General features: G+C 35.4%; 47 protein-coding genes, 4 tRNA genes and 1 other RNA gene (2 of these 52 cut by a window edge). 26 read left to right on the top strand and 26 right to left on the bottom strand.

Annotated elements, in window-relative coordinates; translation table 11 throughout:
- Positions 1-444, bottom strand: partial view of a sigma-70 family RNA polymerase sigma factor gene (locus tag QUH73_RS05910; protein WP_289529527.1) — the 5' portion only. It extends 423 nt beyond the left edge of the window; only the first 444 of its 867 coding nucleotides appear in the window; the start codon lies at positions 442-444; its stop codon lies beyond the left edge, outside the window.
- A gap of 314 nt (positions 445-758) precedes the next feature.
- Between QUH73_RS05910 and rho the strand changes: the two genes are divergently transcribed.
- The 5 genes from rho to ppdK all read left to right on the top strand — a co-directional run bounded on the left by rho (position 759) and on the right by ppdK (position 12,050).
- Positions 759-2,564, top strand: a complete 1,806-nt coding sequence (gene rho / locus QUH73_RS05915) for a transcription termination factor Rho (RefSeq protein ID WP_289529528.1) — start codon at positions 759-761, stop codon at positions 2,562-2,564.
- Positions 2,565-2,847: 283 nt separating this feature from the next.
- Positions 2,848-4,035 (top strand): ATP-binding protein, encoded by a 1,188-nt coding sequence (locus tag QUH73_RS05920; RefSeq protein ID WP_289529529.1) that lies wholly within the window; start codon positions 2,848-2,850, stop codon positions 4,033-4,035.
- 55 nt (positions 4,036-4,090) lie between these two features.
- Entirely contained in the window at positions 4,091-7,630 is a 3,540-nt protein-coding gene (nifJ, locus tag QUH73_RS05925) for a pyruvate:ferredoxin (flavodoxin) oxidoreductase (protein WP_289529530.1), read from the top strand.
- Positions 7,631-7,995: 365 nt separating this feature from the next.
- Positions 7,996-9,009, top strand: coding sequence for a dihydroorotate dehydrogenase-like protein (locus QUH73_RS05930; RefSeq protein WP_289529531.1), 1,014 nt, complete (start codon positions 7,996-7,998; stop codon positions 9,007-9,009).
- Positions 9,010-9,329: 320 nt separating this feature from the next.
- Complete coding sequence (gene ppdK, locus QUH73_RS05935) at positions 9,330-12,050, top strand: pyruvate, phosphate dikinase (RefSeq protein WP_289529532.1); 2,721 nt, start codon at positions 9,330-9,332, stop codon at positions 12,048-12,050.
- 272 nt (positions 12,051-12,322) lie between these two features.
- Here the strand turns inward: ppdK and QUH73_RS05940 are convergent, their stop codons facing one another.
- Positions 12,323-13,606 carry an LVIVD repeat-containing protein gene (locus QUH73_RS05940; protein WP_289529533.1) on the bottom strand — a complete coding sequence of 428 codons (1,284 nt, stop codon included), beginning with the start codon at positions 13,604-13,606 and terminating at the stop codon, positions 12,323-12,325.
- Between the two features lie 247 nt (positions 13,607-13,853).
- Here QUH73_RS05940 and QUH73_RS05945 point away from each other — a divergent pair, with 247 nt between their 5' ends.
- The 8 genes from QUH73_RS05945 (at position 13,854) to QUH73_RS05980 (ending at position 23,091) form a co-directional block, all read left to right on the top strand.
- Entirely contained in the window at positions 13,854-14,627 is a 774-nt protein-coding gene (locus QUH73_RS05945; RefSeq protein ID WP_289529534.1) for a hypothetical protein, read from the top strand.
- 203 nt (positions 14,628-14,830) lie between these two features.
- Entirely contained in the window at positions 14,831-15,253 is a 423-nt protein-coding gene (gene ruvX / locus QUH73_RS05950) for a Holliday junction resolvase RuvX (protein WP_289529535.1), read from the top strand.
- A gap of 37 nt (positions 15,254-15,290) precedes the next feature.
- A complete protein-coding gene (def, locus tag QUH73_RS05955; protein ID WP_289529536.1) occupies positions 15,291-15,845 on the top strand; it encodes a peptide deformylase in 555 nt (184 codons plus the stop codon).
- A gap of 90 nt (positions 15,846-15,935) precedes the next feature.
- Positions 15,936-18,011 (top strand): ComEC/Rec2 family competence protein, encoded by a 2,076-nt coding sequence (locus QUH73_RS05960; RefSeq protein WP_289529537.1) that lies wholly within the window; start codon positions 15,936-15,938, stop codon positions 18,009-18,011.
- Between the two features lie 169 nt (positions 18,012-18,180).
- Positions 18,181-19,521, top strand: a complete 1,341-nt coding sequence (gene trkA, locus QUH73_RS05965; RefSeq protein WP_289529538.1) for a Trk system potassium transporter TrkA — start codon at positions 18,181-18,183, stop codon at positions 19,519-19,521.
- A 110-nt stretch (positions 19,522-19,631) separates the two neighbouring features.
- Positions 19,632-21,080 (top strand): TrkH family potassium uptake protein, encoded by a 1,449-nt coding sequence (locus QUH73_RS05970; protein WP_289529539.1) that lies wholly within the window; start codon positions 19,632-19,634, stop codon positions 21,078-21,080.
- A 57-nt stretch (positions 21,081-21,137) separates the two neighbouring features.
- Positions 21,138-22,586 carry a TrkH family potassium uptake protein gene (locus QUH73_RS05975; RefSeq protein ID WP_289529540.1) on the top strand — a complete coding sequence of 483 codons (1,449 nt, stop codon included), beginning with the start codon at positions 21,138-21,140 and terminating at the stop codon, positions 22,584-22,586.
- Positions 22,587-22,809: 223 nt separating this feature from the next.
- Positions 22,810-23,091: a hypothetical protein gene (locus QUH73_RS05980; RefSeq protein WP_289529541.1), complete on the top strand. Its 282-nt coding sequence runs from the start codon at positions 22,810-22,812 to the stop codon at positions 23,089-23,091.
- Between the two features lie 57 nt (positions 23,092-23,148).
- On the opposite strand, the gene QUH73_RS05985 is transcribed toward QUH73_RS05980, so the two are convergent.
- From QUH73_RS05985 to ffs, 7 genes are all read right to left on the bottom strand, one after another.
- The gene (locus QUH73_RS05985; RefSeq protein ID WP_289529542.1) at positions 23,149-23,760 is read right to left on the bottom strand and encodes an L-threonylcarbamoyladenylate synthase; all 612 of its coding nucleotides are present in this window, start codon (positions 23,758-23,760) and stop codon (positions 23,149-23,151) included.
- A 184-nt stretch (positions 23,761-23,944) separates the two neighbouring features.
- The gene (fsa, locus tag QUH73_RS05990) at positions 23,945-24,601 is read right to left on the bottom strand and encodes a fructose-6-phosphate aldolase (RefSeq protein WP_101308812.1); all 657 of its coding nucleotides are present in this window, start codon (positions 24,599-24,601) and stop codon (positions 23,945-23,947) included.
- A gap of 167 nt (positions 24,602-24,768) precedes the next feature.
- Positions 24,769-24,842: transfer RNA gene (locus QUH73_RS05995), tRNA-Thr, on the bottom strand.
- 11 nt (positions 24,843-24,853) lie between these two features.
- Positions 24,854-24,925, bottom strand: a tRNA-Thr gene (locus QUH73_RS06000).
- Positions 24,926-24,955: 30 nt separating this feature from the next.
- Positions 24,956-25,029, bottom strand: a tRNA-Thr gene (locus tag QUH73_RS06005).
- 88 nt (positions 25,030-25,117) lie between these two features.
- Positions 25,118-25,194: transfer RNA gene (locus QUH73_RS06010), tRNA-Thr, on the bottom strand.
- Between the two features lie 29 nt (positions 25,195-25,223).
- An RNA gene (ffs, locus tag QUH73_RS06015) (signal recognition particle sRNA small type) lies at positions 25,224-25,320 on the bottom strand.
- A gap of 251 nt (positions 25,321-25,571) precedes the next feature.
- Between ffs and QUH73_RS06020 the strand changes: the two genes are divergently transcribed.
- The 4 genes from QUH73_RS06020 to QUH73_RS06035 all read left to right on the top strand — a co-directional run bounded on the left by QUH73_RS06020 (position 25,572) and on the right by QUH73_RS06035 (position 28,964).
- Positions 25,572-26,135, top strand: a complete 564-nt coding sequence (locus QUH73_RS06020) for a DUF4199 domain-containing protein (protein ID WP_289529543.1) — start codon at positions 25,572-25,574, stop codon at positions 26,133-26,135.
- Between the two features lie 9 nt (positions 26,136-26,144).
- Complete coding sequence (locus QUH73_RS06025; RefSeq protein ID WP_289529544.1) at positions 26,145-27,092, top strand: glycosyltransferase family 2 protein; 948 nt, start codon at positions 26,145-26,147, stop codon at positions 27,090-27,092.
- 83 nt (positions 27,093-27,175) lie between these two features.
- A complete protein-coding gene (locus tag QUH73_RS06030) occupies positions 27,176-27,952 on the top strand; it encodes a class I SAM-dependent methyltransferase (RefSeq protein WP_289529545.1) in 777 nt (258 codons plus the stop codon).
- Between the two features lies 1 nt (position 27,953).
- On the top strand, positions 27,954-28,964 hold the full coding sequence (locus QUH73_RS06035; protein WP_289529546.1) for a glycosyltransferase: 1,011 nt from the start codon (positions 27,954-27,956) through the stop codon (positions 28,962-28,964).
- 29 nt (positions 28,965-28,993) lie between these two features.
- Here the strand turns inward: QUH73_RS06035 and QUH73_RS06040 are convergent, their stop codons facing one another.
- The 4 genes from QUH73_RS06040 to QUH73_RS06055 all read right to left on the bottom strand — a co-directional run bounded on the left by QUH73_RS06040 (position 28,994) and on the right by QUH73_RS06055 (position 31,599).
- Complete coding sequence (locus QUH73_RS06040) at positions 28,994-29,173, bottom strand: hypothetical protein (RefSeq protein ID WP_289529547.1); 180 nt, start codon at positions 29,171-29,173, stop codon at positions 28,994-28,996.
- Positions 29,174-29,268: 95 nt separating this feature from the next.
- On the bottom strand, positions 29,269-29,715 hold the full coding sequence (locus QUH73_RS06045; RefSeq protein WP_289529548.1) for a hypothetical protein: 447 nt from the start codon (positions 29,713-29,715) through the stop codon (positions 29,269-29,271).
- 335 nt (positions 29,716-30,050) lie between these two features.
- Entirely contained in the window at positions 30,051-31,169 is a 1,119-nt protein-coding gene (locus tag QUH73_RS06050) for a M12 family metallopeptidase (RefSeq protein WP_289529549.1), read from the bottom strand.
- Positions 31,170-31,203: 34 nt separating this feature from the next.
- Entirely contained in the window at positions 31,204-31,599 is a 396-nt protein-coding gene (locus QUH73_RS06055; RefSeq protein ID WP_289529550.1) for a DUF4377 domain-containing protein, read from the bottom strand.
- A gap of 678 nt (positions 31,600-32,277) precedes the next feature.
- On the opposite strand from QUH73_RS06055, the gene QUH73_RS06060 reads away from it, so the two are divergent.
- Complete coding sequence (locus QUH73_RS06060; protein ID WP_289529551.1) at positions 32,278-32,625, top strand: hypothetical protein; 348 nt, start codon at positions 32,278-32,280, stop codon at positions 32,623-32,625.
- A gap of 29 nt (positions 32,626-32,654) precedes the next feature.
- On the opposite strand, the gene QUH73_RS06065 is transcribed toward QUH73_RS06060, so the two are convergent.
- The 4 genes from QUH73_RS06065 to QUH73_RS06075 all read right to left on the bottom strand — a co-directional run bounded on the left by QUH73_RS06065 (position 32,655) and on the right by QUH73_RS06075 (position 36,884).
- Complete coding sequence (locus tag QUH73_RS06065) at positions 32,655-34,991, bottom strand: outer membrane beta-barrel family protein (protein WP_289529552.1); 2,337 nt, start codon at positions 34,989-34,991, stop codon at positions 32,655-32,657.
- A 6-nt stretch (positions 34,992-34,997) separates the two neighbouring features.
- A complete protein-coding gene (locus QUH73_RS06070) occupies positions 34,998-36,278 on the bottom strand; it encodes a radical SAM/SPASM domain-containing protein (RefSeq protein WP_289529553.1) in 1,281 nt (426 codons plus the stop codon).
- 79 nt (positions 36,279-36,357) lie between these two features.
- On the bottom strand, positions 36,358-36,522 hold the full coding sequence (locus QUH73_RS20855) for a ComC/BlpC family leader-containing pheromone/bacteriocin (RefSeq protein WP_442913391.1): 165 nt from the start codon (positions 36,520-36,522) through the stop codon (positions 36,358-36,360).
- Between the two features lie 230 nt (positions 36,523-36,752).
- Positions 36,753-36,884 carry a hypothetical protein gene (locus QUH73_RS06075; protein WP_289529554.1) on the bottom strand — a complete coding sequence of 44 codons (132 nt, stop codon included), beginning with the start codon at positions 36,882-36,884 and terminating at the stop codon, positions 36,753-36,755.
- A 396-nt stretch (positions 36,885-37,280) separates the two neighbouring features.
- Between QUH73_RS06075 and QUH73_RS06080 the strand changes: the two genes are divergently transcribed.
- Together QUH73_RS06080 and QUH73_RS06085 are read left to right on the top strand one after the other, a co-directional pair.
- Positions 37,281-38,663, top strand: a complete 1,383-nt coding sequence (locus QUH73_RS06080; RefSeq protein ID WP_289529555.1) for a sensor histidine kinase — start codon at positions 37,281-37,283, stop codon at positions 38,661-38,663.
- Positions 38,664-38,683: 20 nt separating this feature from the next.
- Entirely contained in the window at positions 38,684-39,367 is a 684-nt protein-coding gene (locus QUH73_RS06085; RefSeq protein WP_289529556.1) for a response regulator transcription factor, read from the top strand.
- A gap of 72 nt (positions 39,368-39,439) precedes the next feature.
- On the opposite strand, the gene miaA is transcribed toward QUH73_RS06085, so the two are convergent.
- The 7 genes from miaA to gap all read right to left on the bottom strand — a co-directional run bounded on the left by miaA (position 39,440) and on the right by gap (position 46,699).
- Positions 39,440-40,342 carry a tRNA (adenosine(37)-N6)-dimethylallyltransferase MiaA gene (gene miaA, locus QUH73_RS06090; RefSeq protein ID WP_289529557.1) on the bottom strand — a complete coding sequence of 301 codons (903 nt, stop codon included), beginning with the start codon at positions 40,340-40,342 and terminating at the stop codon, positions 39,440-39,442.
- Positions 40,343-40,429: 87 nt separating this feature from the next.
- Positions 40,430-40,999: an IS1096 element passenger TnpR family protein gene (locus QUH73_RS06095; RefSeq protein WP_289529558.1), complete on the bottom strand. Its 570-nt coding sequence runs from the start codon at positions 40,997-40,999 to the stop codon at positions 40,430-40,432.
- Positions 41,000-41,003: 4 nt separating this feature from the next.
- A complete protein-coding gene (locus tag QUH73_RS06100) occupies positions 41,004-42,077 on the bottom strand; it encodes an acyl-CoA reductase (RefSeq protein WP_289529559.1) in 1,074 nt (357 codons plus the stop codon).
- Positions 42,078-42,197: 120 nt separating this feature from the next.
- On the bottom strand, positions 42,198-42,536 hold the full coding sequence (locus QUH73_RS06105) for a CCC motif membrane protein (RefSeq protein WP_289529560.1): 339 nt from the start codon (positions 42,534-42,536) through the stop codon (positions 42,198-42,200).
- An 8-nt stretch (positions 42,537-42,544) separates the two neighbouring features.
- A complete protein-coding gene (locus QUH73_RS20860) occupies positions 42,545-42,976 on the bottom strand; it encodes a DUF2752 domain-containing protein (protein WP_442913392.1) in 432 nt (143 codons plus the stop codon).
- On the bottom strand, positions 42,948-45,500 hold the full coding sequence (locus QUH73_RS06110) for a bifunctional aconitate hydratase 2/2-methylisocitrate dehydratase (protein ID WP_289529561.1): 2,553 nt from the start codon (positions 45,498-45,500) through the stop codon (positions 42,948-42,950). Before QUH73_RS06110 ends, QUH73_RS20860 begins: the two co-directional genes overlap by 29 nt.
- Positions 45,501-45,691: 191 nt before the next feature.
- Positions 45,692-46,699, bottom strand: a complete 1,008-nt coding sequence (gap, locus tag QUH73_RS06115) for a type I glyceraldehyde-3-phosphate dehydrogenase (RefSeq protein ID WP_289529562.1) — start codon at positions 46,697-46,699, stop codon at positions 45,692-45,694.
- 513 nt (positions 46,700-47,212) lie between these two features.
- On the opposite strand from gap, the gene QUH73_RS06120 reads away from it, so the two are divergent.
- Positions 47,213-48,955: a POTRA domain-containing protein gene (locus QUH73_RS06120; protein ID WP_289529563.1), complete on the top strand. Its 1,743-nt coding sequence runs from the start codon at positions 47,213-47,215 to the stop codon at positions 48,953-48,955.
- 11 nt (positions 48,956-48,966) lie between these two features.
- On the opposite strand, the gene QUH73_RS06125 is transcribed toward QUH73_RS06120, so the two are convergent.
- Positions 48,967-49,527, bottom strand: a complete 561-nt coding sequence (locus QUH73_RS06125; RefSeq protein WP_289529564.1) for a hypothetical protein — start codon at positions 49,525-49,527, stop codon at positions 48,967-48,969.
- Between the two features lie 297 nt (positions 49,528-49,824).
- Between QUH73_RS06125 and QUH73_RS06130 the strand changes: the two genes are divergently transcribed.
- The 3 genes from QUH73_RS06130 to QUH73_RS06140 all read left to right on the top strand — a co-directional run bounded on the left by QUH73_RS06130 (position 49,825) and on the right by QUH73_RS06140 (position 54,400).
- Positions 49,825-52,767, top strand: coding sequence for a PAS domain S-box protein (locus QUH73_RS06130; RefSeq protein ID WP_289529565.1), 2,943 nt, complete (start codon positions 49,825-49,827; stop codon positions 52,765-52,767).
- A gap of 306 nt (positions 52,768-53,073) precedes the next feature.
- Positions 53,074-53,634, top strand: coding sequence for a PdaC/SigV domain-containing protein (locus QUH73_RS06135; protein ID WP_289529566.1), 561 nt, complete (start codon positions 53,074-53,076; stop codon positions 53,632-53,634).
- A 115-nt stretch (positions 53,635-53,749) separates the two neighbouring features.
- Positions 53,750-54,400 (top strand): hypothetical protein, encoded by a 651-nt coding sequence (locus QUH73_RS06140; protein ID WP_289529567.1) that lies wholly within the window; start codon positions 53,750-53,752, stop codon positions 54,398-54,400.
- A gap of 8 nt (positions 54,401-54,408) precedes the next feature.
- Here QUH73_RS06140 and QUH73_RS06145 read toward each other — a convergent pair whose 3' ends face one another.
- Entirely contained in the window at positions 54,409-55,167 is a 759-nt protein-coding gene (locus QUH73_RS06145) for an SDR family oxidoreductase (RefSeq protein WP_289529568.1), read from the bottom strand.
- A gap of 142 nt (positions 55,168-55,309) precedes the next feature.
- Between QUH73_RS06145 and purL the strand changes: the two genes are divergently transcribed.
- Complete coding sequence (purL, locus tag QUH73_RS06150; protein ID WP_289529569.1) at positions 55,310-57,466, top strand: phosphoribosylformylglycinamidine synthase subunit PurL; 2,157 nt, start codon at positions 55,310-55,312, stop codon at positions 57,464-57,466.
- 138 nt (positions 57,467-57,604) lie between these two features.
- Positions 57,605-57,671, top strand: partial view of a bifunctional demethylmenaquinone methyltransferase/2-methoxy-6-polyprenyl-1,4-benzoquinol methylase UbiE gene (ubiE, locus tag QUH73_RS06155; protein WP_289529570.1) — the start only. The gene runs 662 nt beyond the window's last position; only the first 67 of its 729 coding nucleotides appear in the window; the start codon lies at positions 57,605-57,607; its stop codon lies beyond the right edge, outside the window.

Consider the following 57,671-nt stretch of genomic DNA (forward strand, 5'->3'; position numbering starts at 1 on the left):
TTCCTGCTCCAATTGAGCGAATGTTTTGTTGATTTTATTAATAGAACCAATTTTGTTTAACGGCAGGCGCACAATTCGGGCTTGTTCGGCCAATGCTTGTAAAATGGATTGTCTAATCCACCAAACAGCATAAGATATAAACTTAAAACCTCTGGTTTCATCAAATCGCTGAGCAGCTTTAATTAGTCCTAAGTTTCCCTCATTAATCAAATCCGGCAGGCTAAGACCTTGGTTTTGATATTGCTTTGATACGGAAACAACAAAACGCAGATTGCATTTAATAAGTCGATCAAGAGCTTTTTTATTACCCTTTTTTATCTCCCTGGCAAGCTGAACCTCTTCTTCTGCAGAAATAAGATCGACTTTCCCAATTTCATGAAGATACTTGTCAAGAGACGGAGTTTCTCTGTTGGTTACCTGTTTAGTGATCTTTAGTTGTCTCATAGTGGATTTTAATGGAATTTATATACGAGTTGCTTATTCTCGTTTATATTTAAATATAGCAAAATCATTTTGAAAAAGAAATTTGTGGCACTTTCAAGAGGTTTATTTTGAGATTAATAAACTTATATAGCGATATCAGGCATCAATTTGAATAATAAAATCATTTATTTTTTGTGATTTATAACTAATTCCGTAATATTGCAATTGAATTCAGATTAATTCTTCTCATTTAGAGGTCGAAAGATCAGGTTCCCAATTGTTCAAAACAATTTCTATCTAAAAAAAATCACCCGAAAAATATTAATATATCATTTATGTACGATATTCTTGAATTAAACAAGAAGCTTGTGCCTGAATTACGAGAAATCGCTAAAGAACTCAATGTTAAAAAAATTGAGTCTTTTAAGAAACAGGATTTAATTTACAGAATCCTTGATCAACAGGCAATTGTAGCTTCTGAAAGAAAAACACCAGAAAAAAAGACTCCCCTAAAAAGACCTAAGAGTCCAATGGGAGATAGTAAGGCCGATGAAGGGCGATCCAGATCGCTTCTGCATAAAAGAAAAAAGCCGGAACAACCAGTTAGGGATGCTGTAAGTAATGAGACTACTCTAGAAGAAGATACAGCACCAAAAGACGCCCCAAGAAAACCCATACGAGAAACACGACCGGTTGTTGAGAAAGCTGAAAGTACTCCTGTTGAGGAGAAAATCGAAGAGCAATCAAAACCCTCAGCTTCAGAGCCTCCTGTTGCAAATGAAAATGCACAGAGGAGCGAAAGACCTGCAAGACCACCGAGACCTGCAAGATCACCAAGACCAAGACCGGAACGTCAGGATAAACCAGAGCGTCAAGATAAGCCTGAAGGGGCGGATGTTGCTGAAGAACAGGTAAAAACAGAAGGCCGGGATGTGTCTGATAAGCCAGAGAAGACGGAAAGACAAGAGAATCCAAATAGAAAGCGTTTTGAAAAACGTGAGAAAGAGAAACTGTTTGAGTTTGATGGAATAATTGACAATTCGGGTGTTTTGGAAATTATGCCTGATGGTTATGGTTTCCTACGTTCGTCGGATTACAATTACTTAAATTCTCCTGATGATATATATGTGTCGCAGTCGCAGATCAAATTATTTGGTTTAAAAACCGGAGATACTGTTAATGGAACAATTCGTCCGCCAAAAGAAGGTGAGAAATATTTTCCATTAATTAAAGTTGCAAAGATTAACGGCAGATTACCTGAGGTAATTCGGGATCGTGTACCTTTCGATCATTTGACTCCGTTATTCCCGGATGAGAAATTTAATTTGACAGGAAAAGGAATGAACTCAATGTCAACACGTCTTGTTGACATGTTTGCTCCAATTGGTAAAGGACAAAGAGGACTTATTGTTGCACAGCCGAAAACAGGTAAGACTGTTCTTTTGAAAGAAATAGCCAATGCGATTGCAGCAAACAATCCAGAAGCTTATATGATTATTTTATTGATTGATGAGCGTCCTGAAGAGGTTACAGATATGGCCCGAAGCGTAAATGCAGAGGTTATTTCATCTACTTTTGATGAGCCGGCTGAGCGCCATGTTCGTGTTGCTAATATCGTTTTGGAGAAAGCAAAACGAATGGTTGAGTGTGGTCATGATGTTGTAATTCTATTGGATTCAATAACCCGGTTAGCTCGTGCTTACAATACTGTTTCTCCTGCTTCAGGTAAAGTTCTTTCGGGTGGTGTTGACGCAAATGCATTGCACAAACCAAAGCGTTTCTTTGGTGCGGCAAGAAATATAGAGAATGGTGGATCGCTTACAATTTTAGCAACAGCATTAACTGATACAGGCTCTAAAATGGATGATGTTATCTTTGAAGAATTTAAAGGAACCGGTAATATGGAGCTTCAGTTAGATCGTAAGTTATCTAACAAACGAATCTTCCCGGCAATTGATATTACAGCATCAAGTACTCGTCGTGATGATCTGCTTCTTGATCCGAATCAATTGAATCGAATCTGGATTCTTAGAAATTATCTGACAGATATGAACTCTGTTGAGGCAATGCAATTTTTGCAAGATCGTTTAAGAAAAACAAAATCGAACGAAGAATTCTTAATCTCAATGAACGATAAGTAAATTACTTTTTGTTTTAAAAAGATATAAAAGGGTAATGATTTCAGTCATTACCCTTTCTTTTTGTGTTAAACTTAAAGTGTTAATTTACAATGAAATTTCATAAAGGAATAATACTTGTGTGAAAGATGTGTTTAAGTCTATATCTCTTATCCCTAGAAGATTACGGATGTGAGGCGTCTTATTTTAAATAAGTATAAATAGCAAAAAGAAAAGCTTTTTGTAATCTCTAGATTGCAAAATGCCGCTTTTATTCTATAAATTTGCGAAGTAAATTCGACAGAAAATGAATACTTTAGTACAGACTCATAATAGTTTGTTGAAGCATAAGAAAGGCACCATTAGACGTGAGTTGGCTGATGAAATTGATTGGTCACAACGCTTGATAGCCATTAAAGGATCCAGAGGAGTTGGGAAAACAACTTTTTTACTGGATTATATTCGTGAGCACCATGCCAACGATAAGAGTTGCTTATACATCAACTTAAACAATTTATTCTTTACTGAGAAAGGATTAGTTCCCTTTATCGATGAATTTTATAAAAGAGGAGGTAAGATATTACTACTCGATCAGATTCATAAATATCCTGAATGGGCAAAGGGGCTGCGAACTTGTTACGAGCAATACCCCGATTTGAAGATTATTTTTACCGGTTCATCAATTCTTCGCATTAAGACAAATGAAGATTTGAAAGATTGTGTGAGTGTCTACTATCTAAATGGATTGTCTTTTAGAGAATTTTTAAATTATGAGTCGGGAAATCAATTTCCCCGATACACATTGGAAGAATTGTTAGAGAATCACGAGGACATTGTTGAAGAAATTCTTTGTAAAGTTCGTCCGTTAGCTTATTTTAATGATTACCTAAGATTTGGATATTATCCTTGTTATCAGGAGGAGAAAAGTTTTATGGATAATCTTTTGAAGATGATCAATTTGATTTTGGAATTTGATATTACTTACTTAAACCAAATTGAGCTAAAGTACCTGTCCAAGTTAAAGAAACTTCTATATATTATTTCCTGTAATGTTCCTTTTCAACCAAATGTAAGTAAGCTGGCAAACGATGTAGAAACATCCAGAGCTACGATTATGAATTATTTGAAGTATTTAAAGAATGCCAGATTAATTCGTTTGTTGAATTCTCAGGGGAGTTTTAACGATGCGTCGAAGAAACCAAATAAAGTTTATCTGCACAATACGAATTTATTATACGCTATTGCACCGGAAAATGTAAATGAAAGTAATCTTCGTGAAACTTTCTTTTACAATCAGGTGGGGCCTAATAGAAATATTACGAGCACCGACAGAGGTCATTTTTTAGTGAATGACAAGTATAATTTTGAAATTACGGGTAGCGATGATACGTCTGAATCGAAATTTAGAACAGAAGACTTTTTTATTGCTGCCGATATGATAGAACGTGGAGAGGGAAATAAAGTACCTCTTTGGTTGTTCGGCTTTTTGTATTAGAGAATTAGATTGAAAAATAAAATACCAAATAATAAAATTTAATCGGAGGAGTAAAATGGCAAGAGAAAAAAAATTCATTACCTGTGATGGTAATGCCGCTGCCGCTCACGTAGCATATATGTTTAGTGAGGTTTCTTGTATTTACCCAATCACTCCATCTTCGCCAATGGCTGAGAATGTTGATGAGTGGGCTGCACAAGGACGTAAAAATCTATTTGGAGAAACAGTACAATTAGTAGAAATGCAATCTGAAGCTGGTGCTGCAGGTGCTGTTCACGGCGCATTACAAGCTGGTGCATTAACAACTACTTACACTGCATCTCAGGGATTATTGTTAATGATTCCTAACATGTATAAAATCGCTGGTGAGTTATTGCCATGTGTATTTCATATTAGTGCCCGTGCTCTTGCAGCGCAGGCATTGAGTATTTTTGGTGATCACTCTGATGTATATTCTGCACGTCAGACAGGTTTCGCAATGTTGGCTTCAGGTTCGGTTCAGGAAGTAATGGATCTTTCTGCTGTATCTCATCTAACTGCAATTAAATCAAGAGTTCCTTTCATGAACTTCTTCGACGGATTCCGTACATCTCACGAAATTCAGAAAATCGAAGCAGTTGATATGGAAGATATGAGAGATCTTGTTGACCAGGAAGCTCTTCAGGCTTTCCGTGATCGTGCTTTAAATCCAGAATCTCCTGTAACCAGAGGTACTGCTCAGAATCCTGATGTGTACTTCCAGTCTCGTGAAGCTGCAAACCCATTTTACAATGCCGTTCCGGATATCGTAGCTGATTACATGAAGGAAATGACCAAAATTACAGGAAGAGAATACAAGCCTTTCATGTATTATGGTGCTGCAGATGCTGAAAATATCATTATTGCAATGGGATCTGTAAACGAAACCATTAAAGAAGCGGTCGACTATAAAATGGCAAACGGCGAAAAAGTTGGTCTTGTTTGTGTTCACCTTTATCGTCCATTTTCAGCTAAGCATTTCTTAAGCATTATTCCTGAATCAGTAAAACGCATTTGTGTTCTTGATAGAACAAAAGAAACTGGTGCTAACGGAGAACCATTGTATCTTGATGTAAGAGAAGTTTTCTACGGAAGAGAGAATGCTCCAATGGTGATTGGCGGACGTTATGGTTTAGGTTCAAAAGAGGTGACTCCATCTCAAATCGTTGCAGTTTACAAAAATCTTGCAATGAACGAGCCTAAAAATCAATTCACTTTAGGTATTGTTGATGATGTGACTTTCACTTCACTTCCAATGTTGCCGGAAGTTAAAATGAACTCTGAGTCTCTTTATGAAGCTAAATTCTATGGTCTAGGTTCTGATGGTACTGTAGGTGCTAACAAAAACTCAATTAAAATTATTGGTGGTTCAACTGATAAATATTGTCAGGCTTACTTTGCTTACGATTCTAAAAAATCAGGTGGATTTACTGCTTCTCACCTTCGTTTTGGTGATGAACCAATCCGCTCAACATACCTTGTAACTACTCCTGACTTCGTTGCATGCCACGTTCCAGCTTACGTATATCTTTATGATGTATTAAAAGGATTGAAAAAAGGTGGTTCTTTCTTGTTGAACTCAATTTATGATGCAAAAGAAACTGTTAAGAATCTTCCAAATCATATGAAAAAGTACTTGGCTGAGAATGAGATTAAATTCTACATTATCAACGGTACTAAATTGGGTGAAGAGCTTGGTCTTGGTAATCGTACCAATACTATAATGCAAGCTGCATTCTTCAAAATCACTAATGTGATTCCTTTTGAAAAGGCTGCTGAAGAAATGAAGAAAGCAATTGTTAAGTCTTATGGCAACAAAGGTGAAAAAGTTGTAAACATGAACTTCTCGGCAGTTGATGCAGGAGGGGAAAATGTTGTTGAAGTTAACGTTTCTGCTGATTGGAAAAATTTACCTGAAGAGAAAGAAGCTGCAACTACAAATAATCGTCCTAAGTTTATCGCTGAGGTTTGTGATCCAATGAATGCTCAAAAAGGAGATGATCTTCCTGTTTCTGCATTTACTGGTCGTGAAGATGGTACTTTTCCTGCTGGAACAACTAAGTTTGAGAAACGTGGTGTTGCTTCTCATGTTCCTGAATGGAACGAAGAAACTTGTATCCAGTGTAACCAATGTGCTTACGTTTGTCCTCACGCTGCAATTCGTCCTTTTATTTTAACGGAAGAAGAATTGGTGGCAGCTCCTGCTGGAACTGCTGTTAAGCCTGCTACAGGTAAAGAATTAAAAGGTTTACACTTTAGAATTCAAGTAGCTGTTGAAGATTGTACAGGTTGTGGTAACTGTGTTGATGTTTGTCCTGCTCCTAAGGCAAAAGCTTTAGAGTTGAAACCATTGGAGTCTCAAATGATTGAGAAGGACAGATGGCATTATATGGATGAAAAAGTAGGGTATAAAGATTTGTTACCTAAAAATAATGTGAAAAACTCACAATTTGCTCAGCCATTATTCGAGTTCTCCGGAGCTTGTGCTGGTTGTGGTGAAACTCCATACATCAAATTAATTACTCAATTGTTTGGCGAGAGAATGATGGTGGCTAATGCTACTGGCTGTTCTTCTATTTATGGTGGTTCTGCTCCTGCAACACCATATTGTAAAAACGATAAGAGCGGTAAAGGTCCAGCTTGGGCTAACTCATTATTCGAAGACAATGCTGAGTTTGGATTTGGTATGAACGAAGGTGTACGTAAAATGCGTAATCGTATTGAACTTCGTATGAAAGGTGCTATGGATGCCGTAAATGCTGATACAAAAGCAGCATTTACTGAGTGGTTAGAGAATAAAAACAATGGTGAAGCTTCTATTACTGCTTCTGCTAAAGTTGAAGAAGCTCTTGCAAATGAAACTCATGAAGTTGCAAAAGAAATCCTAAATATTAAGAATTACTTAATCAAGAAATCTCAGTGGATTTTTGGTGGTGACGGTTGGGCTTATGACATCGGTTTTGGTGGATTGGATCATGTATTGGCTTCTGGTGAAGATGTAAATGTTTTGGTAATGGATACTGAGATTTACTCGAATACTGGTGGACAGGCTTCTAAAGCAACTCCAGTTGGTGCTGTTGCTAAATTTGCTGCGGCAGGTAAGCGTATCAGAAAGAAAGACCTTGGTATGATAGCAATGTCTTACGGATATGTTTACGTAGCTCAGGTGGCTATGGGAGCAAACCAAGCTCAATACATGAAAGCTGTTAAAGAAGCTGAGGCTTATCCAGGACCTTCTTTGATTATCGCTTATTCACCTTGTATTTCTCATGGATTGAAAGCATCGATGGGTAAATCACAAGCAGAAGAGAAAAAAGCGGTTGAAGCAGGATACTGGCACTTGTATCGCAACAACCCAGCATTGGAAAATGAAGGTAAAAACCCATTTGTTCTTGATTCGAAAGAGCCGGTATGGGAAAATTTCCAAGGTTTCTTGTTAGGAGAAGTTCGTTATACTTCTTTGCAAAAATCATTCCCAGAGCAAGCTAAAGAATTGTTTGTTGCTGCTGAAGAAAATGCTAAGTGGAGATATAAGACATACAAGCGTCAAGCTGCTTTGGATTATAATGAAGAGTAAGCATTATTCTGAATATATAGTGAAGGGGTTCCAAATTGGAACCCCTTTTTTTTATGCGTATTTGTAGGGCGCATGACAAATGGAAATATTTGCTTGATGAACTTATGCTACATAAAGAGAAGTGTAATGTTATCAGACTATAATTGGAACGATCCATCTGATATAATTTGTAGGGATTGAAATGGGAGGATAATAGGAGGGGAATTTTTTTAGTTGTATTTTTTATTAAAAATAAGACTCGCAAGTCCTTTATTTGCGGGCTTTTTGTGGTTTTGTGTTGATTTTATTAAATTTGATTTTTGGTTGAATATATCAAGTCCATTTATTAAATTTAGTAAGAACAGAAATTTAAAATCGAAAATCATATGGCAAATTTAAACGTAGAATTCATGGGGTTGCATCTTAAAAATCCCATAATTGTAGGAGCTTGTACCCTTTCAGCTAGCGTAGAAGGAGCTCAGGAATTGGAAAGAGCGGGAGCAGCAGCAATTGTTTACAAATCTCTTTTCGAAGAGCAAATCCAAATGGAACGAGCGCAATTAGCCGACGAACTTGATGAGTATACAGATAGAAATGCAGAAATGACTTCCATTTTTCCTGCAATTGAGCATGCTGGTGCCAAGGCTCATATCATGAAATTGTCTGAAGTAAAGAATGCTGTTAGTATTCCTGTAATTGCCAGCTTAAATTGTATTTATGATGTAACCTGGTTCGATTACGCCAAGCAATTGGAAGATGCCGGGGTGGATGCTTTGGAATTGAATTTTTATCAAATGCCTGGAGATGTTGATAAAACAGCAGCTCAATTGGAAGATGAAAAAGTGGAAATCGTTAAAACTCTTAAAAAGAGATTGTCGATTCCCTTTTGTATCAAACTAAGTCCATACTATACAAATACATTAAATTTTGTGAATCGTTTAGATCAGGCTGGAGCTGCTGCTTTTGTGTTGTTTAATCGATTATTTCAACCGGAAATTGATATTCACGCTGAGCGTCATGTCACTAATTTTAATTTGAGCCATCAGGGGGATTATAAATTGGGATTGCGTTATGTTGGTTTGCTGTATAAGAAGATTGCCGGAGGATTGTGTGGTGCTAATGGAATTTACACTTACGAAGATGTATTGCAAATGCTGTTGAGTGGTGCCGGTATTGTTCAGATGGTGAGTGCACTGTACAAAAATGACCCTTCATACATTGCACAGGTTCTTTCGGAACTGGAGCAGTGGATGGATAAAAAAGGATACAAAAGCATTGACGAATTCAGGGGTAAATTATCCGATAATGAATTAAAAGCTTCTGATATTTATTACAGAGCACAATATTTGGATTTTATTCTTCATCCTGAAGAAATAATTAATAAGTATCCAATGAGATAAAGGTTTGATAATTTGATGAAACAGCCGATCTTTTGATCGGCTGTTTTTATGGAATAACCTTCCGGAAAAGAGAGTGTAAACATACTGCAAACGTTTGAAAAATAAAAGTCTAAATCATTTGGAAAAAGACAGTTAGATTGTCAGTCCTTTACTTCCTTTTTAAAAAAAAGAACACTACTTTTGTGTACAATTTTCAAGGCGTATTATTGAATAATGTCTTGAAAATTTATGTTTTTGAAGATTATAAGTTAATATATAATTGTTATTGAATGCTTTAATTTATTGCATGAAAATAACATTAAAACTAAAAAGCGATAATTATGAGTACTAAGTACGTTTATACTTTTGGTGACGGTAAGGCCGAAGGTAAAGCAGACATGAAGAATTTGCTTGGAGGTAAGGGCGCTAACCTTGCTGAAATGAACCTAATTGGTGTTCCTGTACCCGCAGGTTTCACTATCACTACTGAAGTTTGTACTGATTACAACAATCTTGGAAAAGATGCTGTTGTAGCAATGATTAAAGAACAAGTTGAAGCTGCTGTGAAAGATACAGAAGTTGCAATGAACGCTAAATTCGATGCTAAAGATGGTTCGTTTCCATTGTTGGTATCAGTTCGTTCCGGTGCTCGTGCTTCTATGCCGGGTATGATGAACACTGTTCTAAATCTTGGTATGAATGATGATACCGTGAAAATTGTTGCTGAGAAATCGGGTAACGAAAAATTTGCTTACGATTCATATCGTCGTTTCATTCACATGTACGGTGATGTAGTTATGGGTGTTGAGGCTGAAGAAGGTCATCACAACCCATTCGAAGTAGTTTTGGATGAAGTAAAAGCCGCTAAAGGTTACAAAGTTGATACTGAATTAACTGTTGAAGACCTTAAAGGTCTTGTTGAAGGATATAAAGCTGTTATTCGTAAGCACGCTGGTGTTGATTTTCCAACAAATCCTTGGGATCAGCTTTGGGGTGCTGTTTGTGCTGTATTCGATTCCTGGAATACTGAAAGAGCTATTCTTTACCGTAAAATGGAAAATATTCCTTCTGAGTGGGGTACAGCTGTAAACGTACAGGCTATGGTATATGGTAACATGGGTGATACTTCTGCTACAGGAGTTTGTTTCTCTCGTGATGCTGCTACTGGTGAAGACCAATTCAATGGTGAGTATTTGATCAATGCACAGGGTGAAGATGTTGTGTCTGGTGTTCGTACTCCTCTTGAAATCACTAAAATTGGTTCATTGCGTTGGGCTGAGCGTAACGGTACTTCTGAAGAAGTTCGTCAAGCTGAATTCCTTTCTATGGAAGAAGCTATGCCTAAACTATATAATGAATTGAATACAATTCAGCAAAAATTAGAAGATCACTATTCAGATATGCAGGATATGGAGTTCACCATTCAGGATGGTAAACTTTGGATGTTGCAAACCCGTAATGGTAAGCGTACTGGAGCAGCTATGGTAAAAATGGCTGTTGATATGTTAGCTCAAGGTATGATTGATGAGAAAACTGCAATTTTACGTCAGGAGCCTAACAAATTGGATGAATTACTTCACCCTGTATTTGAGCAATCAGCTATTGATGCTGCAAAAGAACTTTCTAAAGGTCTTCCAGCTTCTCCAGGTGCTGCTACTGGTCAAATCGTATTCTCTGCTGAAGTTGCTGAAGAGTGGGCTGCAGCAGGTAAAAAAGTAATTTTAGTACGTCGCGAAACTTCTCCAGAAGATTTGAAAGGTATGTACGCTGCTGAAGGTATTTTGACTGAACGTGGTGGTATGACTTCTCACGCTGCTGTTGTTGCTCGTGGTATGGGTAAATGTTGTATTTCTTCTGCTGCTGGTGTTTTGGTAACAGGAAAATCAATGACAATCAATGGTGTTGCATTTAAAGAAGGTGATTTTATCTCATTGAACGGTACTACAGGTAAAGTTTACGAAGGTAAAGTTGCTACCATCACTCCTTCATTAGATGGTGATTTTGGTAAATTGATGGAAGTTGCAGAGAACAACACTCGTATGTACGTTCGTACTAACGCTGATACTCCTGCTGATGCTAAAGCAGCTCGTGAATTCGGAGCTAAAGGTATTGGACTTTGTCGTACAGAGCACATGTTCTTCGAAGGCGATAAGATCTGGAAAATGCGTGAGATGATTCTTGCTGAAAATGTGGAAGGAAGAAAAGCTGCTTTGGCTAAATTACTTCCTGTTCAACGTGAAGATTTCTCTGGAATTTTGGAAGCTATGGACGGTTTTGGTGTAACTATCCGTTTACTGGATCCACCATTGCACGAGTTTACTCCTAACGATGAAGCTTCTCAAATCGAAATGGCTGAAAAATTAGGTATCGATGTATCTATCGTAAAAGCAAAAGTTGAGTCTTTACACGAATTCAACCCAATGTTAGGTCACAGAGGTTGTCGTTTAGGAAATACTTATCCTGAAATCACAGAAATGCAGGCTCGTGCTATTATCGAAGCTGCTTGTGATTTGAAAGCTAAAGGATGTAACCCTAAGCCTGAGATTATGGTTCCATTAATTGGAACTTTAAAAGAATTCCAAATGCAGGAAGCAATCATCAGAGAAACTGCTGCTGCTGTTTTCGCTGAGAAAGGTGTGAAAGTGGATTTCTTAGTAGGTACTATGATTGAGATTCCTCGTGCTGCTCTTACTGCCGATGCAATTGCTGAATATGCTGAATTCTTCTCTTTCGGAACCAATGACCTGACTCAAATGGGATTCGGTTATTCTCGTGATGATGCTGGTAAATTCTTACCTATCTATATTGAAAAAGGAATCTTGAAAAATGATCCTTTCCAAGTATTAGATCAAGAAGGTATCGGACAATTGGTACGTATGGGTTGTGAAAAAGGAAAATCTACTCGTCCTGATATCAAATTAGGTATTTGTGGTGAGCATGGTGGTGAGCCATCTTCAGTTGAGTTCTGTAACTCAGTAGGTATGGATTACGTTTCTTGTTCTCCTTTCCGTGTGCCTATTGCACGTTTAGCAGCAGCTCAAGCAAACTTGAAGCAAAACTAAGAGAATTATATTCTCAATATATAGAAGGCTGTCCCGAGGGACAGCCTTTCGTGTTTTAGTAATTCTTATAATGTTGATTTATTTACAAGCCAAGTCAGTCATGCTCTGACTATAACAAGTCGCCCTTGTCAACCTATGACTTGATTCTGAAAGAACTGTTTTATAAGTTTGATGTTGATTGGGTATTAGTAAACAAAATGCTAAAGTTCATTCATAAAAAGTAAAGCTTGCTTCGAATGGAGCAAGCTTTGTTGTTTGTTGAAATTAATAGTTTAATCTTCCTGTGCAGGAATTGCAATCGAACTAAGTAATTGAATGTTATTGATATCCGAGTAATCGTATTGATACAAGCCTTCAGGAGATATTAATACTAAAATCGAACCCAAAGGAATAACGTCATAAGGAGTCATGTCAGAGTACACTTTCACTAAATTAGAACCTAAGTTTAAGGGATCCGAGGCATCGTAAATCTTCAATCCGGCAGTTCCATCACAAACAAACAGTACGTCATCATCAATTCCCAATCCGTATGGATTTTCCATGCTGTATGATTTTAATAATGTTGGAGTTGTTATATTACTTAAGTCGACAACGTCAAGTTGGCTGGTATTTTGTCCGCAAAAATTACCTGCACGAAGTGTGATGTATGCCAAATCATTGTGCACCACTACTGGGTCGCAACTCATAAAATGAGAATATTGAGAAACGAATTGGGGGGAAAAAGGGTTTGTGATATCGAAAATATACATTCCATTTCTTGCTCCAATAAATAGATTGTTTTCGTAAACAAATAAGGTTTCCATTCCCCAACCTACATTTAATTGCCCATTTTTTGATATTTGATCCGGATTGGAGATATCAAACAATCGAAGTGATGAATTGGAGTCAAGCGTATAAAGAGTGTTCGAATTTATCATGAATTTAGCCATAGAGCCGGCTTTTCCTGTTCCACCACCGGTAGCTTTAACACCTGTAGAGTTTGATGCTTCTGAAAACATGACATCATCATAGTAAGGATAGTATTTAGGCTCCTTGTATTTTTCACTAATTCTTTTCACTTTCCAGCCAACGACTACACCTTTTTCGGGATCGATTTGCCCAATTTGGTAATTATTATCCGTTGGAGGCAGAGAAAATGGGAAAATATCGGCGAATCGTTTTTCTATGGAAATGGTATTGATATCGCTGATATCTATTGCTATTAAATCAGTGTAGGAGTCAGCATAAAGAATATCATCTTTTATAGCCATGTCGATGTTTCCGGGAATAGAAATGAATTTTGAGTTGATTGGTTTTGTAGGATCTGAATTGTCTATGACATGTATTCCTACGAATTTTTCGTTTACAAAAATATAGTTCTGATAAAAATATATTTTTCCGGTAACCAACATTTCCTTGGCACTTTCTGTTTTAACAGCATTCTTAAATTCCTCAGTTGGCATATAAACCGGTTCATTTATTGTGTATTCATGCTCTAATTTATCTTCGCAAGACCAAATTCCTGCACATAATAAAATAAGCACGGATAGGAAGGTGAAATGTTTTATAGTTTTCATATGATTATAATTTGTTTTTGATTTGCCATATGGAACTTACCATGCTGGAATAATCATCCCCTGTGTGTCAAAATCACTTTGGCAAGGACGTTTCATGTGTATTTATTTAAAACCGATTTAATGGTTTGTTTTATTTCATGATGCAAATAGATTCATAGGGTTGCGTTCTTCTATTTCATTTTTATTGTTTTATTCAACGCAACCATTACCATGATGCATCATCAATAAGAAAAACAAAACCATGATTATGAAGACTTTTATCGTATTAATTAAGCCAATTTTAATAATAGCTCTTGTTATATTATCTGTTGCCGGAACAATGGCACAGAGAAATGTAGATGTAGTAACCTTAAAAAATGGTAATGTTCTGAAAGGGAAAATAGTCAGACAAGTTCCTGGTCAATTTATTGAACTGGAAACAAAAGATAAGAATTTTTGGAAATTCGATATGGAAGATATTTCGGATATACGCTTTGAGGCTAAAAGAATGAAGAAAATGGTTAAGGATAGTCTTCCCATGAAGAATGAGGGAATGTTTTATGAGGTTCGCATGGGGGCACTGGTTGGAAATAACGATAATAAAAACAATGCTCCTTTTAGTATGTTGCTAGCTGGTAGTTACTTGCTAAAGAATGGAGTGTCTTTTGGAATAGGTGGGGGCTATGAGGCGTATGATGAGGCACAAATGCCTTTGTTTGGAGAGGTTAAATACCATTCCAAAATTAAAGGAGTTAAAGCCTTTTTGTTTTGTCAGTCGGGATATTCTTTTTCGTTAGATGATATTGATGGTCAAAGCTATTATTACATTACCAATGAAGATATCGATTCAAAAGGCGGTTGGTTGATTAATCCCGGAATTGGTTTTGTGTTAGGGAATAGCTCTAAAACTAATTTCACTTTAAATATTGGTTATCGCTATCAAAAAATGGAGCATAAGTGGCACAATACTTATTCGGGTGATACCGAATATTTAAAACAGGAAATTAATCGTCTGTCAATTCACGTTGGTATAATTTTCTAAAAAAGAACTTTGGTTTGAATTGTTTCGGAGAATGTATTTGCTTTCAAAAAAAATCAGGATGAGTCCTGATTTTTTTATTTGGTTCTATGCATGGTAAAATCTTTCTCTATATAAGCTTCTCATCTCCTCATTTTTGTGGAAATAGATAAAATTTAAACAGTTTCTTATATCTTTGCAATTCAAAATTAGTTTAAATAAGAGATTTGGCACGAATTGTAGCGATTGATTACGGAAGAAAACGGGTAGGGCTGGCTGTTACAGACCCATTTCAGATTATTGCAAACGGTTTGGATACTGTTGCAGCAAAAGATGTATTGACTTATTTGGAAAAATATTTTCAGACAGAAGAGGTTGAATGCATTGTTGTGGGCTATCCTAAACAAATGAATAATGAGGATAGTGAATCTGTAAAATATCTAAAACCTTTTTTAGGGCAATTGAAAAAGAAGTTTCCTGATCTGCCAATCGAATTGGTAGATGAAAGATTCACTTCGAAAATTGCTTTTCAAACTATGATTGATGGTGGCTTAGGAAAAAAGGCGAGAAGAGATAAAGCGATGATTGATAAAGTGAGTGCTGTTATTATATTGCAATCGTATATGGAAACCAAAAGGAATCTGTTTTAGGATTTATTTGGATTTAGATAATTAGAGAGAGAAAAGAATGATTTTACCGATTACCATTTACGGCCATCCGGTTTTAAGGAAGGTCGCCAAAGATATTGATAAGGATTATCCTGAATTGCAGAAATTTATGGATGACATGTGGCAAACCATGTATTTTGCCGACGGAGTTGGGTTAGCGGCTCCGCAAGTAGGACGATCAATAAGAATGTTTGTGCTCGACTGCTCTTCTTTTGCTGAGGATGAACCTGAACTGGAAGGTTTTAAGAAAATGTTCATTAATGCGAAAATTACCCAACGCACCGGCGAGGAATGGGCTATGTCTGAAGGATGTTTGAGTATTCCTGGCATAAACGAAGATGTTATTCGTCCTGAAACCATTAACATTGAGTATTACGATGAGAATTGGGAATTTCATGAAGAGGAGTATTCGGGATATGCAGCACGGGTCATTCAACATGAATACGATCACTTGGACGGAATCATGTTTACTGATCATTGTGCACCTTTAAAAAAGAGACTCTTAAAAGGAAAATTAACAAGTATATCGAAAGGAATATTTAAAGCTAAATATCGATTTACACTCGCAAAATAATTTTAAAGAGGATGTCCTAAATCAAGGACATCCTCTTTGTTTTTTAAGAAGATTAGTGTTAAATTCAATTTACCATAAATTGAATAATTGATGACTTTCAGAGAACTACTTCGTCAAAATCCTTTTCTTCGGCTTCTGTTGCCGGTGATAATTGGAATTTCCTTATCTGATATTATCAATATACCTCAAGTTACAGGATGGTTTCTGGTTCTTTTTGGAATGTTTGGAGTCGTTCTCTTTGTGGTAATCCCGAAGCTCCGTAAATCATATTCATTACGCAGTTTATTTGGTTTTTTTGTATTTGCTCTGTGTTTTGGATTTGGAAATATCCGGTACAATGACATTCAGTCCCGGATGTATCTTCCTATTTCTAAATCTAAAATTATTCTAAAAGGTAGAGTGTTGGACACACCTACAGAGAAGGGCAGGAGTTATGCTTTTGTATTTGATGTTCAAAATATAAAAGTTTCAGATAAGTGGCAAAAAGTATCGGGTAAAACAATGATTTATCTACAAAAGGACACGAAGGTCAAGGAACTTGGTGTTGGTGATTTGCTTGTGATGAAGACTGAACTTCAAAGAGTGAAAAATGCCGGTAATCCACATGAATTTGATTACGCTTCTTATCTAAAAACTCAACACATTTTGTATGCTGCGTATACCGACTCTTTATCATGGAAACAGATAGGAAGGGGTGCAGATTTTTCAATTAAAGTATTGGCTTCAAAGTGGAGGGATCATTTATTATCGATTTACCGAAAAAATGGAATACAAAATGAGAGTTTTGATATTCTGGCAGCCTTAACACTTGGATATAAAACCGGAATGGATCCGGAAATAAAAAGAACATGGGCAGATGCTGGTGCGATGCATGTTTTGGCGGTTTCCGGCTTACATGTAGGTATTATTTATATGATCATGAGTTATTTGCTCCGTTTTTTGGCTCGTTTTAAATATGGAGGCTACTTACGAGGTATTCTTCTTTTGCTAACGCTTTGGACTTATGCACTTTTAACTGGAATGTCTCCATCGGTAATGAGATCAGCAACTATGTTTAGTTTTATTGTGTTGGGTGAGATGCTAAAAAGAAGCGGAAGTATTTATAATTCCTTAGCTATATCGGCATTTTTTCTGTTATTAATTGATCCTTTTTTACTCTTTACAGTGGGTTTTCAGTTTTCCTATTTAGCAGTTGTAAGTATTGTGTTTTTTCAACCTCAGTTCGATAAACTTCTTTATATAGGAAATCCAATTTTGAAAAAGTTGTGGCAACTTACGACGGTTTCGTTGGCTGCACAAATAGGAACATTTCCCTTGGCTATTTATTACTTCCATCAGTTTCCATCTTACTTTTTACTTTCCGGATATGTCGTTATAATTATGGCAGGAATACTTATTTATCTCTCTGCATTACTGCTTCTTTTGTCTCCAATAAAAATTCTTTCAGAAAGTTTAGGGTGGATACTGCGAAATCTTGTTGAAGGAATGAATTTTCTGATTGTAAAAATTCAAGCTCTGCCAGGTTCGGTTATTAGAGAATTGTCCTTAAGTCAGTATCAGTTAATATTTACTTATTTTCTTCTTTTTTCAATGATTTCACTTCTTTCATTTAAACGAAAAAAAGCTGTTTATGCATTCGTAATAATTTTAATTGGCATTCAATTACCAAATACAATTCGAATTTTTCAGGTTCCTAAAAAGGAAATACTGGTTTTTAATTCCAGTGGACATAGTGTTGTTGGTTTTGTTAAAGGAAATCAAGGATTGTTCTTAGTTGATAAACGAATCACACCAGAAATAAGCGATAGAATCATTCAACCATTTGTTTTGAAGGAAAATATTAGTGAAATAAACTTTGATACACTAAGACCTATCGATATTAAGTTGATGGGTAAAGATGTTGTTGCCATAATCGGAAAAAGGGATAATGATTTGGAGAAAATATTAAAATTTATTCAGCCAGACTATATTGTTTTGCGTTTGGGAGGTTTGCAATCTAAAAAAATGATAACAAAAGAATTTCCAAATTGTAAGATGATACTTGATGCCTCAATTTATCGGGGCGACCGGAAAAAATATTTTTCAAAGGAAAATGAGGGTGAAACAAATCTTTTTGATGTACAAGAGGATGGAGCTTATTTTTGTGCTTTGTCAACTGTGAATTAACTTTCATCATTGAATGAAAAGCTTTCGGATTCTCTCTTTGATTTCATAAAGTCTTTTGGTAATTTAGAGAGCTTGGCTTATTAATATTTTTTAACAAATAGCTTTAGATTTTGCTTGATTATGTGTTAATTTGCCGCTTCGAATTCCATTTATTTAACGGAACAAAGTTATGAAGATTGTAATTGCTGGCGCAGGGGCAGTAGGAATACACTTGGCGAAAATGCTAAGTAATGAGGATCATGATATTATCTTATTGGATAGTGATGAAGATAAATTAAGGGAGATTGATTCTCACTTGGATTTATTAACCATTGTAGGGTCAAGTTCATCACTAAATGATCTTAAAGAAGCTCGGGTCAAAAAAGCAGATCTTTTTATTGCTGTAACTCAATCGGAGGAGACCAATATAACGTCATCTATTCTTGCAAAAAAGTTGGGAGCCATTCGAACAATTGCCCGTATTGATAATCAAGAATATTTGATTCCTGAAAATAAAGAATACCTTAAAAGTTTGGGAATTGATGAATTGATTTATCCGGAGAGATTGGCCTCGAAAGAGGTGATTAGTTACTTGTCCCGATCTGGAACCCGACAGTTGTATGAGTTCTCTGGAGGTAAACTTCTCCTTTATGGAATAAAAATAAGCAGCAAGTCAGTATTTATGGATAAAACTATGGCTGAAGTTGCTGAAATGACTGCTGATTTGGATTTTAGAGCTGTTGCCATAAAACGTGAAGATGCAACGATCATCCCAAGGGGGCACAATCGTTTTTCCCGTGGCGATTTAGTTTTTGTGGTAAGTAAACCCGATGCAATGGAAAGGGTGATGAATCTTGCAGGAAAAGAGAAGTATGAAATCAAAAATGCGATGATTTTGGGTGGAAGTCGTATTGGTCAGAAAACAGCGATTGAACTGGGCAAAAAGATGAATCTTAAATTGATTGAAATTGACAAGGATAAAAGCTTAAAACTTGCTGATTTACTTCAAGATACCTTGGTTATTAACGGAGATGGTCGTGATAAGGAATTACTGAAAGAAGAAGGAATTCACAAAATGGATGCTTTCGTAGCTGTTACAGGAAATTCGGAAACGAATATTTTAGCTTGTTTGTTGGCAAAAAAAATGGGCGTGAAGCGAACTATTGCTGAGGTAGAAAATATCGATTATATTGATTTAGCCGATAATATTGGTGTGGGTACCATGATTAATAAAAAATTATTGGCGGCTAGTTACATCTATCGATTTACAATGGATGCGGATGTTCAACATTGTAAATGGCTGACTGTTTCGGAGGCTGAGGTTATTGAATTGGTGGCTAAACCTGGATCCAAAATTACCAAGGGCATGTTAATGGATATGGATTTTCCGGAAGATGCCAATATTGGTGGAATTATAAGGGAAGATGAAGGTATTATTGCAACAGGTGAAACTCAAATTCAGGCTAATGATAAGGTTGTTGTGTTTACTCTTCCGTCTGCAATTAAAAAAGTTGAGAAGTTCTTCAAATAATAGTACTAAGAGCCGAATTTATTAGATTCCGGCTCTTTTTTGCCTTTTTACAGAACGAATTTTAAACGATATTTTTCCTTTTTGGAAATTGTAAAATAAACTGGTTCTCAATGCTCAACTGGAAATTTGTTTTTTATGTGATGTCGGTTTTAATGATCGTGGAAAGTTTTTTCCTGATTATTAGTTCCGCTGTAGCCCTTTTATATGGAGAGGGTGATTTTATATACTTTGTACAATCTGCGGGTATTTGCTTTTTACTTGGGGGTATTGTATATCTGTATACCCGGGGTTGCAGCAGAGATATTGGTAAACGGGAAGCATTTTTGGTTGTAAGCTTGGTTTGGGTTGTCTTCTCTATCTTTGGAGCATTTCCATTCCTTTTGGGTGGATACATCCCAAATTTCACCGATGCGTTTTTTGAAACCATATCAGGCTTTACTACTACCGGCGCTTCAATTGTGAATGATATAGAAGCTTTACCTCATGGCATCTTATTTTGGAGATCTTTAACTCATTTATTGGGTGGAATGGGGATTTTGGTGTTAACTGTTGCTGTTTTACCCGTTTTTGGAATTGGAGGAATGGCTATGTTTAATGCTGAGGCCGCAGGGATTACTACTGATAAATTACACCCGCGTATTAAAGAAACAGCACAACGTCTTTGGGGTATATACATGCTTTTGGTTGCAGTGGAAACCTTATTTTTGGTATTTGGAGAAATGGATTTGTTTGATGCTGTTTGTCATTCATTCGGGACATTAGCTTCGGGTGGGTTTTCTACGAAAAATTCGAGTATTGTTAATTATTCTCCTTACATCCAGTATGTGCTTATTGTTTTTATGTTTTTAGCCGGGGTAAATTTTACTCTTCATTACTTTGCAATAAAAGGAAAGTTGAATAAGGTTTGGAAGAATCAGGAATTTAGAGTGTATACCGGTTTAATTATATTGGTAACAAGTATAATTACTTTGACCTTAGTTTATTTGGACCACGGGCCTTTCGAGAAATCATTTCGTGATGCTTTATTTCAAGTTACTTCAATAATTACAAGTACAGGTTTTGTGAGTGCAGATTATTCGTTGTGGCATCCATATTTAGTATTCCTCATTTTTGGTTTGATGTTTACAGGTGCTTGTGTTGGTTCTACATCGGGAGGAGTTAAAATTCTTCGACATTTACTTCTCTTCAAAAACAGTATACTGGAATTTAAGCGAATGATTCATCCTTCGGCAGTATTACCGGTTCGTTATAATAAGGAGATGGTGGGACAGGATGTGATTTCTAAAATTCTGGCTTTTGTTATTTTGTACATTATGGTTTTTTTTATTGGTTGTTTTGCTATGACTCTAATTGGGTTGGATCTAATTTCGGCTATGGGTGCAGTTGCAACAACTATGGGAGGAATTGGCCCGGGATTAGGAGTTGTTGGTCCCATGAATAATTTTGCGTCTGTACCGGAAGCCGGTAAATGGATACTTTCATTTTTAATGATACTAGGTAGATTAGAGTTATTCACCTTTTTAATTATTTTTATTCCTTCTTTCTGGAAGAATCAATAGACATTATTAAAAAAAACCTTAGAATTATATCTTTGGTTAAAAATTAAGGTAATTAAAGTGGTAAAGCACAAAATAATTCTAAATATTCTAGGTAAACTCCTGATTGGGGAAAGCTTTTTCTTGTTTTTGTCACTATTGGTTTCGCTGTTGTATCAAGAACCTGATAGTTTGGCTTTCGTGAAGTCTATTCTGATTACTTTTACTGTTGGAGGAATGAGTTATATGCTTTCAAGGGGCGTCGGAAAAGACCTTGGGAAACGAGAAGGCTATATTATTGTAAGCATCGTTTGGGTGGTTTTTTCAATATTTGGTTGTCTGCCATACCTTTTTAGCGGAGCTATTTCATCGGTTACCGATGCCTTTTTTGAGACGATGTCTGGTTTCACAACTACTGGTTCTTCTATACTTAATAATATTGAAGAACTGCCTCACGGAATTCTTTTTTGGCGATCACTCACTCAATGGATGGGTGGAATGGGGATTATTGTGATGTTTCTTGCAATACTTCCAACCTTAGGCATTGGAGGACGAGAGTTGTTTATTGCTGAAGTTCCCGGTCCAGCACCCGATAAATTAACTCCTAGAATTAAAGAGACCGCTCGTCATTTATGGGGATTATACATTTTGTTTACTTTCGCTGAAACTATTCTGCTTTTTATTGGTGGAATGAATTTTTTCGATGCAATTAATCATTCGTTAACAACTATGGCTACAGGTGGTTATTCAACCAAGCAAGCCAGTGCGGGTTTCTTTACATCCCCTTATTTGCAATATGTTATTATCTTTTTCATGTTTGTGGCCGGAACCAATTTTACCCTTGCTTATGCGATGGTAACAGGAAAAGCTTCAAAGATGTTTAAGGATGAGGAGTTTCGTTTTTATGCATTGGTAGTTGTAATGTTTACTGGTATTATTACAGCTGTTTTGGTTGTTGGAGATAATTTTGGACTCGAACGGGCTTTTCGCGACAGTTTGTTTACAGTAGTTTCAATTATAACCACCACAGGTTATGCAACTGCCGATTATCTGCTTTGGACACCATTTTTAGGAATGCTTGTTTTTGTATTATTTTTTGTTGGAGGGTCAGCTGGATCAACAGGAGGAGGAGTAAAAGTAGTGCGGATTTTATTGCTTTTCAAAAATAGTTTTTACGAGCTCAAACGTTTGGTACATCCGAATGCAGTAATTCCAATTCGTTACAACGGACATGTCGTAGATCAAAAAACAGTTACCAACATTCTGGCATTCTTTGTTTTCTATATTATCATTTTCATGATATCCTCAATATTAATGTCTTTATGGACTCCTGATATTTATTCAGCATTTAGTGCTGTAGCAACAACGCTTGGTAATATTGGTCCTGGATTTGGCGAGGTTGGGCCAATGGAAAATTTCTTTCACCTGCCTGCATTGGCAAAATGGTTTTTATCCTTTTTAATGCTGCTTGGCCGATTGGAATTATTTACAGTGCTAATATTATTTTCCCCTTCTTTTTGGAAACATTAAGCGTTAGAGCAACAGGATTATTTCGGTTAGACAATTCTCAATTCTTAATATGTTATGTTTGTTGTGGTCTGTTTTGGTAAGTGTGTTAATGTGATTTTTGTGTTTAAAAACGATTTGTTCGTGTAAGAATTTAATGGTTTTAGCATGTTGTTTGTAATTATTTTGTTTTATTTTAATTAATATTGCGTCTTGTTCATTTTGGATAACATTATAATTAAAATTCATGAAAAAAATTACAGAGTACAATCATCTAATTGAGAAAGAGATGGCAAAATACAAGCAGGATACGCGGAAAATTATTGACGAATTTGAGAATAAATTTAATAAGGGAAGTATTGTTGCAACTCATCATTTTAACAATGCAAGTCCGGAGTTAATCGGCTTGGTAAAGTCAGAGCTTGAAGAAGCAGGATTCAGACCCGAATTGATAGGCAATAAGCCGGATGGTCATGTAGCTCTTCGTGTTAGTTTGCTGAGATCATCAGAGATTGCGGCTTCCAGATAATTACTAAAAACAATGCCGTCAATATTCAGTTGATGGCATTGCTTTTTAAGTTTGGTTTTATAGTATCAACTCACCAATTCCTGGTCGGATAATTTCAAATGAATCAGTCGTGCAGTCAACAATTGTAGAAGCAGTGTTTCTGCCGTAACCTCCATCAATAATAAGATCAACTTGTTTGTTGTATTTCTCATGAATTAATTCAGGATCGGTGGTGTATTCAACAACTTCATCCGGATCATGAATTGAGGTAGTAAGTATCGGATTTCCTAATTCCTCAACAATACTTATTGGAATGTAATGATCAGGTACGCGAATACCAACAGTTTTCTTTTTACTCTTGAACAATTTAGGAACATTACTACTTGCCTGAAGTATAAATGTGAAGGCTCCAGGTAAATTTTTCTTCATCATTTTAAAGGTTGTATTGTTGACCTTGGCGTACTCAGACAAATTACTCAAGCTACTGCATATTAAGGAGAAATTTGCTTGTTCAGCATTAATTCCTTTTAAATTAGCAATCTTTTGTATGGCTTTATTATTGTTTATGTCACAACCAATAGCATAGACGGTATCAGTTGGGTAGATGATAATTCCGCCATCCTTTAAGATGTCAGCAATTTTCCTGAATTCCCTATGATTGGGGTTGTCAGGATACAATTTTAAAAGCATTTGTAGTGGTTTTGGGTGTTATGAAGGATAAAGATAAAAGATTCTTTGAAATAGCTAATGTCGTGATGCTTATTTATTTTGTTGTTTGAAAAGGAAAGAGTTGGGAGTACTGGATGGATTGGAAATTTAGTACAAACAAAAAAAAGGAGTGCTTAAGCACTCCTTTTATAATATCATGTAATGTTTAACCATTTAGTTTGTTGTAATCAGCAAGGAATTGCTCCAAACCTTTATCGGTTAAAGGGTGATTTAACAGGCCTGTAATGGCACTAAGAGGACTGGTTGTAACATCAGCACCAGCTTCGATACATTGCACCATGTGCATGGTGTGACGAACGGAAGCGGCCAAAACCTGAGTTTCGAAACCATAGTAGCTGTTCATGTCAACAATTTGACGAATTAAGTCAATACCATCAGTACAAATATCATCTAAACGGCCAACAAAAGGAGATACATATGTTGCACCCGCTTTAGCCGCTAACAATGCCTGACCTACTGAGAATATCAAAGTACAGTTAGTTCTGATATCCTGTGAGCTTAGGTATTTTACTGCTTTAATACCATTTTTGGTACAAGGAACCTTCACAACAATTTGTGGATGAAGAGCGGCTAATTCCAAGCCCTCAGAAATCATTCCTTCAAAATCGGTTGCAATAACCTCAGCACTTACATCACCATCTACAATTTCGCAAATATCAACATAGTGCTTTTTGATGTTTACTTCCCCTTTGATACCCTCCTTAGCCATAAGAGATGGGTTAGTGGTAACGCCGTCAAGGATTCCTAAATCCTGCGCTTCTTTAATCTGATCAAGATTTGCTGTGTCGATAAAAAACTTCATTTTACGATTTTTAGTTTGTTATTTGTTCAAAACGAAAATACACTAATTTCTTTTACATACAAAGAACAGTAAATGTTTTGAACTCATGAAATAAAACATAGAGACGCGAAACTACTCTCGCATCATAGAGATTCGAAAAATATGAAGTTGGTGGGGGTAAAAAAAAGAGCCGATGGAGGGATTCGAACCCACGACCTGCTGATTACAAATCAGCTGCTCTGACCAACTGAGCTACATCGGCAAAATATTCTGAGCCATTGATGAGAATTGAACTCATGACCTCTTCCTTACCAAGGAAGCGCTCTACCCCTGAGCTACAACGGCAGTAACAAATGAGATATTCTCCTTTAATTGAGCCGATAGAGGGATTCGAACCCACGACCTGCTGATTACAAATCAGCTGCTCTGACCAACTGAGCTACATCGGCGTTTTGTTACTTTTTTGAAGGTTAAACGACCCTTCAAATAATCTTGTAAAGAACGAAAGAAAGCCCGAAAGCTTTCTTTTAATTTTATTGGAGCCGATAGGGGGATTCGAACCCGCGACCTGCTGATTACAAATCAGCTGCTCTGACCAACTGAGCTATATCGGCATTTTTATACAAATGATGGAGTATAAAAAGTGGGTAAACAGCTACGTCGCACTGCTTCGACCACCTACCCTTGCTGCCTTCCGACCCTGGGGGGATTCAGTAGGAGCTAGTCGCATAGTGCTTACCCGACGACAAAAGTAGAAAAATCTTGATTCCTCGCAAACAAATTATGCAACTTCTTATCTAAATTTTCAGTGGTGAATAGCCAATGGTTTTATTCTCAGAGAAATAATTTTTTTTTGAAACGATGTTTTTTTTTAGGAATCATTCATTTTGGATCTAAACAATGAGCAATTGAAATCAGAATTATGCTTTTTTGAGTACGGCTTTCTAGTAAAAACGGATATCTTTGTGCTCGAAAAACAAATTTAATATTCATGCAGATTTTTAAAAATTCGTTACTTAGACATACTTTTCTTTTTGGAGCATTGGTTGGAGGAGCACTAATTTTAGCAGCCTTTGTGATTTACCTAAAAGATTTATCTGTTAATTTTGATCCGAATCTTCGATCCATAAATCTATTTTTAATCGTTAGCGGTATATTTTTTGGTGTGAAAAAATATAGGGACGATGAATTGGGGGGTGCAATTAGCTATGGTAAAGCATTAGCAACCGGAGTCCTTATTATAGGATTTGCATCCCTATTTTATTCCATTTTCATTTATGTTTTAACAAGTTTTTTTGATACGTCTATTATTAAAGAAGCCATAATTTTTCTCGAGAAGGGCTTGCATGAAATGGGATATCAGCAAAAAGATATCGATTTACTGATGGGGATCTATAAAAATATCACACCTGGATTATTTGCCGTTGGACAGTGGTTCAGTAAAGCTCTGTCAGGACTGTTTTTTTCTCTTATCTTGGCTTTTTTCTTTCGTCAGAACAGAAATTTGTTTAGTAAGAACTCTATTGATAAATTTAACGAATCGAATAATCAGTAAAATTTAAATATGGATATCTCTGTTGTAGTTCCTTTGTATAATGAGGAAGAATCGCTTCCTGAATTACTGGCCTGGATTGATCGGGTGATGCAGGCAAATAGTTTTAGCTATGAGGTTGTTTTAGTTGATGACGGTAGTAATGATACCTCTTGGACTGTGATAGAGGATTTACAAACTAAGTATTCTTCTGTTCGGGGAATTAAATTCAGACGGAATTACGGGAAATCGGCCGCTCTTTATAGGGGATTCGAAATTGTTAAAGGTGATGTTGTTATTACCATGGATGCAGATCTTCAGGATTCTCCGGATGAGATTCCTGAGTTGTATCGTATGATAAAAGAAGATGGTTTTGATTTGGTTTCAGGATGGAAGCAGAAGCGTTACGATCCAATTTCCAAGACAATTCCAAGTAAATTTTTTAATAGAACAGCAAGAGCCATGTCTGGTATTAAACTGCACGATTTTAATTGCGGTTTAAAAGCGTATCAGAAAAAGGTTGTGAAAAGTGTTGAGGTGTATGGCGAAATGCACAGATACATTCCGATTTTGGCTAAAGAAGCAGGTTTTGTTAAAATCACAGAAAAAGTGGTTCAGCATCAGGAACGAAAATATGGCGTAACCAAGTTTGGTTTGAGTCGCTTTATCAATGGTTTCCTTGATCTCCTTTCCATTACATTTATTAGCAAGTTCGGTAAAAAGCCAATGCACTTTTTTGGATTACTGGGAACATTCATGTTTTTGGTCGGCTTTTTTGCTTCTGCGTGGATTGGCGCTCAGAAACTGTACAGCATGAGTTTAGGAGAAATAGCCCCCCGCGTAACCAATAGTCCGTACTTTTTTATTGCATTAACAACAATGATTATTGGTACTCAACTATTCCTTACTGGATTTGTTGCAGAATTGGTGAGTCGCAGCTCATCAGAGCGCAACACCTACCAAATCGAAAAAGAAATCTAAGTCGAAGTATAAATTATGAGTGAGGAATTATGAATTAATTCTAACTGATATTTATAGTTTTTTGAAAAACTTACGAAGCCCAAATGATAAAGAGAATCATTCGAATTTTACTGCAAATATTTCCTCGTCCGATTTTGATTCGAATGAGTCTGATAATGAATCGTATACTTGCTGTATTTCTTATTGGAAATAAAGTTGAATGTCCGGTATGTGGAGGACGGTTCAGAAAATTCCTTCCTTACGGATATACAAAAGCTTCCGGACGTGATAATGTTTTGTGTCCGAAATGTCTTTCGTTGGAACGCCACAGGTTGATGTGGTTGTATCTAAATGAAAAGACAGAGTTTTTCACGAAGGAACTTAAGGTTCTGCACATAGCTCCCGAACAATGCTTTTACAAACGCTTTAGAAAGCTGGCTAATCTTGATTATACCACGGCCGATTTGGAATCTCCCATTGCTGATGTGCATTTCGATGTGCAGGAAATTCCCTTTCCCGAAGCATCATACGATGTGGTGATCTGTAATCATGTGTTGGAACATGTTACCGACGATGCAAAAGCCATGAGTGAGATTTACCGGGTTTTAAAATCAGATGGATTTGCCATTTTACAAGTTCCCATGGATACCAAAAATCCGGTAACGATGGAAGATCCAACGGTTACGGATCCCAAGGAGAGGGAAAGACTGTACCGTCAAAAAGATCATGTTCGCTTGTATGGTTTGGATTATGCCGATAAGTTGTCAAAATTGGGATTTTCTGTTTCCCAATCTCAATATGCAAAAGAAATTTCTTCTGATTTGGCTGAAAAGTATCGCTTGCCAATGAATGAAATTTTCTATTTCAATCAAAAACGATAAGATGACCGAAGAAATTAAATTTTCGATTATTATTCCGGTGTACAATCGTCCGGATGAGATGAAAGAACTGCTTGATAGTTTATCCGAGCAAACTTTTAAAGATTTTGAATTGGTTGTTGTAGAAGATGGTTCATCGATAAAAAGTGAAGAGCTTTGTGATACGTACCGCGACCGAATAAATATATCCTATTTCTTCAAACAAAACGAAGGCCCCAGTATTGGGCGTAACTACGGATTGGCCAGAGCAAAAGGGAATTATTACCTGTTTTTCGATTCCGATTGTATTCTTCCTCCTCAATACATGCAGACCATTCGTAAGGAGCTAAGCGAGAATTTTGTGGATTGTTATGGTGGCCCCGATGGTGCTATGGACGATTTCTCGGATTTCCAGAAAGCAGTTTCCTATGCCATGACTTCTTTTTTCACCACCGGTGGAATCCGGGGAGGGAAGAAGCAGGTTCACAAATTTCATCCCCGCAGTTTTAATCTGGGCTTTTCGAAAGCAGTTTATGAAGATACCGGTGGATTTCCGGTAACTACTATGCATCCGGGCGAAGATATGGTTTTTGCTATCGAGGTAATTAAGCGTGGTTTTGAGACTCGTTTGATTCACGAAGCATATGTGTTTCATAAGCGGAGAATCTCCTTTAAAAAATTCTACAAGCAGGTTTTCGGATTTGGAAAAACCCGATACATCATCTCTAAACATTATCCGGAAACCTTCAAGATTTTCTTTCTGTTCCCATCTTTATTTGCCTTGGGAACAATTGGAGCATTCGTTTTAGGGATTGCTGTTCACCGAATTTTTGCTTTCCCAGTGTTTTTGTACGCTATTCTTGTGTTTGCGGATGCACTCACAAAGAGCAAATCGTTTGCCATTGCAATAAAAGCGCTTGCCGCAAGTTTTGTGCAGCTGTTCGCTTATGGTATCGGATTTATGGATGCCGTTTGGAAACACAAAGTACTGGGGAAAGATGAATTTGGGGTGTTTGGAAAAGGGTTTTACGAATAGGAATTTGAACAAGAGCAGCATCTTATCTTTTACAGTCTGTTTAACTCACTTTCGCTGGCAGATTTTTTCTTGAGGCCTCCTCTAAAATGATTGAAATTGTATTTGATTGAAATCCGCACCCACGTGTTGTCATGGTCAGGAATTGATCCGGCTATAATATTACCGTATCTGTCTTCCCACGCATTGTCCGATGGGTTTAAAAATATCATTTCAATATTGATATAAATTCACTGCGTTTATTTTACGGACATTCAGTAGCTTGTGTCAGAATTATGCACTGAGATAAAAATTGAGACAGTACATTTTAATTGTCTCTTCTGTATTTAATTTGGGTAGTAGGGCTTACTGTTGTGTCTGATATCACTAAGGTCGAACTATCCGAAAGCTCATAAGCCAGATATATTGTATCGGCCTCTGTTGTATCTGGATACAAATAAAGTACGAATGTACTATCTGTTCTTGAATAGATCGTTTTGTCCTTTATATTTATATTGACGCTTGGTTTATATTGAATGATTCCATGGTTGGGCAATCCAAGTTCATCATCAATAGAATTAGTAAAAAAGGTCAAATTTTGTCCCTCAGATATATTTTGCCAATCAGATTCTCCAGTCTTGCTCCCAATTTCAGTCCACTTCATTGCATACGCATAATTATCCCAATCGATAGTTATTTCGGGAGTGTTGTCATCATCTTTTAGGCATCCAGAAAGGAATAAAAGCGATAGAATAATTGTCAAATAAGTTTTCATTTTTTTTGAATTTAGAATTTGTCTTATTTTTTTAAGACGTTATTTTATTGAATTGGTTGCGTGTTTATTCATTAATTCATGTCCGAAGTATCGTATAGAGTGAAAATTAGCAATTAATCTGCAATTTTGTAGCAGGAATCGAATTGCAGAAATCTTTTTTTATCTGTAAAATGGTCTTGAACCCGATCAAACTTCTCGCCAGAAAATTGATTTTTTGTAGATTGTTTTTTCTTGTATATTTTAGGAATATTTGGATGAAAAAAAATTGCCGGGAGTAAATCCATTTCCCCCAAAAACGTTCCCGGCAATATGTAAAATTAATAAATTATGCCTGCTTAAAATTCATTAGATATTCGGCCACCCGCTGGAGGGGTTGAAACCCCATTATTTAACTGAGCTTGCAAGGATAGTCTTTCTGATGCTGTCATAACGGTATTGTCAGATTTATATACAACAGCATCTAATTCACGGTACACATCAGACCGGGCAATATAGGGTAAGTATAAGGAATTAACCCAACGTCTGTCTAAATCAGACGGAATACTTCCTTGATGGATATGACTACCATCTTTTTTTGTGTACATTGGTTCACTTGTACTTACAACTACACTCCGACTGGATGTCATTGAAGAATAACCCATGATTGAATTAAAGTCATAACTTCCAATCATATGATAATTAGTAGTTCTTTTAGTGAATTGACTTTTACCTTTTGAGGTTAAATTTGATGAGTTAATAGTCACATAATTGTCTCTGTCTTTGCGGCATTGTTCGTGTAACATACCACATGCATGTAATATTTCATGTTCTATAACTCCAGTACTGTAATAATAGAAAGCAAAATCAGCAAGACTAATCTCTTGTCTTCCTCCAATTCGGCCAATATATGACTGACTTGTATCTTCATTTCCTATGGCTTTGAAGTCTACATATGGATAAGCAAAACCATATGTAGGATCAACGATTGGTTGCCCGGTTGCGTTGTAAAATCTAATATTAGTTCTTGATTCAATGTCCAAAAGAGCTGTTTTAATACGAGACTTCTGGGTGGGGGTTAAATTAGCATTGTATGTAAAACGTACCATAGCCCAAAGATTATATGCCGTAGGATATATACCTAAAGCTTTTGTCTGTTCTCCATTTTCAGAAGATAAATTTCCTGGTAGGTTTGTAACAGGATTTAATGAAGTTATTGGTGTCGGATTTTTTGTTGCTTCAATAAATATTGTTCCACTGTCATTCAATGCTTTTAATTGGGTGGGAGATAATAGGATATCTCCTTCCCAAAGATAATTATCTCCTTGCTTTTCTACGACAACTCCTGATTCAAGGGTTATTAGTTCCGGGGAATAAGTTACTTTACTTGTCGTTTCATCTATTTCTTCCTGAGAACACGAAAATAATACTAAGCATAAGCTTACTATTAAAGTTGAATTTAAAATGTTTCTTTTCATAATATGAATTTATTAATGGGGAAAGGGATTGTTGTTATTCGTCAGTTTGAATCTTTATTTTTGATAGTATTTCTATAAGTTTAAAATTTTCTGTTGGTATATCCAGTCTTGAGTCTCCTTGGGTTATTATGACTTTGAGTCGATATCTATATCCTTTTTCATACTCAAATCCTTTAATATGATGTAATGCCAGATAATATTTTTCATTGGTATTTTCGTCGGTTGCTTCCATGCACTCTACCAAATCAGGTGAGTCAGGGATGGTGCCATTTAATATTGTTTCAGGCTCAATATTAATTATTGTCGTTTTTTCGTTTGAATTATTATTGTTATTACATCCTGTTGTGACGAGAATTGCAATAAAGGCGAAGACAAGGCACAATGGTGAAAGCATTCGTTTAGCATTTAAATCTCTATTCTTGTTTTTCATTTTAATACTTTTTAGTTATGTAAGGTTAAAATCTGTATAGTAGCTTAGCCCTTATTTTCAGATAGCTTTGACTACCGTTGTCACTTTCTGAAGAGGTTTTGTTTGTCTTATTGTTAGCCTACAGGGGCTTCTTTCCATATTTATTTTATCCTAAAAAGTAGATTGTCATATTATACTGGGTTAATTTCTCTGTTTAGTTAGATTCTTTTCTATTATACATATATCCTAACCGCTTTTCCATCTATAACAACATAATATTCCTGTCTACCTTTAAGTTGTGCCAATTCATTTTGATTTAGAGTCTTAAATGCTTTGCTTTTTTTGATGAAATATTCGTTGTAAACTTCTTTTAAAACTAAAACCTAAATTCAACAAATACGATTAACTTACTAATTGCTTGTGATTAGAAATCTCAGCAAATTGGAAGCTGTTTTCTAATCAAAAGCAGGTGAAATGATTAGTTAAAACAAAATATATGTCGAACAAAATAGTGAAGAGAGACAGGGGAGCTGTTGAAAATAGCAAATAGCAAGTGTTGGTTCTTTTCTAATCATCGGATAAGATTCCTATTGCAATTTGATTAGGAAAAGGGTCTGTTTTGATTAGAAAAAAAAATGTATTTTTTGGATTGAAAATTCAATTTAGAATTGTTCTAATGATGAAATAATTGTTTTTTTTATGAAAAGTAATATTCTTTTATTCTGCGAAAAGTTCGTGTGTAAAGCCTTTCGTATACAAGACAATGATCATTTTTTCGCAGGTATTGTGGTTGTGGCAACAATTGGAGCATTCGTTTTAGGGATAGCTTTCCACCGAATTTTTGCTTTCCCAGTGCTTTTATACGCTTTTCTTGTGTTTACTGATGCACTCACAAAAAGCAAATCGTTTGCCATTGCAATAAAAGCGCTTGCCGCAAGTTTTGTACAGATGTTCGCATATGGAATCGGATTTATGGATGCCGTTTGGAAACACAAAGTACTGAGGAAAGATGAATTTGGGGTGTTTGGAAAAGGGTTTTACGAATAGGAATTTGAACAAGAGTAGCATCGTATCTTTTACAGTCTGTTTAATTCACTTTCGCTGGCAGATTTCTTCTTGAGGCCTCCTCTAAAATGATTGAAATTGTATTTGATTGAAATCCGCGCCCACGTGTTGTCATGGTCAGGAATTGATCCTGCTATAATATTATCGTATCTGTCTTCCCACGCATTGTCCGATGAGTTTAAAATATCATTAGCCAAGAGTGATAATTGTAGTTTTTTCTCAAAAAACGAAGTGTTAAACCCCAGAGATAATTTATATGTTCTGTCATAATAAGTCATTAACTCTTCACTGTTGCTGCTGAATGAAAAGTTGGCGAAAACACTGGTTTTATCAGTAATGGAGTAGTCGTTATTCGTTTGAAAATACCACGATGCTTTTCTTATTTTTCGAGCTGTGTTTAAATATGGAATTTCCATCATTGGTTTTTCTCCACCTAAACTAATGGTGCTGGTGAATTTTTTTAGGGAGTAATTGTAATCTATGTTTGCCGAAAAATATTGAGCCTTATTAATGTTTACAGGTGTATATTTTACGATGTCTGGATTTGATTCGGAAGTAAGTGCGCTTAGTATTCGAGCGTTTTTCTCATATCTGTATCCTATATTTACTGAAATAACCCGAAATAGACCCAAAGTGAAATCGATATTGTGACTGAGGCTAGGTTTTATCTCAGGATTTCCAACACTATAGGAGAGAGAATCGAAATAGGTAATATCAGTACTCAATTCATTAAAATTGGGGCGATCAATTTTTTTAGCGTAGCTCAATGTCACATCCAGTTTCTCAGAGAATTTTCGATTCACCAATAACGTAGGAAACCAATTGCCATAAGTCGAATCCAATACGGTTTTTTCATCCGAACGAATGTCTGTATTGGTGTATTCAAAACGCAAACCTCCTTGCAGTTTGAATTGGTTAAAGTCTTTTTCTACCGTAAAATAGCTTGCCACTGTACCATCCTTAATTTGATCTTGTGTTTTGTAGTTTTCCTGATTTGAGTTTTGATTTATCGAATTGGATTTCCCATCATTTTTCACTTTGGATAGTTTTACTCCGGACTGCAGCTTAAAAGACTTAAAAATGGGTGTTTGGTAATCTATTTTAGCACTGGAAATATCGTAATCGTTTCGGTTGTTGAGTAAGGTTTTCAAATTCGAAGCACTGGTGATATTTTGTTCGTTGATGTCTTCGATTGATTCATCCTTAGATCTTGTATAATCACCAATCACCGATAAGGATCTCAGACTGTCGATCTTGAACTCATAGTTAAGATTGTAGGTCTGTAAATCATTCTTCTCATCTGCATTTTTAAGGATGTTCCGCACGATTTCTTCTTCATTCGTTTTGTCAATGAGCTGATCTGCTTTGTATTTCTGATTCCTTTCGTTCGAAATGTATGAATATTGAAACCCAATATTGTGTCTGGTGTTAATCTCTTGGTTTATACTTGCAAACAGATTGTTATTTAATGATCTGGCTTTTCTTGCAGAATAATTTTGATTTTTAATTGTATAGTTTTCCTGATGGTTAATTTCATAAGCATCTTCGTAGTTTTTGTATTTGTAATCGCTGTAAGAGTAATTGATAGAACTTGTTGTTTTACCAATTTTACTGCTAAGCTGAATGCCATTCGAGTTCCGGTATCTTCTGGCAAAATAGGAGCGATGGTGCAATTGAAGATTAACTTTGTCTTTTGTGATTTTCTTTGTTTTAATTTGGACTACAGCCTTTCCGGATGCACTGTACTTTGCCGAAGGGTTCCGGTCAATTTCTATGTTGGCAATATCATCGGACTGAAGGCTTTCAATTTCTGCTTTATTTTGAACTTCACGGTTGTTTATGAATACAATGGGGCTTCCTTTTCCCAGTACTGAAATATTGTTGTCATTATCAACAATTAAACCCGGACTTCGTTTTAAAGCATCAAAAAGATCGCCTGCCTGGCTGAGCGAAGTTCCTTTTATGTCGATAATCAACCTTCCTTCAACCTGTTTAAAAGTTGGTCGCTTTGCTAAAACCGTAACTTCATTCAATTCCAAACTTTTCATTGAAATCGTGTCCAGGTCAACAGAAGAATTTTGAGAGAAATCGACGGGGAAAGTTACTGATTGGTAGCCAACGCACGATAATTGCAGGAGACATTGGTTGGCCTTTATATTTAAAAACTCAAAATTTCCATCGATAAATGCACCTCCTGTTAAAATACTGGAATCTTGTGGTGATAGAATAGCTGCAGTAAAGTATTCGAGAGAAATAGCTTGATCATCGATAACCCTACCTCTCAGATTTGAGGGGTAGGAGGCAAAAGTTTGAACTATAAATAATAAGGTGAGTAAATACCGATGCATTAACTATTATTTTAAGTAATTTAATTCAAGAAACTTTTCGAGATGATTTTTTGCGTATGTACATAAATTGTATTTCTCATTATGAAGTAGGTTTTGAATTCGTTTATGGGAGCAACCACCACTACATATTGGAAAAAAAGAGCAGTTTTTACATTCTGGATCTGTATATATACTTGGACCTAAAAGGTATTTATCTGTAATTTCGTTAAGATAGATCCCATTATCAAGTATATTTCCTATTTGATAATCAGATCTCCCAATGTCATTCCAGCATTTATACATATCTCCATTAGGAGTGATAACAAAGAAAAGAAGATTATTAGCTCCGCAACCACCTAATGTTAATCTTGGTTTAAAGCTTAAATTTTTAATGTTCTCTTTTTCAAAATTTTGAATGAAAAATTCAGCTTCTTTATCACTGTCAATAAAAACATTATTGCATCTTCCGTTGTCATTTCGGACGAAAGCAGTGTATATAATTAATCTTTTTTCAAAATTAAATTTTTTGTTTAAAAAATGATACAGTTGGCTAAATTCATTTTCGTTTGATTCATCAATGTTGCATCGGATATATACTTTGCATGCAGAATTTAATTTAATGAAGTTTTCTATGTTTGCAAGTATTCTATCAAATGTTCCGTTATTATTTTTTAGAATTCGTTTTTTATTATGAGTTTCTGCTAAACCATCTATTGTTATTTGAATACTTTCTAAGTTTCGTGTGTTAAAAAAAGACATTCTGTCATCTAATAGATAACCATTGGTCACAATGTTGTGTTCAATAGGTTTTTTTAGTTTTTCAAGTTCTAACGTAAGTCTCTTTATTGAATCAAAATTTAAAAGGGGTTCTCCTCCATACCATGTTATTTTGATTTTATTAATGTTTGGGAATTTCTTCGCTAAATAGATTATTGCTTTTTCAATTTCAGGAGATAGATTTTGGGTGTTTAAAGTATCTTTTTCGTAACAATAAGGGCATTTAAAATTGCAGTTAAGGGTTGTTAATATTGTTAAATTTAGTATTTCTTTAGAGAAAACGGAAGTATAGTAGTTATGTTTTTTTTCGTAAAAAAAGGAGTCCTCATCTTCTTGAGATGAAATAAATTTACCATTTTTTAGCAAAGCTAAGGAGTCGGGATCTAGCATTGATAAATTTCCGTCTTTTGCTTGATCTAAAGCTATTTTAGTTTCGTCTTCTGTTGTTGAAATCAGTGCATTTGTCCTTGAATTGTACAAATAGGTAATTTGTTCTTTTTCAAAAGAAAAATTGTATTTTGACCAGATCATGAGATGTGTGAATTTATATAGAATTTGCGATTTGTAAGGCTGCCAAGATTCTTTTTTTTAACTTGACAGCCTTAATTGTTTAGGATAGCGAGATAGAGTAACTATCTTTTCCCGGTTCTAAGTCGCCTTTATTTTTTTTGCAGTTACAATGATTACATGATTGACATCCACAACCACCTCCTTTTATTTGGCTTAGGGTTTCATTATCAAGAGTTTCAGGCTGGTTTAAAATTTTAAATTTCATAATGTTGGTATTTTTTTTCTAAATGTCCATTCCTTTTACAATTGCAAAATTCACCTCCATGAAGTAGCTTTGTCCTTGCTTATGATAACTATTACTACTATAGCCGCCTCCGGTAGAGGATGGATTTATATTCATGCGTAATCCGGGGCGGCTACTTTCCTAAATTATTTTTCCCTAAAAAGTAGATTGTCATATCAATTGGGTTATTTTTTCTGTTTAGTTTCATTCTATCACACATATATTCTCACTTCCTTTCCATCAATAATTACGATAATATATGCTCTTTCATTTCCCCCTTTCGTTAAAGCTAATTCGTTTCGATTTAGTTCCTTAATCACTTTGCTTTCTTTTTTTGTTTTCATGATTTTTACTTTTTTTAAGTGAACCATTCATTTAAAACTCTCTTAAATCTAAAGTCAAAAACCGAAATAAACAATTAGTTTTCTAACTGCTTGTAATTAGGAATCTAATTGAGGGGCAGGTAGTTTTCTAATCAAAAACAAACATATAATTATCCTTAAATAAATAGAATACAGTTTAAATTTGATGCAAAAAAGAAATAAGCCTTGTATTAATAGGATATGGCTGAGTTTATCTTCTTTCTAATCTGATTGTTAGGTTTCGATTATAATTTGATTAGGATAGTCAGTCTGTTCTGATTAGAAATTTGAAGTGTTTTTTGTGATAAAAACACAATTTAGAATTGTTCTAACAAAGAATGCATTACTCTTTTATGAAAAGAAAGATATCTTTATGTTATGAAAAGCAAATTGTTCAAACGACTCAGTATAATGGCAGTATTGGTGCTTGCAATGCTTGTTTTTTCGCAGGTTTTGTGGTTACGGCAGCAATTGGAGCAAGAAAAACAGGGGTTTACATCGAAGGTTGAGAGTTCTTTATATGGGATAATAAATTTTCATGCCTTGCAAGGATATAGTACTCCAAATCCGACTAAACCAGATGTGGCTACTGTTTCATTGAAGGAAACACCAAATAAAGAAATAAACAAAGATACTTCAGAGGTATTAGGAAAATTTGATATTAGCACAAAAAAATACATTCCTAGTTTTGCTTTGGGAAAATTGATAGAAGCTTCATTTACAGATATCAGCTTATCAAACGAAAATTTTCAACTAAAAGTTGTTGATTCACTGTTTCAACATAATTTTTTTGAAATCGAAAAGATACGAGCTTATCGTATGCAACTCCAGGAAAAAGATCTGGCCATCGATAGTTTGTATATTGGAAAAGAAATGGGTAAGGCATGGATAAACTCCCCCTCAACATTACATGTTCGTCTTCCCTTAGGTACAAAAGGAACCTATGTTTTTACGGCCTGTTTTCAGTTGAAAACCTTTCCTTTTTTACGGGAAATGGTATATTCCATAGGCATATCAGCATTAGCTGTTATTTTAGTCGCAATTTTTATGCTGTGGCTGTTGTGGGCATTTCAACAACAAGTGGCACATTTGCAGTGGCGCGAACGAGCCGTGAGTGGTATTGTGCATGATTTAAAATCGCCTTTATCCTATGTTTATACTTTAATTGATTACCTGGCAGGCAAAGAACAACAACCAGCCATGCAGCAACAGCTCAGGAATGCAAGTAACAATGTCTCTAAACTGATCCATAAAATGGAGATTTTATTAACCCTATTTCGTGCGAAGAAAAAGAAAATTATATTGGAGTGTGTGCCCTGTAATTTGGCGCAAATGTGTAGAGATTTACTTTCGGAATTGGAGCTTGTCTATCAAGATAAACAAGCTGAATGCAAGCTGTCCATTTCTGAAAATTTAGATATTCATGTAGATCCACTTTATTTCGAAGCAACCTTACGAAATTTGTTGGATAATGCCTTTAAATATTCGGATGCATGTGCAAAACTGGAAATTAAAGCGATTCGGGAACAAAAACAGTTACACATCTGTATTGCAGATTCGGGCAAAGGGATTCCTCAAAAAGAGCAAAGGAAAATTTTTCAGGAATTTTACCGTGCAGATAACAACAGCAAGGGACATGGTATTGGTTTGGCTTTTACCCAACAAATAGTAAAAGCCCACAAAGGGCGCATCAGATTAGAAAGTAAGCTTGGAAAAGGCAGTACATTTTGCATTGTTCTTCCTGAAAAAGTTATTATTTAAGCAATTGAAAAGAAGTGTAAATGGAACAGTTAAAAGTACTATTTGTGGATGATGATCTCAATTTAGGAAGTTTTGTTACGACCATACTAGAGACCGATTACAATTATAAAGTGCATTTTCAAAACACACTGCTGGGAATTGATTCGATTGTACAGACTCTTGCGCCGAATATTATTATTTTCGATGTGGAAATAGGTAAAGAGAACGGAATGGATAAAGCTCAGGATATTATCGCAAAACACCCACATATCCCTCTGTTGTTTGTCTCCTCACATACCGAAGATGATTTTATAATCCGGGGGATAAATATTGGAGGAAATGCATACATACCAAAACCATTATCAATTCCTGTTCTTGTTTCTTACATTCAACGTTTTACTACTAATAAACAAGGACAATTCTTAAGTGTGTCTGGTTATCAACTCGATTTGCAAACGAATGATTTGTTTCATGAAAATAATTTATTGAAGAAATTAAGTCCTTTTGAAAAAAATGCATTGGAATTATTGATGGAAAATCCCAACAAAATAGTGAGTAAAGATCAATTATTTGAAAAGCTATGGGAACATTCTTTAGTGCCGGAAAACAATGCCAGCCTACATAATACGCTATCTAAGCTAAGAGATTTATTTAAAGATCAGAAGGTTTTACAAATTGATACCGTAAGAGGAGTTGGGTATGTATTGAATACTCATGTAGGGTGAACGAATATGGCTTCTCAATTTGTGTGTTTAGTTTTCTATTGATTCTTATACCATTTAAATAGATAATCGGTATTACGAAATTTGTCTTTTTAAATATTGCAGTATCTCTTCTTCCTGATCAGGATGAAACCATTCAATCTCTTTGTCTCTGTTGAACCAGGATAGTTGACGTTTGGCATATCTTCTGGAATTTCTTTTGATCAACTCAATGGCTTCATCAAGAGAAATATTTCCTGCTAAATATTCAAATAGTTCTTTGTAGCCTACCGTGTTTAGTGAGTTGTAATGACGGTATTCAAATAAGGTTTGTGCTTCTTCAAGCAAACCTTCTTTCATCATTAAATCAACCCGTAAGTTGATTCTTGCATACAATTCTGCTCTGTCTCGGTTTAAACCGATTTTAACAATATTGAAATCTCTCTTTTTTCGAGTGTTTGTTCTTAGTTCGGAATAGGGTTTACCAGTCATTAAACAAACCTCAAGCGCATGAATCACTCTTTTTACATTTTTCAAATCAACTTGATTGTAAAACACCGGATCGAGTTGTTTTAACTGCATGCGCAATGATTCAACTCCCTCTTTTTGGGCACGCTCAGCAATTTCATTGCGCAAATCCGGATCAATAGTCGGTATTTCATCACTACCGTTGCAAATCGCATCGATATACATCATACTGCCACCAACTAGTAATACTTCATTTTTTGTTTTAAAAAGATGATCGAGTAAGTCTAAGGTCTGTTGTTCGCATTCCCAGGAACTAAAATAGTCGTGAATCGAATGGGTATGAATAAAATGATGTTCTACTGTCTCCAACTGTTCTTTTTCAGGCACAGCAGTTCCAATGCTCATTTCCCGATAGACCTGTCGGCTATCCGAAGAAGAGATTACTGTATTGAAATGTTGCGCAATTTTAATGCTTAAATTGGTTTTTCCAACACCTGTAGGACCCAGTAAAACAATCAGGGTTTTAGACATCTAGGGTTAATTATGAATTTTGAATTACGAGTTATGAATTGCGATTTATGCATATGCTGAATGCAGAATTTAAGTTTGTACTAACTACTAAAGAATGTCTTCGTAGTCATCCAGACTTTCAAATTCAGGGCCTTCGTTAAATTCGTCATCGAAATCGGCCAAATAATCGTCGGCAGTTTTTGTTTTTTCAGATTGAGATTCAAATTCGCCGAATCCAAGACCTTCAAAATCTTCTGCATCCATCTTAATTTGTTCGGGAGCATCGCCTTTAGATAGAGTGCATTTAGGATATTTTGTTTTGGATTTTGAAATTCCTTTTTCGATTAATTGAACATTGAAAAAACGATCAGAGAAGAAATCAAAAACATAAATTAACTCAGGTCTTTCAGAGGAAACAAATTCACGTATCATTGCAACATCCATTGCAACAACATTAAAATTGTCATCATCTTCGGTATTCATTTCGAAAAGAGCTATTTCCAATCCTCTTTCTTCATCGGCTCCAATCTGATAAAAAGAAGCCATTTGCGAATTATCATATCCAATTGTTTCCTGAATGGTATTGTGAAACTCTAAATAAGTTTGTTCATGATCAATTTCGATTTCAAGAACAAAATTTTTGACCTCTGGGGAGGTTATTTTAAATATATATATCATGGTTTTATTTTGATTTTAATTGTGATAGAAACTCCATTGTGTCCACATTATCAGCATAATCCCATAGTTCTGGCTCTTGCGCTTTCCCAAATGGAATTGCATTAGGGATTTCATTCCCTACAATGCATTGGATAAGTTCTGAATTCGTGTTTAAATTGATTTTTAGATCATTAATTTCGGAATAATATTCATAGTTTACAACTCCTATCGGAGAGGTAATTGCAGTATTTTCACTTAGAAGAACGAAACCGGTATCAAGGTGTTCTATTCTATTCATTAAGAACATTGAGCGTTGATAATCGTAGTTGTTTGCGTATTTATTGTGATCATTTACAAAAGAATAATTTTTCCAGCAGTCAAGAAGGTGCACCAAATTATATCCGTCAGGGACATATATTTTAGAAACATTTCGGCATCCTAATCCAAAATATAAAAATACATCTCTCCCAAGTGCTTCCAGTTCTTCATCGGTTTCGTTGCCAGATAATACTGCAACCGAATTTCTGTTCCGACGAATGATATGATTATATTTTTTGAAATAGGCTTCGAAATATCTGGCTGAATTATTGCTTCCGGTAGCTATAATTGCATCAAATTTATTTTCTCCGCTTAATCTTTCTGATTGAAATGAAATTAGTTCTTCGAATTCAGAATTGATTTCAATCAGTAGTTTTGAGATAAAATTGAGTAGTTGATTATCTTTTGAAGATAATTTTCCAATAAAAGAATGACCTGATATTAATACCGATAACATGTCGTGAAATCCAACCATAGGTATGTTTCCTGCCATGATTACCGCAACTTTAATTTGCGTATTCTTATCGGAAACAGAGTAGCGGCTTAACCATTCGGTCAGTTTTTGTTCTTTTAAAAAAGTGCAAATGCCATTTATGGATGCATGAACATGGAGTGGGGTGAACCACAAATTCTCATTTGAGACTCTGTCAAGCAAGGCTTCAAATTCGTCATAATATGTTGAATTTAGTCTGTGTTCAGCACGTTTTGCATCTTTTGATGAAAACTGAGATAGAAAATTACCTAACTCAACAAATGCCCTTATTCTTTCCGTTTTGTTCATGGTATAATTCAAAAAAATCTCCAATTAACTTTACTCTAAAGTTATATCTGGAGAATTTGATTTATTTATTATTCCGCAAAGATAAAAATTGTTATCAAAGTATCTTAACTATTTTAATTCTTATAGAAAGTTGGAAAAGAAACTTAATGCAAATCCTGCTCCTATGAGAATAATAATTACAAATAGTAAAAAGGAAATAGCAACAAGCAGAAGTCCGATGAATGCACATGTTTTACCAGTAGTAACATTATTCCATGAGGTTGAGGTATACAAATGAGGTGTTTCCTGATACAATTTAGCAGCTTGCTTTGATAAAATTAAGGCAATTATCGCCATTGTTAAAGTGATAATTCCGGCAAAGCAGAATAAAAAGATGGAGAGGATCCCAAGAACTAAAATGGTTGATGAGTTAGGTAGTACTTCTTGTTTATTGTCTGAGGTTTGATTACTATTTTCCATACTGATTTTTAGTAATGGGAACTGATTTTATAAATGTATGAGAAGAGTATTAACAGTACTGATAGAAAGAAAAGATATTTCAAAATTATTGCGCCCCATGAAAATTTGAATTTTAAATGCAGAAGTAAAAGAGAGAGCATACTCAACATAGGAATAAGTGCAGGATACAAGTGTATTGATTCCCAGATATCACCTTTGAGTAGAGCAAGCAAAGAAGTTTGCAAGCCACAACCAGGACATGCAATTCCAAAGTGTTTATGAAAAGTACAAGTCACCAGATTGTTTTCGAGCCAATTGATGATGTTTTGCCACATTCGATTAAAGATATGGTCTAATTTATAAAAACAATGGCGCAAAAAAAAAAGCCGATGCAAAAACATCGGCTTTAGAATTAAATATGTGAAAATATGATTACAGATCTCTTCTTTGATAAAGAGCATCCTCCATATCCATTTCGTCGAACTGCATGTATTTGTAAATTTCCTTTTCGTCCGCTTGAATCTTTTCTTTGTAAATTTCCATGTACTCAGCAGGAGTAGGTAATTTACCCAAAACAGAAACAACAGCACCAAGTTCGGCAGAACCCAAATAAACCTGCGCACCTGTTCCCATACGATTATTGAAGTTACGGGTCGAAGTTGAATAAACATTTGCATGATCAGGGACACGAAGCTGGTTACCCATACATAGTGAACATCCTGGAGTTTCAATACGAACACCCAATTGAGAGAAGGTTGCAAAAGTTGCTTCTTCTTTCAATACAGCCTGATCCATGCGGGTAGGAGGAGCAATATATGTTCTCACCTTATCGCTTGGTGTATGGCCTTTCCAAACTCTTTCACAAGCGCGGAAGTGACCAATGTTTGTCATACAAGAACCAATGAATACATCCTGAATTTCAGTGTTCTGAACATCAGAAAGTAATTTTACATCATCAGGATCGTTAGGACAACAAAGAATCGGTTCATGAATTTCTGAAAGATCAATCTCGATAGTAGCAGCATATTCAGCATTTTCATCTCTTGCGATCAATACTGGATTTGCCAACCACTCGTTGCAAGCATCAATACGGTTCTGAATAGTTGCTGCATCTTCGTAACCCATCTTGATCATTGATTTCATCAAGGCTATATTTGACTTCACGTACTCGATAACACGAGCTTCGGATAACTTGATACATCCAGCTGCAGCAGAACGTTCAGCAGTTGCATCAGTCAGTTCGAAAGCTTGCTCAACAGTGATATCCTCAAGACCTTCCATCTCGATGATTTTACCGTTGAAGATATTGATTTTGTTCTTTTTAGGTACAGTTAATTGTCCGTTTTGAATTGCAAAATAAGGAATAGAATTTACCACATCACGCAAAGTGATACCTGGGTTTAGTTTTCCTTTAAATTTGATTAAAACAGATTCCGGCATATCCAAAGGCATAAAACCCAAAGCTCCTGCAAAAGCAACTAAACCGGAACCAGCTGGGAACGAAATTCCCAAGGGAAAACGTGTGTGCGAATCACCACCGGTACCAACAGTATCAGGAATCAACAAACGGTTTAACCATGAGTGAATAACACCATCACCTTGTTTTAAAGGTACACCTTTACGCTCAGAAATGAATTTAGGTAAGCTTTTGTGCATTGTAACGTCTGTTGCTTTAGGATAAGCTGCTGTATGACAGAAAGACTGCATAAACATTGGCGCTTCAAAACTCAAACAGGCTAATTCTTTGATCTCATCTCTGGTCATAGGACCGGTTGTATCCTGAGAACCAACGGTTGTCATTTTTGGTGCGCAGGAAGCTCCAGGCAACACGCCCTCAACGCCACATGCTTTTCCAACTATTTTTTGAGCCATTGTATACCCCTGATTAGCCTTTGGCTCTGGGTTATTGGCAACTGCAAAAATATCTGTGGCAGGCATTCCTAATAACTCACGCGATTTCTCAGTTAATGCTTTACCAATAATCAAAGGAATTCGGCCACCTGCCCGGTACTCATCAGATAAAGTATCAGGGGCTAAGGAGTAAGTGCTAACGACTTCACCATTGCGGGTAATTTCACCTTTTTTATTATTGATAATGATTTCGTCACCGGTGTTAAGAACTGAAACATCAGTGATAATAGGTAATCCTCCGGAGTCTTGAGTTGTATTGTAGAAAATAGGAGCAATAGCACCACCAATTACCACACCGGCAGTACGCTTGTTTGGCACAGCAGGAATGTCTTCTCCAATATGCCATAGTAATGAGTTTGCCGCAGATTTACGCGATGAACCTGTACCCACAACATCTCCAACGAAAGCAACTTTGTGACCTTCTTTTCTCCAGCCGGCAATAATTTCAATACCATCTTCGAAACGTCCTGCTCCCATAGCTAAAGCGTGCAAAGGAATATCTGGACGGGTAAACGCCTGAGATGCAGGAGAAAAATCATCAGTATTGATCTCACCTTCTACCTTGTAAACTTTTAATTTAATTTCTTCAGGCAGTTCAGCACGCTTAGTAAACCACTCTGCGTTTGCCCAGGATTCAAGTACACTTTTAGCTGCTGTGTTGTTCTTTGCAAGATCGGCTATCGTTTGAAACGAATCATATACCAGAATTATGCCTTTAAGAGCTTGGGCGGCTTCTTCAGCTAACGATTCATCTTTTAATGCCTCAACCAATACGGTTACATTGTAACCACCCATCATGGTTCCTAAAATTTGAATTGCTTCAGATTTTGTGATGATTGGAGAACTCAATTCGCCTTTTAAAAGTTGTCCAAGAAACTCTGCTTTTACTTTTGTTGAATCATCAACTCCAGGAGCTATTCTTTCAGTAAATAAATGTAATAGAAGCTCTTCGTTTCCTTTTGGAGGAGTTTCTAACAGTTTGCACAATTCAACCGTCTGTTCTGAGTTTAAAGGTAAAGCAGGGATTCCTTTCGCATTCCTTGCTTGTTCGTGTTTTAGATATTTCTCTAACATCTTGTCTTTGGAAATTGTAGTTTAAGTGTAAAAGTGATATAAAAAAATAGAGAATTAATTCCCTATTGGCAAAGCAAACATATGGTTTTTATTATTAGGTTGTTCCTAAAAAAAATGTGTTTTATATCATATTACGGCATAAAAAAAGCTCCCCAAAAAGGAGAGCTTTAAATTGTATATCTATATAAGGATTACTTTACAGAATCCATGTATTGAATTAATTCACATACTTTAGTAGAATATCCCATTTCATTGTCATACCATGAAACAACTTTTACGAATGTTGGAGATAATTGAATACCTGCTGTTGCATCAAAGATAGAAGTTCTTGTATCACCAATGAAGTCATTAGAAACAACTGCATCTTCAGTATAACCAAGAACACCAGCTAATTCGCCTTCAGAAGCTTTTTTCATTGCAGCACAGATAGCAGCGTAAGTAGTTTCTTTTTCCAAACGAACAGTTAAATCAACTACAGATACATCTGGTGTAGGAACACGGAAAGACATACCAGTTAATTTACCATTCAAAGCAGGAATTACTACACCTACAGCTTTAGCAGCTCCAGTAGATGAAGGGATAATATTTTGTCCGGCTCCACGTCCACCTCTCCAGTCTTTTGCAGAAGGACCATCAACAGTTTTTTGAGTTGCAGTAGTAGCGTGAACAGTTGTCATTAAACCTTCGATAATACCAAAATTGTCATTCAACACTTTAGCTACAGGAGCTAAACAGTTAGTTGTACAAGAAGCATTAGAAACGAAAGCCATATCGTTAGTGTATTCTTTGTTGTTTACACCCATAACGAACATTGGAGTATCATCCTTAGAAGGAGCAGACATCACAACTTTCTTAGCACCTGCATCGATGTGACCTTGAGCTGATTCTTTTGTTAGGAAAAGACCAGTTGACTCAACTACATACTCAGCACCTACGGCACCCCAGTTAATATCAGCAGGATTTCTTTCAGCAGATACACGAACAGTTGTTCCGTTTACGACTAACATACCATTTTTTACTTCAACATCACCGTTGAATTTTCCATGAGTAGAATCATATTTTAACATGTAAGCCATGTAATCTACATCAATAAGGTCGTTAATTGCAACAACTTCGATATTGCCTTGTGCAACTGCCTGACGGAATACGAAACGTCCGATACGTCCAAATCCGTTGATACCAATTTTAATCTTTGACATTGTGTATAAATTTTAATTTATAAACCCTTTGTTTCTCAACGGCAAAAGTATGTATTTTAAAAATATTTTGTATCGAAAAAGTGAAAAAAAATAATTTATTTATTTTTCACCTAAATAAGACTTAGTGTCTGTTGATGAGGGTTTTATGTGGTATTGTAACGATTGCGATTAGAAAGTTTAGGACAAAAAAAAATCTCATTTTGTGAGATTTTTTTTGATTTAAACAGTTTTGCTTGTACAGCTTGTATTTGTTTTTGTATAAGCAGGACATCTTTTATCAACTGCGCATGATGTTGAGATTATTCCAAGAAAGAATAATATTGCTAATGCGTAAAGTGTTTTCTTCATAGGTAATAGAATTAAAGGTCAAGTATATTCGTTTCTAAATTCGCGAAAAGATATAAAAAAATGTTGTGAAACTATAAATTGTAAATATTTGTGTTTTGTTAAATTTATACTGTCTTTTATACCTTCTCTGTATTATTTTTGTTTGGGAAATATCGAAATTATTTAATGAAAAAACTATTTCTAAGCTTATTTATCACATCATGTTTTCTTTCTTTTGGTTTTTCTCAAGAAAAATCTTTTGTATTGAAAGTTGTTACATCCGTTAATAATGGTGGGGTGCAAGAGAGTTTGCGTGAGGATTATGAGAAGTTTATTGTTGAGGAAATGGCATTTAAACGACTCGGAAATAAAATTTCGAAATTGAAACAAAAAGGGTATTTGGAAGCCAGTGTTGATTCAATTTTTTTCAGTAGCGATACTATTATTGCAATGATTCATCAGGGAGGTAAATATGAATGGGCGGAAATAAATTTTTGTGGAAACCATAATTTGGACTTATCTGCATTGGGTATACGGTCGGTGAATAAAAGAAGAAAATTTATCAGTTTCTCTGATCTGGAAATTTTGCAGACTGAAATTTTAAATCATTTAGGCGATAACGGATATCCTTTTGCTCAATTAAGGTTATCAGAAATCAGTATTGTAAATAAAAAAGTAAGTGGAGAATGGGAGATTGAACCTTATGATTTTATTCGATGGGACAGCATTGTAATAAAGGGAACGTCTAAACTTAAACCTAAGTTTTTACAAAAATATTTGGGTATTCATCCAAATAAAACATACAAGGAGGGCAGCAGTAAATTGATTTCTGAAAAGATAGGTAATCTTGGGTTTGTGAAGGAAATTAAAGCTTCAGAGATTGAATTTGAGAGAGGGAAAGCAAGACTGTATACTTATCTTGAAAAGGAACAGGCCAATCAGTTTGATGGAATAGTCGGTTTTCAGACAAATAAGGATAATAATAAACTGGAGTTAACCGGGGAGGTAAAGTTGGCTTTGGAAAATATATTTTCAGCAGGAGAGAGTATTCGCTTCAATTGGCAGAAATATGCAGAAAGCAGTCAGAACTTGTCCTTAGGAATGGTTTATCCTTACTTGTTTTCTTCTGGTTTTGGGGTTGATTTTGGTTTTGATATTGAAAAGAAAGATTCAGCTTATTTAAGTACTGCAATTGATTTGGGTTTTCGGTTTACTCAGTCGGGTAAAAATTTCAGCAAGCTGTTTTTTAAAAGAAATTCATCATCATTACTAACTACGAACCATTTGGCCGGTGCTTCAGTGCTTCCAGATTATGCGGATGTAAAGTCCTGTTTGTACGGATTTGCTTACCATTTTGAAAATTTGGATTATTCTTTTAATCCTAAAAAAGGATGGAATCTTAATTTTTCTATTGCCACAGGAACACATAAAACAAATAAGAATTCCGGCATTCCCAGTGAGCTATACGATAATATCCATTTATCGGAGAACTTAATTGATACAGAATGGAGCTTGGAGTATAACATTCCAATTCAGGAAAAAATTAGTTTCAGCCTTAGAAATAAGAGCGGGCTTAAAGATTCAAAGAATTTGTTTCAAAATGATCTTTTTAAGCTGGGAGGTTTAAACTCTTTAAGGGGGTTTAATGAAGATTCATTTAGAGCTTCAAAATATTCTGTTATGACTACAGAATTGAGGTTTATTCCTCAACAAAACTCAAGTTTTTACTTGTTTTGGGATGGCGGATATTACAGTAATAATTACTTGAAGGATAGAATTGATGATTATCCTTGGGGAATTGGCTTTGGTTTAAATTTTGCTTCAAAATCGGGGATTTTTACCTTAAATTATGCTGTAGGAAAACAACGTAATGCAAAGATTGATTTTCAGGAAGCCAAAATCCATTTTGGATTTGTAAGTCGTTTTTAATTGGTATGTGTTTAAGCTTTGCTGTTTATTTTAACCAATAAATAGTAACTAATTAAAATTGAAATTCCGGTAATACAGGAGGCAGCAATGTTTGGCAGTTGACCTTCCAGTAAAAGGTTAGTTGTGAAAATAACAATTAACGCAGTTGTTATTCCAATAGGAAAGGAGGTAACGATGTATTTAAAGTTCGATTTTGAAGTTTTATTCGCTAAATTTTCAAGTTGCTCAACGTCAACTTCAAATTGTTCAATCGCCTTCGAAAATGCATTGATTTCTTCATTGAAAAAATCATTTTCCTCTTGGGAAATAAAAAATAAAAAAGAAATGAAACGATAATTTGCATAAACATTGTAATCCAAACGTTCCTTTTTTACAATCTCAATTTCAACGATAGTTTTCCATTTAATAGGATTAAGAGATAGAAGATTGCCAGCAATACTTCCTCTGTGAAAAGTCATTCCTTTCGCATTGGCATCTGTAAGCGTATAGCCCCGGACTTCATAGAATTTTATGATATCTGAAACTAATAGTTTTTTATTTCGTTTTATATTGAAGCCAATTAGCTTTTTCATGAAAAAAAATTAGGTATTTCAAATGTATTAAAAAAAAAGAGATACGCCAATTTTACCAGGTTAAATAGGTGTTGTGACAACATATTGTTATCTAGTAGAATAACGTTTTTGTGTCGTTTTTATGCTGTAATTGAAGAATTAATTAGTTACTGTTTTGAATAATTGGATAGGAGTGTTGTGCAATAATTGATGGAGTCCTGTGAATGTGTGAAAAAAAGTTGTGTTTTTTATAACTCAAACTTCAAAACCAGAGTATAAGCATTGTATTCTGCTACATTACTAATGTAAATTTTTCCTATGCTAATTAATGTTAATTCTCTTAATTATACTGCAAATCCATTGGTAAATAGCGTTTTGGATTGTTTTTTGGAGGTTCCTGTTCTGAAAAATCTAGATTCTCTTTTGGATGATTTTTCGTCCTTAAGTGGATGCCCCTGTTTGTTTATGGATTTTAAGAATCGATATGTTCATGGCAACGACTGTAAGGCAATCGCACTTTTGGATAGTGAACTGGCTCGGAGCAGTAACAATCTTTTCGCTGATATACTCAAAATAAAATCAGTAAGAGAAGACGAGAGTGTTGAACTAGTTTATGGAAAGCATGCCAGAGGCGTTTTTATGCCTGTTAAAATTAAAGAGGTGGTTTTAGGGTATTTTGTTTATGGTCAGTTTATTGAAAAAACAGATCCTTTGGCCTTAAAAATAGAACAAGGAATTCGGCTCACAAATGAAGAAAAAGAAGACGCGAAGCTTCTAAAAATATTATCAAGAGAAGAAATTGAAGCGAATATTTACAAATCAATTCGTTTTGTAAAAGGAATTTCGTCGCAATTCGAGATGAATTATGATTTAAAGAATGAAATCAGAAAGAATCAGGAAACGGCAAATCAACTTCGGGTTCAAAAAACTTTCTTTGAAAATTTATTTGAGAACTCTCCGGAGGCAATAGTTATTTTAGATAATGAAGATAAAGTAATTCAGGCAAATCAGGAATTTCTTCGTTTGTTTGAATATACACAGGAAGAAATTACATTAAAAAAAATAAATGATCTAATTGTTCCGGAAAGGTTTAAAGACGAAGGTGCCAGTGCTACAAAAGATGCTTCTGTTGGACAACTGATTGACATGACAACAATTCGTCAGACTAAAACAGGAAAGCAGATTCATGTACAGGTACTTGGAAAACCCATTGTTTTGGATAATGATCAGCTTGCTGTTTATGGAATTTACCGAAATCTGACTCAACAGGTTTGGAATCAGAAAAGGGAACAAATAATACATCGCATCTCAGAAATTCTGAATTCTTCCATAAATTCTGTAGAGATGATCAATAAAATAGGAGAAGAATTAGTGCAAATTGTTGGCGCAGGAAGATTATTTCTGGAACTGATTGCTCCTGACGGGCAATCCTTGAACTCTTTTACTGAAAATAATGAAGCTTTTAAAGCTATTCGTTATTCGGAGTCGTTAAGCAGTGCGGTAATTCGAGAAAAAAGAATGTTTTATTTGGATGATAATCAGATAAATGATATGATTCTTTCAAATAAATTATCTTTAGTGATAACTCCAAAGAGTTGGTTAGGTATTCCTCTTATTGCTGAGGAGAGAGTATTAGGTGTTTTTGGAGTCGCTGGTTTTGTTGAAGGTTCAGAAATGAATTTGGAGAGTATTAAGTTGCTTGAACTTCTTTCAGTTCAATTAGCCGCTGGTGTTGTGAAGAAAGCAAAGGATAATGAATTAAGAATGCTGCAACGCTCCATGGAGCAGAGTCCTGCATCTATTGTTATTACTGATTTAAATGGGAATATTGAATATGTTAATCCAAAGTTTTGTGAGGTAACTGGTTATAGTTTAGAAGAAGCAATAGGGAAAAATCCCAGAATTCTTAAGTCAGGTGCTACCCCGGATGAAACGTATAGGGAAATGTGGGATACTGTTTTATCTGGTGGAGAGTGGCAGGGCGAACTCTTGAATCTAAAGAAAAATAAAGAATTGTATTGGGAAAGGGTCAATCTTTCAGCCATGAAGGATGAATTCGGTAAAATCACTCATATTGTTGCAATTAAAGAGGATATTACGGAAGCAAAATATTTTGAGAAGGAATTGCTTGAATCAAAAAACCGAGCTGAAGAATCGGATCGGTTAAAATCTGCTTTTTTAGCAAATATGTCTCACGAATTAAGAACACCGCTAAATGCAGTGATCGGATTTTCTAATTTATGTGATGATTCATTATCAATGACTGAAATTCTTGAATTTGTTGGCTTAATAAACAAGAGTGGAAATCAACTTTTAGGCATTATAGAAGATATTTTAAGTTTTACATCTATAGAAAGTGAAGTTTTTCAGATTAATGAGGAAGAATTTTTCATGTTCAATTTTATTGAGGATGTTAAGAAAATTTCTAAGGAAAAACGAGTTCAGGAGAATAAAGAGCGTTTAGGATTACAATTTAAAAAGGATGAGAATTTTTCCAGAGTATTGGTTAAATCGGATTATCAGAGATTATTGCAGGTTGTAACTAACTTAATAAAGAATGCCTTTAAATTCACAAATGAAGGACAAGTTGAGTTTGGATACAAGGTTGATGGTGGAGAGTTATGTATATATGTAAAGGATAGTGGTGTTGGAATTAATGAAGACAAGAAAAATATAATTTTTGATCGGTTCAGGCAAGCTGATGATTCCATCACCAGAACTTTTGGAGGAACTGGGTTGGGATTGGCTATTTCCAAAAAAATAATGGATATGTTAGGAGGTACAATAGAAGTCGAATCGGAGCCTAATGTTGGATCAATTTTTACTTTAAGATTAAATTGTGTAATTTCTAAAACTGATAATAAGAGAGAATCTAATAATACAAATGGTATGCAAACATCAAATTCACCATTAATATTAGTTGCCGAAGATGAAATTTCGAATTTCAAACTAATAGAAGCTATATTAAAACGAAACAGTTATGAGGTTGTAAGAGCCGAGAATGGAGAAGAAGCGGTTGAAATGTGTAAGCAAAATCCTAATATCTGTTTGGTGTTAATGGATATACGAATGCCTGTAATGGATGGACTAATTGCCACCAAAAAAATTAAGGGGTTTAGTCCTAATCTGCCAATAATTGCACAAACAGCTTATGCTATGGATGGTGACGAAAATAAAGCAATTGAGGAAGGTTGTGATGATTATATTTCAAAGCCAATAAGAAAAGAGCTTTTGCTGGAAAAAATAAAAGCATTGATCTAGTTCTTTAGAGTTGCTTTGAATTGAAAAACCGTCTCTCTTGACGGTTTTTCTTTTTTTAATACCTTTTTGGAATAATTATTCATATTGTGTAAGGTGATGGAATTGAGCTGTGTTTTTGTTTTTAGGATAAAAGGTGTACCTTAATTTTACGAATTGAATAGTTGGGATTTGAGAAAAAGAGGGAACCTATTATTTGCATTGTTGATACTTATATGTGTCATTGAGATTCATTCCTGTAGAAATGATCTTAGTCTTATTGTGCATGAAAGGGAAATCTCCAAGAGAATAAAAGACGGACTATTTAATGTGAAATACCCTGAATTAAAATACAGTGGCAATAATTCCCGAAATGTATGCGATTCAATTAATTCAAATATCAAGAGCTTTGTAAATTCACTTATGAAAGAAATGGATTGCAATGAGAATTATGAGTTTAAGTTAGAGAGAAAATCTTGTAGCAGGGAATTAAAAATTGACTACAATCTGGATATTTTTGAAAAAGACTATGTAAGTGCCCGATTTACAATTTACTCCTACCAAGGTGGAGCTCATGGTCGAACTTATTACAAATGTTTTAATTTTAGTGCGCAACGAGCAGAACAATTAAAATTAAACGATTTGTTGTATTTAAAAGAGAAGAAGGAATTACAAGTATTAAATAAACTGTTGGTAAAATATTTTAAGAACCCCGATCGGTGTTTTAGTGAAATTCCTTCTGTTACGTCTGACTTTGAATTTTTCTCATATCAGAATAATAGTTTTATATTTTCCTTTTCTGACAACACATTAGGAGATTATGTTTGTGGAACGGCAGAGATTAAAATTCCATTATGGGAGTTGAAACAGAACGGATTATTGAAATTGTAGTTGCTTAAAACTCATTTTATGAAACGTCCATGACAGGGATATTTTGACACATAGGGGGATGATTATTCCAGCATGGTAAGTTCTATATGTCAGTAAATAATAAAAATATAAACAGATGAAAGCACTTGTCGTTGGAGGATCTGGTTTTACAGGAAGAAAATTAATTGAACTTCTTTTAAAGGACAAGGAGTATACTAAGGTTTGTGCATTGGTTCGAAATGAAATTGACCTGGTTGATGAAAAATTCATCCAAATCAAGGTAGATTTTGAAGCACTTTCATCTGAAAATATTCCGGAGTGTTGCGATATTGCTTTTTGTTGTCTGGGAGCAACCATTCGGAAGGCTCAAACGAAGAATAATTTTCGAAAAGTAGACTTTGAGTACATTGCGTATTTTGCGAAACTTTGTGAGATGCATTGCATAAAAGAATTTCATTTAATAAGTGCGATATGGGCAAGTCCTCAATCCATTTTTTTTTATCAAAAGGTGAAGGGCGAGCTTGAATGTTTTATTAATTCACTGAATTTCGAAACAGTAGTTGTTTATCGTCCATCAGTGATTTATGGAAATAGGAAAGAATTTCGGCCTTTCGAAGCATTTGCTGCCTGGATCAGCCGAAATATGAATTTTCTTTTTGTAGGTAAATTGAAAAGAATTACAGCCGTAACCGGAGATCAGTTGGCGAAGACGATTCATCAAAATTCCAATAAAAATATTTTAGGCAGATGGATTATTGAATCTGAAGAAATATCCAAAACCCAATAACCAGTCATCTAAACTCTGTTGACATCTCTTGCTGAGGCTTGGTTGGCAGGCATTATCAAAATATCATTGATGTTTACATGAGCAGGTCTGGTGGCGATAAACTCAACGGTTTCTGCAATGTCTTCGGCATAAAGAGGTGTAAACCCATTATATACTTGTTCCGCTTTTTCGGCATCACCTTTGAATCGCACCAGAGAAAACTCTGTTTCAACCATTCCAGGAGCAATAGAAGAAACCTTAATATTGTGAGGCAGCAAATCAATTCTCATTCCTTTTGTGATGGCATCAACCGCATGTTTTGTTGCGCAATACACATTTCCACCTGGGTAAACTTCTTTTCCTGCTATCGACGAGATATTAATGATTTGGCCTGTTTTTCTAGCTATCATTAAAGGGCTAATTGTTCTTGTTACGTACAGAAGGCCTTTTAAATTCGTATCAATCATTCTTTCCCAATCGTCAATCATTCCTTCCTGAACTGGAGATACTCCAACCGCTAATCCTGCATTGTTTAGCAACAAGTCAATCTTAGTCCATTCCTCAGGTAGAGAGTTTATCTTTGATTCAACTTCTTTTTGAATTCTTACATCCAATTCAATTGCTAAAACCTTCACGTGGTAATTTGCAATTAACTCTTGTTTTAATTTTTCCAGATTTTCTTTTCGTCGTCCCGAAATAATTAAATCAAATCCTATTTTGGCTAATTTTTTAGCACAAGCTTCGCCAATGCCTGCAGTCGCTCCTGTTATAAATGCAATTTTGTTCATTGTAATTGAAAATTTATTCAAATTTCACGTCAGAATATTTTATGATTTCTATAGAGGAAGTAAAGTTAAAAACTACCGGGATTATTCGTGTTACTATCTTATTTTTTTTAATTTTAAATATTATCACCTAAATTCTTTCATCATGATAAATCAGGAAGTTTCGATACAATTAGCAGAAGATTTGGGAATTCACCAAGATGGATTTGAAAGGATTTCTAAAAATCTTGGACGACTACCTAATTTATTGGAATTGCAGATTTATTCTGTAATGTGGTCCGAAAATGTATCTTACAAGAGTTCTTTTAATTGGATAAATTCATTGCCAAATACAGGTGAGAATATTATTTCCGGTGCTCATCAGTCCAATGCCGGAGTTGTTGATATTGGAAATGGGGAATATTGTGTGTTTAAAATGGGAACTCACAATCATCCCAGTGGAATAGATCCTTATCAAGGAGCTGCAACCTGTGTAGGTGATGTTTGTCGCGATGTTGTATCTGTTGGAGCAAAACCAGTACTTATTTTAAATTCATTGCGTTTTGGCGAAGCTTTTTTGGATCGGACCAAATGGTTAATGGATGAGGTGGTGAAGGGTATTCGTGATTATTCTTCTGTTCTTTACATGGAAAACATGGGCGGAGAGGTTTGTTTTAATTCTTGCTATGATACGAATCCTCTTGTTAATGTTATGATTGCAGGAATTGTTCCAAAGGAAAAATTACTGCTTAACAGGAAAATGATTCCCAGACAATTGATTCTAATTGTTGGTAATTCGACAGGGGCAGAAGGTGTTTTCGGTCAGGATGAAAATTTCACAATCCCAAAAGGAAATCCGGATATTGGAAGTGTATTAATTGACAGTATTCTTAAACTGAATGATGAAAATGCAATCGTTCGTATCGAGAATCTAGATATGGCTGGTATCGTTAATGCTGTGGCCTCTATAAGTGTACATGCAAAACATGGTGTTGATATCGATCTAAATCAAATACCTCTTAATCAGTCTGGATTAGGTTTGGAACAAGTTCTTTTATCAAGAACACAAGAAAGAATGATGCTGGTTATCGATAAAGAAAAGCAGGATTTAGTTTTTAGTGTATTTGAGAAAGCCAAGATTCCATGTAGTAAAATTGGAGAGATAACTGATGATAAAACAATTCGGTTTACTGAGGCGTCAAATGTAGTGGCAGAATTAAATGCACATGATTTAGTGATGGGATATGGTGCTCCACAATCAAATAGAAAGCATCATCCTATCCTCAAAGAAAAAGACGTTGATTTTTTAGAGATTATTCCTGAACCTGATAATTACTGGAAAGTGATTAGTGAAATGGTTAATAATCCAAATTTGATAATTAAGGAGTCTTTACAACTTGATTTTGAAGAGGAAACAAACAAGTCGCCTTCTGATGCTCAAATATCAATGGAGAATTTAAATGGTAAAGCTCTTTGTTTTACTGTATCAGGTAATTCTGTTTATTCATTCAACGATCCAAATTTAGGTGCGCAGATTAATATTGCCAGAGCAGTTCGACGTATTGTTTGTTCGGGAGGAAAACCTTTGGCATTTAATGATTGTTTGAATTTTGGCAGCCCTTTAGAAGAAAATGTTTTTTCACAATTTGTAGAAACTATTAAAGGAATTTCCAATGCCAGCGAATTTTTCGATACTCCGGTTGTTGGGGGGAATGTGAGTTTTTATAATGAAAGCTCTGTGCTTGGTAAACGAGTTGCTATAAATCCCACGCCAATAATTGGCATGCTTGGAGTTATTAGCCCGAAGACAAATCACATGTCGTATATATACAGAAATAAGGGTGATGTAATTTTTCTGATTGGCAAATCCAGAAATGATATTTCGGGTTCCGAGTACTTGTGTTCAGTTCATAAAAAGTGTGATGTTGGTGTTCCTTACTTCAATCTCGATGAAGAGAAAGCAATAAATAGTGTTGTTGCCAATTTGATTGAGAAGAAATTGATTAGCTCTGCTCATTCTGTTGAAAGAGGTGGCCTTTTCTTTAATTTAATAGAATCATCTATGCCATTAGGATTTGGTTTTGATATTACCTCTCCTGCTGAAATCCGTCAGGATGCATTCTTATTTGGGGAAGCTCAAGGACGAGTGGTCGTTTCTGTCTCCATGGAAAACGAAGATCGTTTTGTGGACATGATGATGGAAAGTGGAGTTCGGTTTTCAACTTTAGGTCATGTTACCAAGGGGGAATTAAGAATTGATGATATTTCATATGGTTCCATTGATGAGTATAAAAAAGGATATCAACAAAAAGCAATTAAGTGAGTTTTCACAACAAGATGAATGTTTAACTTTTTAACAAAGAATCATGTAATGGTTCTTTGTTTTTCATTCACTATATTTGTGCTTTTACAATTAAATTGGTCCGCGGGCTATACATTTTAATCATTAGACTTTTTATTCGTGGTAAATCCCTATAAAGATTTAGATAAGAGCAAAAAAGATCAGGTTGCCCTGATGTTTAATAATA

This window comes from Labilibaculum sp. K2S, assembly GCF_030372765.1.
GTDB lineage: Bacteria > Bacteroidota > Bacteroidia > Bacteroidales > Marinifilaceae > Labilibaculum.

Bases quoted from the DNA above. Each gene is read 5' to 3' on its own strand.
- QUH73_RS06020 (WP_289529543.1), top strand. From the start codon at position 25,572: ATGCAGATTTTTAAAAATTCGTTACTTAGACATACTTTTCTTTTTGGA.
- QUH73_RS06105 (WP_289529560.1), bottom strand. From the start codon at position 42,536: ATGGAAAATAGTAATCAAACCTCAGACAATAAACAAGAAGTACTACCT.
- QUH73_RS06095 (WP_289529558.1), bottom strand. From the start codon at position 40,999: ATGATATATATATTTAAAATAACCTCCCCAGAGGTCAAAAATTTTGTT.
- QUH73_RS06035 (WP_289529546.1), top strand. From the start codon at position 27,954: ATGACCGAAGAAATTAAATTTTCGATTATTATTCCGGTGTACAATCGT.
- QUH73_RS06110 (WP_289529561.1), bottom strand. From the start codon at position 45,500: ATGTTAGAGAAATATCTAAAACACGAACAAGCAAGGAATGCGAAAGGA.
- QUH73_RS06100 (WP_289529559.1), bottom strand. From the start codon at position 42,077: ATGAACAAAACGGAAAGAATAAGGGCATTTGTTGAGTTAGGTAATTTT.
- QUH73_RS06055 (WP_289529550.1), bottom strand. From the start codon at position 31,599: ATGAAAAACAAGAATAGAGATTTAAATGCTAAACGAATGCTTTCACCA.
- QUH73_RS20855 (WP_442913391.1), bottom strand. From the start codon at position 36,522: ATGAAATTTAAAATTTTAAACCAGCCTGAAACTCTTGATAATGAAACC.
- gap (WP_289529562.1), bottom strand. From the start codon at position 46,699: ATGTCAAAGATTAAAATTGGTATCAACGGATTTGGACGTATCGGACGT.
- ppdK (WP_289529532.1), top strand. From the start codon at position 9,330: ATGAGTACTAAGTACGTTTATACTTTTGGTGACGGTAAGGCCGAAGGT.
- def (WP_289529536.1), top strand. From the start codon at position 15,291: ATGATTTTACCGATTACCATTTACGGCCATCCGGTTTTAAGGAAGGTC.
- QUH73_RS05945 (WP_289529534.1), top strand. From the start codon at position 13,854: ATGAAGACTTTTATCGTATTAATTAAGCCAATTTTAATAATAGCTCTT.
- QUH73_RS06145 (WP_289529568.1), bottom strand. From the start codon at position 55,167: ATGAACAAAATTGCATTTATAACAGGAGCGACTGCAGGCATTGGCGAA.
- QUH73_RS06065 (WP_289529552.1), bottom strand. From the start codon at position 34,991: ATGCATCGGTATTTACTCACCTTATTATTTATAGTTCAAACTTTTGCC.
- QUH73_RS06125 (WP_289529564.1), bottom strand. From the start codon at position 49,527: ATGAAAAAGCTAATTGGCTTCAATATAAAACGAAATAAAAAACTATTA.
- QUH73_RS05980 (WP_289529541.1), top strand. From the start codon at position 22,810: ATGAAAAAAATTACAGAGTACAATCATCTAATTGAGAAAGAGATGGCA.
- QUH73_RS06085 (WP_289529556.1), top strand. From the start codon at position 38,684: ATGGAACAGTTAAAAGTACTATTTGTGGATGATGATCTCAATTTAGGA.
- purL (WP_289529569.1), top strand. From the start codon at position 55,310: ATGATAAATCAGGAAGTTTCGATACAATTAGCAGAAGATTTGGGAATT.
- miaA (WP_289529557.1), bottom strand. From the start codon at position 40,342: ATGTCTAAAACCCTGATTGTTTTACTGGGTCCTACAGGTGTTGGAAAA.
- QUH73_RS06130 (WP_289529565.1), top strand. From the start codon at position 49,825: ATGCTAATTAATGTTAATTCTCTTAATTATACTGCAAATCCATTGGTA.
- QUH73_RS05970 (WP_289529539.1), top strand. From the start codon at position 19,632: ATGCTCAACTGGAAATTTGTTTTTTATGTGATGTCGGTTTTAATGATC.
- QUH73_RS05930 (WP_289529531.1), top strand. From the start codon at position 7,996: ATGGCAAATTTAAACGTAGAATTCATGGGGTTGCATCTTAAAAATCCC.
- QUH73_RS06120 (WP_289529563.1), top strand. From the start codon at position 47,213: ATGAAAAAACTATTTCTAAGCTTATTTATCACATCATGTTTTCTTTCT.
- QUH73_RS06045 (WP_289529548.1), bottom strand. From the start codon at position 29,715: ATGAAAACTTATTTGACAATTATTCTATCGCTTTTATTCCTTTCTGGA.
- QUH73_RS06030 (WP_289529545.1), top strand. From the start codon at position 27,176: ATGATAAAGAGAATCATTCGAATTTTACTGCAAATATTTCCTCGTCCG.
- QUH73_RS05920 (WP_289529529.1), top strand. From the start codon at position 2,848: ATGAATACTTTAGTACAGACTCATAATAGTTTGTTGAAGCATAAGAAA.
- QUH73_RS05985 (WP_289529542.1), bottom strand. From the start codon at position 23,760: ATGCTTTTAAAATTGTATCCTGACAACCCCAATCATAGGGAATTCAGG.
- QUH73_RS06140 (WP_289529567.1), top strand. From the start codon at position 53,750: ATGAAAGCACTTGTCGTTGGAGGATCTGGTTTTACAGGAAGAAAATTA.
- QUH73_RS05940 (WP_289529533.1), bottom strand. From the start codon at position 13,606: ATGAAAACTATAAAACATTTCACCTTCCTATCCGTGCTTATTTTATTA.
- fsa (WP_101308812.1), bottom strand. From the start codon at position 24,601: ATGAAGTTTTTTATCGACACAGCAAATCTTGATCAGATTAAAGAAGCG.
- QUH73_RS06040 (WP_289529547.1), bottom strand. From the start codon at position 29,173: ATGATATTTTTAAACCCATCGGACAATGCGTGGGAAGACAGATACGGT.
- QUH73_RS06075 (WP_289529554.1), bottom strand. From the start codon at position 36,884: ATGAAAACAAAAAAAGAAAGCAAAGTGATTAAGGAACTAAATCGAAAC.
- nifJ (WP_289529530.1), top strand. From the start codon at position 4,091: ATGGCAAGAGAAAAAAAATTCATTACCTGTGATGGTAATGCCGCTGCC.
- QUH73_RS06025 (WP_289529544.1), top strand. From the start codon at position 26,145: ATGGATATCTCTGTTGTAGTTCCTTTGTATAATGAGGAAGAATCGCTT.
- trkA (WP_289529538.1), top strand. From the start codon at position 18,181: ATGAAGATTGTAATTGCTGGCGCAGGGGCAGTAGGAATACACTTGGCG.
- rho (WP_289529528.1), top strand. From the start codon at position 759: ATGTACGATATTCTTGAATTAAACAAGAAGCTTGTGCCTGAATTACGA.
- QUH73_RS20860 (WP_442913392.1), bottom strand. From the start codon at position 42,976: ATGCTCTTTATCAAAGAAGAGATCTGTAATCATATTTTCACATATTTA.
- QUH73_RS06050 (WP_289529549.1), bottom strand. From the start codon at position 31,169: ATGAAAAGAAACATTTTAAATTCAACTTTAATAGTAAGCTTATGCTTA.
- QUH73_RS06060 (WP_289529551.1), top strand. From the start codon at position 32,278: ATGAAAAGTAATATTCTTTTATTCTGCGAAAAGTTCGTGTGTAAAGCC.
- QUH73_RS06080 (WP_289529555.1), top strand. From the start codon at position 37,281: ATGAAAAGCAAATTGTTCAAACGACTCAGTATAATGGCAGTATTGGTG.
- QUH73_RS06070 (WP_289529553.1), bottom strand. From the start codon at position 36,278: ATGATCTGGTCAAAATACAATTTTTCTTTTGAAAAAGAACAAATTACC.
- QUH73_RS05960 (WP_289529537.1), top strand. From the start codon at position 15,936: ATGACTTTCAGAGAACTACTTCGTCAAAATCCTTTTCTTCGGCTTCTG.